The organism is Peribacillus cavernae (assembly GCF_003989135.1).
Classification (GTDB): Bacteria; Bacillota; Bacilli; order Bacillales; family DSM-1321; genus Peribacillus; species Peribacillus cavernae.
Genome location: NZ_RYZZ01000038.1, coordinates 1 through 57,671 on the forward strand (window position 1 = coordinate 1; position 57,671 = coordinate 57,671).

At 38.7% G+C, this 57,671-nt stretch carries 55 protein-coding genes and 5 pseudogenes; 9 read left to right on the plus strand and 51 right to left on the minus strand.

Annotated features, from left to right (window positions below; translation table 11 throughout):
* Window positions 1-684: 684 nt before the first annotated feature.
* From ELQ35_RS19530 to ELQ35_RS19595, 14 genes and pseudogenes are all read right to left on the minus strand, one after another.
* Complete coding sequence (locus ELQ35_RS19530) at window positions 685-1,572, minus strand: carbon-nitrogen hydrolase family protein (RefSeq protein ID WP_126866863.1); 888 nt, start codon at window positions 1,570-1,572, stop codon at window positions 685-687.
* A gap of 311 nt (window positions 1,573-1,883) precedes the next feature.
* Window positions 1,884-3,221, minus strand: coding sequence for an amidase (locus ELQ35_RS19535; RefSeq protein WP_185861833.1), 1,338 nt, complete (start codon window positions 3,219-3,221; stop codon window positions 1,884-1,886).
* Between the two features lie 110 nt (window positions 3,222-3,331).
* Window positions 3,332-4,318, minus strand: a complete 987-nt coding sequence (locus ELQ35_RS19540; RefSeq protein ID WP_126866865.1) for an NAD-dependent epimerase/dehydratase family protein — start codon at window positions 4,316-4,318, stop codon at window positions 3,332-3,334.
* A gap of 230 nt (window positions 4,319-4,548) precedes the next feature.
* Window positions 4,549-5,307: an SDR family NAD(P)-dependent oxidoreductase gene (locus tag ELQ35_RS19545; RefSeq protein WP_126866866.1), complete on the minus strand. Its 759-nt coding sequence runs from the start codon at window positions 5,305-5,307 to the stop codon at window positions 4,549-4,551.
* A gap of 127 nt (window positions 5,308-5,434) precedes the next feature.
* Entirely contained in the window at window positions 5,435-6,424 is a 990-nt protein-coding gene (locus ELQ35_RS19550; RefSeq protein ID WP_126866867.1) for an ABC transporter ATP-binding protein, read from the minus strand.
* The gene (locus ELQ35_RS19555; protein WP_185861834.1) at window positions 6,408-7,409 is read right to left on the minus strand and encodes an ABC transporter ATP-binding protein; all 1,002 of its coding nucleotides are present in this window, start codon (window positions 7,407-7,409) and stop codon (window positions 6,408-6,410) included. Before ELQ35_RS19555 ends, ELQ35_RS19550 begins: the two co-directional genes overlap by 17 nt.
* A gap of 5 nt (window positions 7,410-7,414) precedes the next feature.
* Entirely contained in the window at window positions 7,415-8,254 is an 840-nt protein-coding gene (locus ELQ35_RS19560) for an ABC transporter permease (RefSeq protein WP_307366805.1), read from the minus strand.
* Between the two features lie 14 nt (window positions 8,255-8,268).
* Window positions 8,269-9,279: an ABC transporter permease gene (locus ELQ35_RS19565; protein ID WP_126866870.1), complete on the minus strand. Its 1,011-nt coding sequence runs from the start codon at window positions 9,277-9,279 to the stop codon at window positions 8,269-8,271.
* A gap of 53 nt (window positions 9,280-9,332) precedes the next feature.
* Window positions 9,333-10,973 carry an ABC transporter substrate-binding protein gene (locus tag ELQ35_RS19570; protein WP_126866871.1) on the minus strand — a complete coding sequence of 547 codons (1,641 nt, stop codon included), beginning with the start codon at window positions 10,971-10,973 and terminating at the stop codon, window positions 9,333-9,335.
* A 778-nt stretch (window positions 10,974-11,751) separates the two neighbouring features.
* Window positions 11,752-12,525, minus strand: a complete 774-nt coding sequence (locus ELQ35_RS19575) for a FadR/GntR family transcriptional regulator (protein WP_185861836.1) — start codon at window positions 12,523-12,525, stop codon at window positions 11,752-11,754.
* 553 nt (window positions 12,526-13,078) lie between these two features.
* Complete coding sequence (locus ELQ35_RS19580) at window positions 13,079-13,549, minus strand: GAF domain-containing protein (RefSeq protein ID WP_126866873.1); 471 nt, start codon at window positions 13,547-13,549, stop codon at window positions 13,079-13,081.
* Between the two features lie 87 nt (window positions 13,550-13,636).
* Window positions 13,637-15,037 carry an amidase gene (locus tag ELQ35_RS19585; protein ID WP_126866874.1) on the minus strand — a complete coding sequence of 467 codons (1,401 nt, stop codon included), beginning with the start codon at window positions 15,035-15,037 and terminating at the stop codon, window positions 13,637-13,639.
* Between the two features lie 19 nt (window positions 15,038-15,056).
* Complete coding sequence (locus tag ELQ35_RS19590) at window positions 15,057-15,758, minus strand: cyclase family protein (RefSeq protein ID WP_126866875.1); 702 nt, start codon at window positions 15,756-15,758, stop codon at window positions 15,057-15,059.
* 1,020 nt (window positions 15,759-16,778) lie between these two features.
* Window positions 16,779-16,970: pseudogene (locus ELQ35_RS19595) on the minus strand (hypothetical protein); the annotation flags it as partial.
* A 155-nt stretch (window positions 16,971-17,125) separates the two neighbouring features.
* Here ELQ35_RS19595 and ELQ35_RS19600 point away from each other — a divergent pair.
* The 4 genes and pseudogenes from ELQ35_RS19600 to ELQ35_RS19610 all read left to right on the plus strand — a co-directional run.
* A pseudogene (locus ELQ35_RS19600) lies at window positions 17,126-17,953 on the plus strand (IS4 family transposase); the annotation flags it as partial.
* A gap of 86 nt (window positions 17,954-18,039) precedes the next feature.
* Window positions 18,040-18,489, plus strand: a complete 450-nt coding sequence (locus ELQ35_RS23275) for a reverse transcriptase family protein (RefSeq protein ID WP_246026145.1) — start codon at window positions 18,040-18,042, stop codon at window positions 18,487-18,489.
* Window positions 18,490-18,736: 247 nt separating this feature from the next.
* A complete protein-coding gene (locus tag ELQ35_RS23280; RefSeq protein ID WP_246026146.1) occupies window positions 18,737-19,105 on the plus strand; it encodes an HNH endonuclease in 369 nt (122 codons plus the stop codon).
* Window positions 19,106-19,224: 119 nt separating this feature from the next.
* Window positions 19,225-19,455 (plus strand): annotated as a pseudogene (locus ELQ35_RS19610) (IS4 family transposase); the annotation flags it as partial.
* Between the two features lie 466 nt (window positions 19,456-19,921).
* Here ELQ35_RS19610 and ELQ35_RS19620 read toward each other — a convergent pair.
* From ELQ35_RS19620 to ELQ35_RS19675, 12 genes are all read right to left on the minus strand, one after another.
* Window positions 19,922-20,425 carry a YxiF family protein gene (locus ELQ35_RS19620; RefSeq protein WP_126866876.1) on the minus strand — a complete coding sequence of 168 codons (504 nt, stop codon included), beginning with the start codon at window positions 20,423-20,425 and terminating at the stop codon, window positions 19,922-19,924.
* Complete coding sequence (locus ELQ35_RS19625) at window positions 20,409-20,795, minus strand: HNH/endonuclease VII fold putative polymorphic toxin (RefSeq protein WP_246026147.1); 387 nt, start codon at window positions 20,793-20,795, stop codon at window positions 20,409-20,411. Before ELQ35_RS19625 ends, ELQ35_RS19620 begins: the two co-directional genes overlap by 17 nt.
* Window positions 20,796-21,001: 206 nt before the next feature.
* Complete coding sequence (locus ELQ35_RS23845; RefSeq protein ID WP_126866878.1) at window positions 21,002-21,250, minus strand: hypothetical protein; 249 nt, start codon at window positions 21,248-21,250, stop codon at window positions 21,002-21,004.
* Window positions 21,247-21,444: a hypothetical protein gene (locus tag ELQ35_RS23850; RefSeq protein ID WP_126866879.1), complete on the minus strand. Its 198-nt coding sequence runs from the start codon at window positions 21,442-21,444 to the stop codon at window positions 21,247-21,249. Before ELQ35_RS23850 ends, ELQ35_RS23845 begins: the two co-directional genes overlap by 4 nt.
* Window positions 21,445-21,541: 97 nt before the next feature.
* On the minus strand, window positions 21,542-22,015 hold the full coding sequence (locus ELQ35_RS19640; RefSeq protein ID WP_126866880.1) for an immunity protein YezG family protein: 474 nt from the start codon (window positions 22,013-22,015) through the stop codon (window positions 21,542-21,544).
* 9 nt (window positions 22,016-22,024) lie between these two features.
* A complete protein-coding gene (locus ELQ35_RS19645) occupies window positions 22,025-22,534 on the minus strand; it encodes a DNA/RNA non-specific endonuclease (protein ID WP_246026151.1) in 510 nt (169 codons plus the stop codon).
* Between the two features lie 60 nt (window positions 22,535-22,594).
* Complete coding sequence (locus ELQ35_RS19650) at window positions 22,595-23,134, minus strand: pre-toxin TG domain-containing protein (protein WP_126866882.1); 540 nt, start codon at window positions 23,132-23,134, stop codon at window positions 22,595-22,597.
* Between the two features lie 110 nt (window positions 23,135-23,244).
* A complete protein-coding gene (locus tag ELQ35_RS19655; protein ID WP_126866883.1) occupies window positions 23,245-23,697 on the minus strand; it encodes a YrhA family protein in 453 nt (150 codons plus the stop codon).
* Between the two features lie 151 nt (window positions 23,698-23,848).
* Window positions 23,849-24,316 carry a DUF600 domain-containing protein gene (locus tag ELQ35_RS19660; protein WP_126866884.1) on the minus strand — a complete coding sequence of 156 codons (468 nt, stop codon included), beginning with the start codon at window positions 24,314-24,316 and terminating at the stop codon, window positions 23,849-23,851.
* Between the two features lie 11 nt (window positions 24,317-24,327).
* On the minus strand, window positions 24,328-26,316 hold the full coding sequence (locus ELQ35_RS19665) for a T7SS effector LXG polymorphic toxin (protein WP_126866885.1): 1,989 nt from the start codon (window positions 26,314-26,316) through the stop codon (window positions 24,328-24,330).
* Between the two features lie 768 nt (window positions 26,317-27,084).
* Entirely contained in the window at window positions 27,085-27,294 is a 210-nt protein-coding gene (locus tag ELQ35_RS19670) for a DUF5370 family protein (RefSeq protein WP_126866913.1), read from the minus strand.
* Window positions 27,252-27,818 carry a GNAT family N-acetyltransferase gene (locus tag ELQ35_RS19675; protein ID WP_307366573.1) on the minus strand — a complete coding sequence of 189 codons (567 nt, stop codon included), beginning with the start codon at window positions 27,816-27,818 and terminating at the stop codon, window positions 27,252-27,254. Before ELQ35_RS19675 ends, ELQ35_RS19670 begins: the two co-directional genes overlap by 43 nt.
* An 83-nt stretch (window positions 27,819-27,901) precedes the next feature.
* On the opposite strand from ELQ35_RS19675, the gene ELQ35_RS19680 reads away from it, so the two are divergent.
* A complete protein-coding gene (locus ELQ35_RS19680) occupies window positions 27,902-28,138 on the plus strand; it encodes a hypothetical protein (protein WP_126866887.1) in 237 nt (78 codons plus the stop codon).
* The gene (locus ELQ35_RS23855) at window positions 28,111-28,389 is read left to right on the plus strand and encodes a type II toxin-antitoxin system RelE family toxin (protein WP_126866888.1); all 279 of its coding nucleotides are present in this window, start codon (window positions 28,111-28,113) and stop codon (window positions 28,387-28,389) included. The genes ELQ35_RS19680 and ELQ35_RS23855 overlap by 28 nt, the downstream gene beginning before the upstream one ends.
* Here the strand turns inward: ELQ35_RS23855 and ELQ35_RS19690 are convergent.
* From ELQ35_RS19690 to ELQ35_RS19710, 5 genes and pseudogenes are all read right to left on the minus strand, one after another.
* Window positions 28,377-28,847 (minus strand): annotated as a pseudogene (locus ELQ35_RS19690) (DnaB-like helicase C-terminal domain-containing protein); the annotation flags it as partial. The gene ELQ35_RS23855 and the pseudogene ELQ35_RS19690 overlap by 13 nt on opposite strands.
* Window positions 28,848-29,156: 309 nt before the next feature.
* Window positions 29,157-30,494: an MFS transporter gene (locus tag ELQ35_RS19695; RefSeq protein ID WP_126866890.1), complete on the minus strand. Its 1,338-nt coding sequence runs from the start codon at window positions 30,492-30,494 to the stop codon at window positions 29,157-29,159.
* 243 nt (window positions 30,495-30,737) lie between these two features.
* Window positions 30,738-31,643 carry an NAD(P)-dependent oxidoreductase gene (locus ELQ35_RS19700; protein WP_126866891.1) on the minus strand — a complete coding sequence of 302 codons (906 nt, stop codon included), beginning with the start codon at window positions 31,641-31,643 and terminating at the stop codon, window positions 30,738-30,740.
* Between the two features lie 247 nt (window positions 31,644-31,890).
* The gene (locus tag ELQ35_RS19705) at window positions 31,891-33,021 is read right to left on the minus strand and encodes a M24 family metallopeptidase (protein ID WP_185861837.1); all 1,131 of its coding nucleotides are present in this window, start codon (window positions 33,019-33,021) and stop codon (window positions 31,891-31,893) included.
* Between the two features lie 169 nt (window positions 33,022-33,190).
* On the minus strand, window positions 33,191-34,504 hold the full coding sequence (locus ELQ35_RS19710; RefSeq protein WP_126866893.1) for a transcriptional regulator: 1,314 nt from the start codon (window positions 34,502-34,504) through the stop codon (window positions 33,191-33,193).
* 211 nt (window positions 34,505-34,715) lie between these two features.
* Here ELQ35_RS19710 and ELQ35_RS19715 point away from each other — a divergent pair, with 211 nt between their 5' ends.
* Window positions 34,716-35,936 (plus strand): M20 family metallopeptidase, encoded by a 1,221-nt coding sequence (locus ELQ35_RS19715; protein ID WP_126866894.1) that lies wholly within the window; start codon window positions 34,716-34,718, stop codon window positions 35,934-35,936.
* Window positions 35,937-35,985: 49 nt separating this feature from the next.
* Window positions 35,986-37,392 carry a D-serine ammonia-lyase gene (locus tag ELQ35_RS19720; RefSeq protein WP_126866895.1) on the plus strand — a complete coding sequence of 469 codons (1,407 nt, stop codon included), beginning with the start codon at window positions 35,986-35,988 and terminating at the stop codon, window positions 37,390-37,392.
* Between the two features lie 466 nt (window positions 37,393-37,858).
* On the opposite strand, the gene nagB is transcribed toward ELQ35_RS19720, so the two are convergent.
* The 20 genes and pseudogenes from nagB to ELQ35_RS19820 all read right to left on the minus strand — a co-directional run bounded on the left by nagB (window position 37,859) and on the right by ELQ35_RS19820 (window position 55,719).
* Window positions 37,859-38,608 carry a glucosamine-6-phosphate deaminase gene (gene nagB, locus ELQ35_RS19725; RefSeq protein WP_126866896.1) on the minus strand — a complete coding sequence of 250 codons (750 nt, stop codon included), beginning with the start codon at window positions 38,606-38,608 and terminating at the stop codon, window positions 37,859-37,861.
* Between the two features lie 245 nt (window positions 38,609-38,853).
* A complete protein-coding gene (locus ELQ35_RS19730; RefSeq protein WP_126866897.1) occupies window positions 38,854-39,603 on the minus strand; it encodes an HAD family hydrolase in 750 nt (249 codons plus the stop codon).
* A 146-nt stretch (window positions 39,604-39,749) separates the two neighbouring features.
* On the minus strand, window positions 39,750-40,901 hold the full coding sequence (locus tag ELQ35_RS19735) for a YhfX family PLP-dependent enzyme (protein WP_126866898.1): 1,152 nt from the start codon (window positions 40,899-40,901) through the stop codon (window positions 39,750-39,752).
* A gap of 15 nt (window positions 40,902-40,916) precedes the next feature.
* Window positions 40,917-42,137, minus strand: a complete 1,221-nt coding sequence (locus ELQ35_RS19740) for a phosphopentomutase (protein ID WP_126866899.1) — start codon at window positions 42,135-42,137, stop codon at window positions 40,917-40,919.
* A gap of 39 nt (window positions 42,138-42,176) precedes the next feature.
* Window positions 42,177-43,286: an aminotransferase class V-fold PLP-dependent enzyme gene (locus tag ELQ35_RS19745; RefSeq protein ID WP_126866914.1), complete on the minus strand. Its 1,110-nt coding sequence runs from the start codon at window positions 43,284-43,286 to the stop codon at window positions 42,177-42,179.
* A gap of 10 nt (window positions 43,287-43,296) precedes the next feature.
* Window positions 43,297-44,172: a phosphotriesterase family protein gene (locus tag ELQ35_RS19750; protein ID WP_126866900.1), complete on the minus strand. Its 876-nt coding sequence runs from the start codon at window positions 44,170-44,172 to the stop codon at window positions 43,297-43,299.
* Between the two features lie 144 nt (window positions 44,173-44,316).
* Entirely contained in the window at window positions 44,317-45,615 is a 1,299-nt protein-coding gene (locus tag ELQ35_RS19755; RefSeq protein WP_126866901.1) for a YhfT family protein, read from the minus strand.
* A gap of 26 nt (window positions 45,616-45,641) precedes the next feature.
* A complete protein-coding gene (locus ELQ35_RS19760; protein ID WP_126866902.1) occupies window positions 45,642-46,004 on the minus strand; it encodes a DUF2620 family protein in 363 nt (120 codons plus the stop codon).
* Between the two features lie 12 nt (window positions 46,005-46,016).
* Window positions 46,017-46,382, minus strand: coding sequence for a PRD domain-containing protein (locus tag ELQ35_RS19765; protein ID WP_126866903.1), 366 nt, complete (start codon window positions 46,380-46,382; stop codon window positions 46,017-46,019).
* A gap of 67 nt (window positions 46,383-46,449) precedes the next feature.
* Complete coding sequence (gene yhfZ, locus ELQ35_RS19770) at window positions 46,450-47,376, minus strand: GntR family transcriptional regulator YhfZ (RefSeq protein WP_126866904.1); 927 nt, start codon at window positions 47,374-47,376, stop codon at window positions 46,450-46,452.
* A 121-nt stretch (window positions 47,377-47,497) separates the two neighbouring features.
* Entirely contained in the window at window positions 47,498-48,316 is an 819-nt protein-coding gene (locus tag ELQ35_RS19775) for a histidinol-phosphatase (RefSeq protein ID WP_126866905.1), read from the minus strand.
* A 112-nt stretch (window positions 48,317-48,428) separates the two neighbouring features.
* Complete coding sequence (locus tag ELQ35_RS19780) at window positions 48,429-48,731, minus strand: YrhA family protein (RefSeq protein WP_126866906.1); 303 nt, start codon at window positions 48,729-48,731, stop codon at window positions 48,429-48,431.
* Between the two features lie 295 nt (window positions 48,732-49,026).
* On the minus strand, window positions 49,027-49,209 hold the full coding sequence (locus ELQ35_RS19785) for a DUF5370 family protein (RefSeq protein WP_126866915.1): 183 nt from the start codon (window positions 49,207-49,209) through the stop codon (window positions 49,027-49,029).
* Window positions 49,167-49,700: a GNAT family N-acetyltransferase gene (locus tag ELQ35_RS19790; protein WP_126866907.1), complete on the minus strand. Its 534-nt coding sequence runs from the start codon at window positions 49,698-49,700 to the stop codon at window positions 49,167-49,169. Before ELQ35_RS19790 ends, ELQ35_RS19785 begins: the two co-directional genes overlap by 43 nt.
* Before the next feature lie 466 nt (window positions 49,701-50,166).
* Window positions 50,167-50,352: pseudogene (locus ELQ35_RS19795) on the minus strand (DnaB-like helicase C-terminal domain-containing protein); the annotation flags it as partial.
* Window positions 50,353-50,637: 285 nt separating this feature from the next.
* Window positions 50,638-51,111, minus strand: a complete 474-nt coding sequence (locus ELQ35_RS19800; protein WP_126866908.1) for an MmgE/PrpD family protein — start codon at window positions 51,109-51,111, stop codon at window positions 50,638-50,640.
* 10 nt (window positions 51,112-51,121) lie between these two features.
* Complete coding sequence (locus ELQ35_RS19805) at window positions 51,122-51,304, minus strand: MmgE/PrpD family protein (protein ID WP_126866909.1); 183 nt, start codon at window positions 51,302-51,304, stop codon at window positions 51,122-51,124.
* An 84-nt stretch (window positions 51,305-51,388) separates the two neighbouring features.
* Window positions 51,389-52,699: an MFS transporter gene (locus ELQ35_RS19810; RefSeq protein WP_126866910.1), complete on the minus strand. Its 1,311-nt coding sequence runs from the start codon at window positions 52,697-52,699 to the stop codon at window positions 51,389-51,391.
* A gap of 268 nt (window positions 52,700-52,967) precedes the next feature.
* Complete coding sequence (locus tag ELQ35_RS19815; RefSeq protein ID WP_185861838.1) at window positions 52,968-54,905, minus strand: oxidoreductase; 1,938 nt, start codon at window positions 54,903-54,905, stop codon at window positions 52,968-52,970.
* 52 nt (window positions 54,906-54,957) lie between these two features.
* Window positions 54,958-55,719 (minus strand): GntR family transcriptional regulator, encoded by a 762-nt coding sequence (locus ELQ35_RS19820; RefSeq protein ID WP_126866912.1) that lies wholly within the window; start codon window positions 55,717-55,719, stop codon window positions 54,958-54,960.
* Window positions 55,720-55,979: 260 nt separating this feature from the next.
* On the opposite strand from ELQ35_RS19820, the gene ELQ35_RS19825 reads away from it, so the two are divergent.
* A complete protein-coding gene (locus ELQ35_RS19825; RefSeq protein WP_246026148.1) occupies window positions 55,980-57,092 on the plus strand; it encodes a transposase in 1,113 nt (370 codons plus the stop codon).
* Window positions 57,093-57,671: the final 579 nt, after the last annotated feature.

The window sequence follows — 57,671 nt, forward strand, 5'->3', positions numbered from 1 at the left end:
GAGTGAATGGCTAGTTCTTTCTCGGTGGGAATCCCTCCCACTATATGTTGCAACCTAGGCTCGGTCGCTCTGACAGGGACGCAAAACCAACTTTAAAAACTTGATAGGGATTACAAAATAAGGTTTAGAATGAACTTTTTCTAGGGAAACGAATACTTACTTCTGCCCACCTTCTAACCATGTTTGGGTTGCGCGATAATCTCCTCAAGATGGTTATAGGGTAGGTAATTTATGACATCAAATGAACGTGGATAATTGTGGGAATGACGAGTGCCACATATAAAACGAGATGTCAAAGTGGTGCGCTGAACACCCCGGCTACCGCTGTCATATCATATAACTATATAAATAATAATGGCCAACCAGAAAAGTCTGGTTGACCTCTTAATACGAAGTTATTTACTATCAACAAATGACACGAACAAGGAGATCTGAAAACAATTAAGGAACTGTATAAAATCCGAACAATATTGAAAACCCTTAGTAAACAAATTTTTTGTTTAGTTAATCAATTTTGTTCGGTAAAGAACTTTATTTATATTTAGCGACAAAAGAATAGATCATTGTAGCGTAATACACTCGGTTGGAGCAACCAGCCAGGTTTTTTCCAGAGAATCAATGTCAATGGTTGAAAATATAGTTGGGTAGGTTCTATATGGAGATAATCCTTGTTTGATATCACTTTTAAACTGGCTCGATAAGAGAGGTGTATAGATCTGGTCTTCTATCGCGGAAATATGACAACCTTAGACGAGCATCATCGATCATGTCCAAAGATAATTCTACCTGAAAACTTTGGTCTGACAAGTCTTCTAATGATTCAATAACATTCCCCAAAGGATCGATGACACAGCTCTTTCCATAAAACTTCTTTCCTTTCTTCTCTTCTTCCATCTTTTCTGTACCATATTTATTCACAGCAACTACAAATACGCCATTTTCCAAAGCCCGAATACGTAGTTCCTCAACAAAAGCTTCTGAACGGAACCCAGAGCCCGAAGTTGGTACAAACACTACTTTGGCGTTATTTAGAACCAGCTCCCTCCATGCTTCTGGGAAAGAACGGTCGTAACAAATAAGTATCCCAACGGATTGGCGATTAATGATAAATGGTTTTAATTCTTCTCCAGGACTAAAATACTTTTTTTCCAGTGCTCTAGTACCTGGAACATCGATAAATGGAATGTGCGTTTTACGATATTTACCTATCAATTTTCCATCGGGGGAACTGATAAATGCCGTATTATAATATTTATTTAGCTTTGAATCCTTTTCAAATAACGTTCCTATAATCGTTGTATCATATTTCTTTGCTAAAGCTGTAATAGTTTGGGTGGTTGGACCTGGGATGGATTCTGCATATTTTTGAAAGTCATCCAATTCAACTGAACAGAAATATGGACTAGTCATAAGTTCCGGTAAACATAATATATCAACCTCTTGAGAAGATAACAGTTTCTCTGATAATTTAACGATATTGTCCATTTGTGTATTATAGCTACCCAAATACGGCCCCAACTGAATTCCAGCTACTTTTAGCTTTACCGAGGATATTGCTTTTTCCCCTATCATACTATTTCCTCCCTTTTTTCATTAAATTGAAAACTTTGAAATACTTAGGAATCTTATGAGCGGCACAGTTATGTTCGAACCCTAAACACCACCTAGAGGTAATTGGGAAGAAAGTTATTAACTTGTTATTGCGAACCTAGCTTCACTTTACTTGGCTTCTGTGGACCGTATTTGCTTAAAAGTGCAACTCATTTTTACTAATACCATCTTCTACACAGTTCAAAGAGAAAAGCAGGAACCCAGAAATCTAGCTTGTTAGTATGACTAGCGGAGAAAAGTAATAGGGTCTCCCTATGAAGATCATGTTGTTTTTATTTACAATTTCCAATCATTGGCAAGGGTAACTTACCCATAACCCTCTCAATCGGCAAACAGTTTTTGATTAAATCAAAATCGCTTCCTGGGGCTGAAGCAAACATCATAGCCAATGGAAGCCCTTTGCCATCGAGCGCAGCTGGGATCACAACTAGAGGTACGCCAAGGGCAGCCCATGGTGTTGTAAATTTCGGATTACCTGTCGGATCGAGGCCTTCGGGTGCTGATGTATCTGTAGGAAGGGTAAGTAAAACATCAAAAGAATCGAATAATTCCAGCATTTCACTCTTCACACGATGGATGTTGTCCATCGCATCTTTGTATGCCCCTTCACTAATTTGCTGCCCTTCTTCTACGAGAGCGCCAAATTTTCCGCCAATGTCATGTTCCTCAACCAACGCATGATGATGTTGTGCTGCTTCATAGGCCATGACCAATCGATGAAGATCGATTAAATCCGAAAAAGAACGTGGGGCTTGGACTTCTTTGATTTCATAGTGGTTTACTTCGAGTCTTTTGATAGTCTCCTCTTGTACATTTTGCAGATCAATTGAAGCCTCTGAATAGATCGCATCGGATACAACGCCAACCTTACAGGAACCCCCTGTTAATGACTGCAGGTATAATTCATCTAAATCGTTTACTGATCTGTCACTAAAAGGTTGATAACCAATTGCAAGGTCAAGAAGACTGTTGGCAAATAAACCGGGACTGTCAAAAGATGGAGCTAATGGAAAGACGCCGTCCATCTGAATACTATGCGTGGTCGGTTTGAAACAGACCGCCCCGCAATAGGCCCCCGGTCTACTGATAGAAGCATTGGTTTGAGCACCTAAAGTCAGCAATGCCATATTAGCAGAAATGGCTGCTGCTGAACCGCTGCTAGAACCCCCCGGCGTATGTTGAAGGTGATACGGATTCCGCGTGGGAGACGGTTCATAAAACGCAAGCTGGGTTACATGTGTTTTGCCGATGATCACGGCTCCCGCTTCCCGAAGCTTTGCTACTATACTACAATCCTCAACAGCAGGATCCACATTTTCGAAAATTACACTTCCTGCCCGTGTCGGTAGTCCGGCCACATCAAAGATATCCTTGATCCCGACCGGAATGCCATGTAATGGGCCACGAACTTTACCATTTTTCATTTCCTGAGTCAGTGACCTGGCTGTTTCCATCGAACTTAATTCATCAACCACTCGCCATGCAAGGAGTTCTTGATCGACTTCTTTGATTCGGTCAAGACAATCCTTAACCAATTCTATTGGAGTCACTTTCCCGGCTTTGATGAGTTGTGAGGCTTCGTAAATCGTGAGTTGATTCAAATTACTCAACTTTTTATCCTCCAAATCTCCAGATTAATTAAGGAAGTTGCCATTTTTCAGATACGTGAACTTACATTTATTACGTTCCTTAACTAAAGCATTCAAATGTCTTATCTTTTTTATTTTGCAGATAGAAAGATCGAATTTTTCTCCAGCCATTCGTTGTAATCTTCAAACGACTTTTTTAAATCAAAGGGAGGGACATACTGGGTGTCTTCCACAAGTCGATCGATTTGTAAGGGAGCAAAATCAGGACGGAAAGTGACATTCGCTTCTTCAGGATTCTTAACGATTTCATAACTGAAAGAGGGGTATTTTTCCTCCAACAACTTACACCATTCTTCAACGGACCAATAATGTCTTGAACTTACATTGTAAACATCATGCTTTAAAGAATCCGACTTTAACAATGCAAATAATGATGTTGCAATATCCCTGCTGTATACCCATCTTTTGTACCCAGACCGAGGCAACAATGCTTTTTTTGCTGAAATTGCCAATTGGGACACTTGAAATGGAGCGCTCATTACATCTCTTACACCCGAATAATATTCCCACGGACCAAATATATCCCCCATTCGAGCCACGACAATATTCATGTCCAGCAATTGTTTGTATCGAATTGCAATACGTTCGGCTGCAAATTTAGTAATATCATAAAGTTCCTCTGGTTTTAGATTACTGCTGTCTTCGATTAAGATGTCGTTTTCGAGCGCCGTTCTCCCATAAACCGCTTGGGTACTAAGATGAATGAATTTTTCAATATTGTTTTTTCTTGCCGCTTCTAGCACTTCAACCGTACCCATACAGTTCACATTCACAATGGTTCTGCCATCTTTTATTTCTCGTTCCACATCCGGCGTTATCGCCGCTCCATGGATAACCGCTGTGAGATTATATTTTTTAATTGTTGAATCAAGCAAATTTTGATCTAAAATATCACCTTGGACAAAAACATGTGTACCCCTGCTTTTTTGAAAAGCCCGCTCAACCTCCTCAGGTAGAGAATGCAAGCCATATATAACAACATCTATACCTTCGTCCAATAATTTTTCTGCAATATTTATGCCCACAAATCCAGTTCCGCCTGTTAGTAAGACTTTCATGGTATACGCTCTCCCTTATAAGTAAAATTTTTTACCATCCAACGTGCTTAAAGGAATCCGTTTTAACAATGTAAATAGAGAAGCTACAATACCCTTCTGTATACCCGGCTTTTGCACCCAGGCCAGGGTAGCTGGTGCACTTTTACTCTGAAATTTCCAGTTTAGCTGCTTAGAAATGAGCGTTCATTAGATCTCGTAAACCCGAATGGTATTCCTAGGAATCTTTTATCCTACAACATTACATCACCTGAATTCGGTCCTAATGATTGTCCCGTATATATATTTCCATCCGGATCGGAAGCCAATAAAACGGCTGTCGGTACAACTTCTTCCACTTTTCCGAAACGGGGAATTGCAAGTTCGGCCCGTTTTTTGTTTCTCCAGTTTTCGTCAATTTTTTGCATTTCTTGTGTATCAATTGGTCCGGGAGCGATACAATTGGCGGTAATGCCATATTGGCCAAGTTCCAGCGCGATGGATTTTGTAAATCCAATAATCCCTGCTTTAGCAGCGGCATAATGACTATGTTCGAGTCCTCCTTTTTGACCAATTTGCGAAGCCATGTTGATGATTCTCCCCGATTTACGCGAAATCATATAGGGCACAACATTTCTTGTTGTGAGAAATACACTTTTTAAATTTACTTCAATCATTCTATCCCATTGCTCAACAGTCATATCCTGAATAAGAGCTAAGGAAGAAATATTTGCGTTGTTTACTAAAATGTCAATTTGACCAAATATATCTATCGTTTTATTGACTAATTGTTTTACTGTCGTTTCCTTTGATATATCGCCTTCCGTTAAAATAACCTTAACCCCATAACTTTCCAATTCGCTTTTAAACATCTCAATATCCGCTTTGTCATGTCCAAAATAATTAAGAGACAAGTTTGCTCCTTCTTTGGCAAATGCGGCAGCAAAGCCGTTTCCCATACCATATAGGGGACTTGCACCTGTTATAATAGCTACTTTACCCTTTAATTTCATAATAGTTCCTCCTCGTAAATTTGAATTTATGTTACCACTTTCGCTAAAGTTGACAATGTGTATGGAGTTGCATTATCAGGTGCCTGCCGAAAAATCCGTCGCCTCCAACTACGAGAATAGTCATAGTTCAGTTCTTTTGTGTGACAGGGATCCTTTCTTTTTCCAATGGTGCGGCATGATGACAGTTAACAAAATGTCCATTTCCAACATCAATGAAAGGCGGATCGATTTCCCTACATTTGGCCTCGACTTCTGGGCAACGCGAAGCCAGATGACATCCTTTCGGCAAATTGATCGGGCTAGGAATTTCTCCGGAAAGCCTGTAATCCGATCTGGGGATTTTAGGATCCGGTTTCATGACCGAGGCTAACAGCGCCTTGCTATACGGGTGTCTATGGTTGTGAAAAACTTCGTTGACATCGCCATATTCGACGATTCTCCCCAAATACATGACTGCAACTCGATGGCATAAAAACTGAATAGTACTAAGATCATGAGAGATGAACAAATAAGTGATACCTGAATCTTTTTGGAGTTTGACTAATAGATCGATGATTTCCGCCCTTACCGACAGGTCCAAAGAGGAGGTGGGCTCATCTAACACGATGAATTTAGGTTTGGGAGCAATTGCACGCGCGATTCCTACTCGCTGCTGCTGGCCAGCACTTAATTGATGTGGATACTTTTCATAATCATTCTCGAAAAACTGCACCTTTGCCAAAGCATCCACAGTCATCTTTTTGCGATCTGTAGCCGCCAGATTTTTGTTCACCCGCAGCGTGTCTTCAACCGTTTCCCAAACCGTTTTCCTGGGATTGAGAGAGTAATAGGGGTCCTGGAAAACCATCTGCATTTCAGTACGAATGACAGCAGCTTCCTTTTTCCCGAACTTTGAATACTCCATACCTTTATATCGCATTTCACCTGATGTCGGGCTAATCAAATTCAAAATGCATCTACCGACACTTGATTTTCCGGAACCGCTTTCCCCAATTAGCCCGAACGTTTCCCCTTCCCGGATATTAAATGAAATGTCATTGACAGCCGTAACGACGTCTTTTGTGCCTCTAACAGGAAAATGCTTTTTAATACCTTTTATATCAAGCAAGTTTTTCATTGGCGCTCCCCCTATTTTCGGTCTTCTCCTGATACAGATGGCATTTTACATTATAGTTATCATCTACGTGCAGCATTGAAGGTTCCACTTTCCGACACACATCCATAACATAGGGACACCGAGTTTGATAAACACATCCTGTCGGAAGCGATAGGGGACTGGAAAGGCTGCCTTTTAATTCAATTCTTTCTTGAGTTATTCTGCGCTCGGGCAGAGAATTTAGAAGATTTCTGCTGTACGGGTGTTTCGGTTCATCGAAAAACGCCGTTACCGGGCCCTTTTCTACAATCTGGCCGCAATACATAATGGCGATCTCGCTACAGCATTGAGCAACAACACCTAAATCATGAGTGATCAATATGCCCGAAGCTCCCTGCTTATTTACAATATCTAAAATTAAATCCATAATCTGTGATTGAACGGTGACATCAAGACCGTTTGTTGCATCATCAGCAATGAGCAAGTTGGGAGAGTTAACTAGTGCAAGTGCGATCATTACACGCTGGGCCATGCCTCCGCTCATCTCATGGGGATAAGCTTCCGCCCTACGCAGGGCGTCATTCATGCCTACCATCCTTAGCATTTCGACTGCCTTTTCCCAGGCTTCTTTTTTGTTAACTTTATTATGGGCCAAATAAACATTAGCGATTTGATTGCCCACTTTTACAAGCGGGTTCAAATTGCCCCGGGCATTTGCAGCGATCAAACCGATTTCCTTGCCTCTGTATTTACGTAGCTCCTCTTCACTTAACTTAAGAAGATCTTGTCCTTGGTAAATCACTTTTCCTTTTACTACTTTTCCTGGCATACGTACACGGTTGACAACAGACATAGCGGTCACGGTTTTGCCCGAACCTGACTCGCCCACAACGCCGAGCAGTTCTCCTTCACGAACGGATAATTGAAGACCATTAACTACTTTCGAGATACCTTTTCGAAGGTAAAAATAAGTGTGTAGGTCCTGTATTTGCAAGAGTGTTTTCAAGCCGATCATCTCCTCTCCGGATCAAGGTATAAGCGGAGAAAGTCTCCAAATAGTGCAAAGCCTAAAACCGTAATACCGATGGCTACACCTGGAAAGAATGAAGACCACCACTGGCCAGTAATAATTAATGGCGCCCCAATTGCTATCATCGAACCCCATTCTGCCGTAGGTACACGTACCCCTGCACCGATAAAGCTTAACCCAGCAGTTAGCAAAATCGCCCACCCCATATTTATGGATGCTTGCACCATGGTGGGTCGCAAAGAGTTCGGCAGGAGCTCTTTAAACATAATTTTCAGGTTAGACATACCCGCACAACGCGCAGCCTCTACATAGGGTCTTTGTTTGATAGAAAGCACTTCACTTCGCACGAATCGCATATAAATTGGCGCATTAAGAAAAGCAATGGCGATGATGATATTCTGAACGTTGTTTCCCAATATAGATACTAGAGCGATAGCCAGTATAAAAACAGGAAAGGCTTGGAGGACATCCGCGATCCGCATCGTGATTTCTCCGAATAGACCCTCCCGGTACGCTGCGGCCAGTCCGATTGGAATGCCGATCAAAAGCGATAATAATGTTCCAAAAACTGCGATTGTAACGTCGATTCTAGTTGCATGAACCACCCGAGAAAAAACATCCATTCCTGTTTCATCAGTCCCGAAAATATGGTCCGAGTTCGGAGCAAGGCGGCTGTCTTCCACTATGGCTTCCTCAGGAGCGTAAGGTGCTATGATTGGCGCAAAAATTGCACACAGTAAGGTAATCATAATAATTAAAAATCCGATGAAACCACCGCGGTTACGTCGCAAGGAATAACTAAAATCTCTTAAATACAACAATATAACCCTCTCCTTTAAAACTTAATTCTCGGATCAAAGATCATATAAATTAAATCGACGAACAAATAGATAAATAACGAAAAAATAGTAGCGACCAAGACGAATCCCTGAATGGCCGAGTAGTCCTTATTCACCAAAGCCTGCGTGACGTATTGTCCTAATCCGCCCCATCCAAATACCGTCTCGACCAATACCGCACCGCCTAGCAAAGAACCATAAATTACTCCAAGTATGGTGACAATAGAAGGCAGCGAATTGCGTAGTGCATATCTCATCACTTTCTTGTCCGACAAGCCCAATACCTTGGCATGATTGATAAAGTCCGATTCCATCACTTCTTTCATAGACGAAAGTGTCATTTTCATGATAGGTGCTACATTAATGAGACCAAGCGTTAGAACAGGTAAGGCAAGATGCGCAATACTGTTCATCAAAGCATTCCAATTCCCCGCAAGTAAGCTGTCTATCACCAAAAACCCAGTAATTTGTAGGGGAGGTGTTATTGTCAAATCCAAACGACCAATTGGCGCTGGAAACCAGTTCAATGTGGTAAAGAAAACAAACACAAGCATTAGTCCGAACCAAAAATCAGCGATGGATCCGGCAAAAAAACCGTAACCCGTGGAAATGCGGGAAAATATACTTTTCGGTTTGATCGCTGCCACGATCCCAAGAGGTACACCGATTGCGATTGAGAAAAGAATACTTAATGTTATCAGTTCCAATGTAGCGGGAAAGCGTACGATCAAATCATCGAGAATAGGCTTATTTGTAAACCACGATTCTCCCAGATTTCCTTGTAGAACATTTCCCAAATAGATGAAAAATTGCTGCCATATAGGTTTATCCAAACCCATGCTTTCTCTTAGTGCTGCAATCGTATCCCCATAAGCGAAATTCCCAGCCAATCGGGTTGCCGGGTCTCCGGGTAGCAATCGGACCAGAACGAATACGACGAGGATAACCCCGATTAACAGCGGTATAAAAGTCAGTAGCCTTTTACCCAAGTATTTTGCGATTCTCATAATACATGCTTCCCTCCTTTACGTTGTCCGCCGAGATTTTGTCCAGCCGTCTATTAATTTCGTTCACGGCTCAGCATATTCCATCGAATATCTTGAGATGTCCCCCATGCTGGATTTTTGATATCTTCTCTCATGGCAATATGGTAACCGGGCTCAGTCAGATAGATCCATATTGGATCTTCTTTCACGACGATCTCCTGTATACGTTTGAAATTCGCGTTCCGTTTTTTCACATCCAATGTTTCCGTAGTTTCTTTGTACAGACGGTTAACCTCTTCGTTTTTATATCCCCCATAATTTATATTGGAAGGATGCTGTGCCCATAATTTGGTCGAAAACCCTCCATCGGCGACACCAGGCATGTCTTGGAAAATAAACATGCCGTCCATATTGTGCTGGACGAGATTATTATAGTAATCTCCCGTTTGAAGTTCTTGGATCTCAATCTCTACTCCAATGTTTTTAAAGCTAGACTTGAGAAGGATTGCAATTTGCTGTTCCTGCGTGATACCCGCATTGATGGTGAGCGTTGTTTTGAACCCTTTATCATATCCTGCTTCTTTCAAAAGTTTCTTGGCCTTATCAAAGTTAGTTTTATAATCCCAGTACTCGCCCGTATAACCTGGATAAGTAGAAGGAATGATGCTAGTGGCCTGTTTGGCCATCCCTAAATATACCGATGAAAGAATATCTTTATACGGCGTAGCATATGCCAAGGCTTTTCTTACCTTAGGATTGTCAAACGGCGGTTTCTCTTGGTTAAACTCTACTCGTTGTATCAAATTACCTGACCAGCTGTAGACTTTCACACCGGGTTTACCCTTTAGTGTTTGCAGTTCGTTTGGAGTAAGAGAGGTCGCCGCATCAGCCGTACCAGAAAGTAACAACGCCACCCTGTTTGACGAGGAAGGAACTTCTTTCATGATTACCTTTTGAAACCAAGATTTGTTCTTTTTATCCCAATAATCGTTAAACGCTTCGAATTCGACCTGCTGCCCAGGAATGTATTTAGTAACCTTAAATGGACCATGACCTGAACCGTTAACGGACAAATATTTGGTCGCCCACGGATCGCTCTTCGTGGAATACGCTTTTGCGTCTACTGAATCCATAAGGTGTGTAAAAATGTGAGTCATCATAGGCTCCGCTATAGGATTCGGGGTGTCTACTGTTAGAGAAAAGGTATATTTGTCAATTTTCTTTAGTTGTTTTTCGGGGTCATTAAGCTTTAGCCCGTCTGCTGAAAAGTTTTTGTACATGGCGTTCAGGCCCCAAGCCCTATCCACCCATTGGTACATAAAATCATCTGCAGTGAGTTCATTTCCTGCATGGCTCTTCACACCTTGACGAAGGTGAACGGTCAGCGTTTTCCCGTCTTTTGATAGTTCCCACGATTCGGCCAAAGAGCTTTCCACTTTACTGTAGTCAGGTACTAAGAAGCCGGATTCGTCTTCTTTGAACGGATACCGAAGCGCGGAGTCGTACATGTTTGATTGCGCTTCTAGCGCTTGCAGGGAATTATGGTACTCTGAATCAAGACCGTTTGGCGTCGCGGGCACTGTCCATATCAAAGTACGGTCTCGGTCAACATTAATGTCTTCGCTTGAAACGGTTTTCGATTGTTTTACACAGCCTGTAATAATAACTGTTAACAAGAGTATTAATGCCGAAATTAATAGAATAATTCTCTTCAATAGAAACCCCCCTCTTCAATGTAACTGAAATAAAAGACCATGGATTTAAAACTGATGGGCTTCTGGTATTCTCAGTAGCTATGCTCTCACCCGATTGTTTCCCGAAAACCCATTCATCTAATTTGACCGTCGGTCCTCTCAGATTGCTAGCAGTACAACAATTCATTCAAAAAGCTTTTTTCTCCCCTGAAGAGATACGTCGTCTAGTTGCAATCAGCCGGAATCTCATTATCATTGACACTTTAATTTAAATTTTGTTAGACTACTAGAGAATACATAAGCAAATTAAGTGCTGATTCATGAGATAGTAACTCAGAGACGGCGATATCTCTCTGCAAAATCATACCACCGTGAGTTACCCTTCCAATAAATAAACCTGATAATGCGTTTGCTTAAATTGCTCTAAGCTGATCTTTGTTACACGTAAATTGACAGTTTGGTACTGTTGTTCGTCTGTGATTCATTCCTTTAATGTAATGGAAAAATCCCGCACCGTTGTCCAGTATTCCATCAGTGTATATACATGCCAATACATTTCTACTAAAGCAGGCACTATGCCGGAAATATCATTTTACAGTGGTCTGGGTTGGGGTGACCGATGCCACTGGGCCAAACATATTAGCAGGGACTCCATACCTTTAAACGATCCAGTTGGGTATGTGTCCCCCTAAATTAGTGATGCCTTGCATAAAGGTTCAATAACTAGCCATCATCACCCACATTTTTTCATCGATGGTTAGTTCAATCGCCTGTCATAATTCTAATTTTTTCCTTTGTATTAATTAATATTTTTCTGTTCTACTAGAGCTGCTATGATAGCATCCATGTGTGTTCGCATTTCATTTTCCGCCTCATCAACATCCCCCTTTTTAATCGCCTCAGCTATCAATCGGTGATGCAGCGCATACTCAGCACTCCGCTCCTTCCTAATCTCCTCGATCTTGGATCCCAGCTTCAATTCCTCATTTACCAAAATATCAAGGGAAGCAATGAGAAACCTGTTATTGGATGCTTCGGCAACCTTCCCATGAAAATCCAGTGCGGGAAATGTCGGATCACCACAATTGCCCAAGCACATTTCATGCCTTTTAACTGTATGTTCCATTGCTTTGATATTCGTGGTAATTGCCCGGCTTGCTGCCAATCTTGCGGTTTCACATTCAAGTACTTTTCTCGCACTCATTAAATCTATCAGTTCTTGAAGGTTTTGCGGTTGTGCAGCTTTCATAATTTTCTTTTGAAGTTGCTCTCTTCTTACCCTTTCCGATAGCTCGTGGACAATATTTGCTCCCTGGGCCGTAATTACCCTGCCCCTCGACCCTACAAGTTCGGTATATCCTTTGGCATCCAGAGTTTTGAGTAAACGTCCGATTGTAGTAGTGCTTACAGTGACGTTTTTAAGCTCAAGCATGACCTTTAGCACCCAGGATCCGACGGGCTCGTTCGTTTTCAGCAGGTATTTCAAGAGCAAATAATTCACAATATCTGTCTTCGAGGAAAAGAGGTCCACTTCTTCCAAATTAATATTTTCTAATTCTGGGTTTTCTATCAAAACAAACACTCCTAAGACTATTAAATTTTGTTCCAATCAATGATGAGGAGAAGATACAGTCAGATAAAGTGATGAAAGTTTTTAAATAGTAATGTTGCTGGTTTGTGATTAAATAGGACTCACCCAAAAGGATTGAAGTTCCATTTGAGCTAAACTGCGGAAAGTACCACTTCTCCTATAAAGGTTTTCACATTCGGAATCATTATGTGAAACCATTTCCGATGATTAAGTAAGGGTAATCTAATCAATAATTGTTAAAAATTATTAAACAGAAAAACTCTTCATTTCACCTAATTATATTGAAATGTAGAACATGCAAAACTATTTTGTAATAGCATCTAAGATGATGTAGTTCAATGTAGAAATTGGGTATTTGGACTATGCATGCAATAAAAAGAAAAGAATGGAAACCCAAAACAAATTGCATAATTGACCGGACAGGAATTGATATAACCTGCCAAATAGTTTTTTCTACCCATTGGGATATTAACTCGGTTTGTTATAAATAGCACCTATACGGGTGATTTAGATTTGTTTTCTATTAAATTCTGGATTAGTAATACTCCAAAGTAGTTTGCTGAACCTGAGCTTGAATATCTTTAAGAGTGGCTATATCCTCTTCTGACCAATCGCGCTTCCCATCATTAAAATGGACTGAGATAAGACCAACTAATTTTTCCCCATGAACGATAGGAGCCAACATTTGTGCTGTCACTCCGTAATGCTCTATTAAATGCTGTGGCGGTGCTGGGTCAGCTATATGACAATCATTTTGAACAAGAATATCTAACGTTTTTTCTAAATATTGAATGGGCATTACCGTCTGACGCACATTAGTAATACTTTTTCCACCAGTTAGCTTTATTACTCCATTTACTGTTGCTTCAGCAATAACATCTTCCAATTTAATGTCATGTTTAGGAATATCAAGTCGAAGCGTTGTTCGGCTGGATTTTGTTTCCTCAAGTAATTTTTGCATTAAATCATTCCAATTATCTAAGCGAAGTTTTGTTTGTTGTTTCATATTCTTTCTCCTTTCATAATGGCGGTATCCCTAACAATACCAACAAACGATTTGTTATATTTCCAAAAACAGTTCTCATCTTACTGTTTATAAAGATGGAGTTTTACTAGCCCATGGTCTTTCTTTTTCAAAGGCCGATGCTAACTTAAAAATATCAACCTCACGATTTGTATTAGAGATTATCTGTAATCCAATAGGTAAGCCTTCAGAAGTAAAACCACACGGGATAGAAGCAGCTGGATTTCCACTTAAGTTAAAAGGATACGTGTAATAGACCCAAGAAACAATGCTGCGGTCGCTCAGTTCGGCTGGTACATTCTCTCCTGCTCCAAATGGTGGTACCGGTAGTGTTGGTGACATAATTATGTCAAAGTGATTAAAAGTTTCCCGAACATTTTCTCGGAACTGAAACCTTTTAATCACTTTTCTATAGTAATCTTCAATTGTCTGATTACGAGCTAGGTCTAAAATATCTGCTACAGCTGGATCAAGTAGATCACGAGAGTTTTCAAGTGCACTCTTAAGTTTTGTACCAACACCTGCATAAAACTCAGAAGTCCATAAATCAATTGGATCTTCCTCAAAAAGACGGTCTACAAGCTCTATATGACATCCCATATTTTCAAATGTTTTAATAGCCTGATTTGTAGCATCCACCACTTCCTTATTAGGTCTTGCATATCCTAAAGTTGGACTCCAAGCAATTTTCAAACCATTAATCGGCTGTTCACATGCTGCAACAAAATCGGGAACATTTTCTGACACACTATATGGATCACGACTATCAAACCCGGAAATGATGCTTAACAGCAATGCTGCATCTTTTACAGTTCTGGCCAACGGACCAACATGTGCTAGTGTCGGTGTTGCACTTACTGGATAAATAGGTACTCTCCCAAACTGAGCTTTAATCCCAAACAAGCCACAGTAAGAAGACGGGATTCTAATCGATCCTCCACCATCTGTACCAAGTGAAAAAGGTGTAATACCTGCAGCGGTACTCGTCGCTGCACCAGCGCTTGAACCACCTGTTGTTTTCTCAAGGTCCCATGCATTTCGAGTTACACCTGTAACAGGACTATCCCCTCCACCTGCTTTACATCCAAATTCTGTCGTGGTAGTTTTACCGATAATACACGCTCCAGCTTTACGAATACGCTCCACAGATGGAGCATCCGTTTTAGCCACATTGTTTACCATCGTTCTTGATCCAAAGGTCGTTTTGAGATCTTTAACATCAATTAAGTCCTTTATTGAGATGGGTAAACCATGTAAAGGACCGAGTTCTTTACCATTAGCAAGTTCTTCATCTGCTTCCTTAGCTTGTTTCAATGCACCTTCATAATCAACTGAAACAAAGGCATTTAGTTTGGGTTCAAGTTCATCAAGACGATTTAGCGATGATTTGACCAGCTCAATTGACGAAATTTCGCGGTCTAGTATTGCTTTTCGCAAATCTATTGCACTCATATATGCTAAGTCGCTCATATTTCACTCCTTTGAATCATTATTCTTCTAACACAGCAAAAGCTCGGACTGGTGATCCGCTACCACCATGGAAATTGAGAGGTACACCATAAAACATAAATTCACCTTTTCCAACAAGTTCATCTAAATTAACTAGCCATTCATAGTGCGAAATACCTCTGTCTCGACATACTCGATGGCTTGGAAATTCACTATTGTTTGGTGCGTCTGTAGAAGGGCCTTCAACTCCATGAAGTTTTGAGCCACGATCTGCAAGCCAATGTGTCGCTTCAGCACTTAGACCTGGGTTACTCTGAACAACAGAAGCATTTGGATAGTGCCGCTTATGAAGGCCGGTATTCATCAAAACAATGTGTCCATCCACATTTAAACCCGATTTTGCCTCCGCTTCCTCCAAATCATTAACGTCTATAATTCCAAGGTCAGGGATATGAGTTAGATCAAAGCAAACAGCTTTTCCAAAAAACATATCAAGTGGCATCTCATCAATACCTGCTCCTTTAGGATTAAAGTGGTAAAAAGCATCTACATGTGTCCCTACATGGTCTAACATACTGATATGGCTTGTCGCAAACGAAATTGGATCCCCTTCCACACCAAGACCAAGAGAAACACTAAAGTCATGTGTCCACTGCTTTCCGTAAATTGGACTCTGAAATAGTTTGTGTGCTGGAATGTTGTCTTCAATTTTCAACGCCAAATCAATAATTCTTTTCCCCATAAAAAATCAACCTCCACTTAAAAAATTTTAAAAACATAATTCATAACTAACAAATGTCAAGGAACATAATAAATGGACTAGACTATCGTGACTACAAATCAATCCTTCACCGATTTTTATTGAATCCCTAAAAAAGACAAACAAAATGAACAAAAACCCCATTTAAAATCAACTATAGCAGTGGATCGAAGACCTATTAAGTTACAACAAGGCTTTTTTCCCTATTTCTTTCTGCGAAGTTAAGGAGTAAGAAAAAAAATTACTTTTTTTTGTATGCGGTAATCTTATTTTTGTGTGGTAGGCCTGTTGTTTGTGCTCTCCATTGATGAGTAGGTGGATAGAACAACGTTTCTAGTCATGTGTGTGATGTCTTGTTTGTTTGAGGTATATCTTATTTTTGTGTGGTAGGTCTGCTGTTTGTGCTCTCCACTGATGAGTAGGTGGAGGGTACTCCGAAAAATAAAGTTAAAAAGGGAAATCAGGCTAGACACTATTTCTAATTCAGAAAGTTATTTACTAAGAACAACTTCATATTAGCATAGCATCTAATAACAGTATGCATTTATGTAAGATTACCTAACATAAATTTTCAAAAAAAATCGATTAACGCTTTGTCAAAATATCACGCCCTATCAAATATTATATCGAAAGTAGTGAAAGCCCTTTCAAAGTATTTCAAGTACATCATATCACCAGAAACGAAGTAATTCAATATAAAAATTGATTTTTTTTATATTCAGACTCTAAGATGGAAAAAGTTAAATAAAATACCAATAGCGTTAGTCAAAATTTCAGTTTATACTTTTCCTTGAATTGAGGCCAAAAAATCAAAACCTAAAGAAAAGGTGTACTGACCACACCAAAAACATATGGGGTAATTTTATAAAGCTGAAGAGTTTTGTTTGCAAAAATGCAAAAGTCTTGATTGGGTCGATTGTCTGTAAAGTCGTTGAGAAGCTAAATATCACGTTGTTTGATTTGCGCGCTAATTAAGGTTGAGAGCCTTTTGATATAATGGTTCTATATTTGTAAAAATTCAATACTAATTCGGTCAACTTTCAATTCAACAAATTTACCAATTAAATCAGGACAATCAACAAAATACTCATCCTCATCAGAAATAAGTATTCCTGCATCTATTGAGTTTTCATGTAAAAAACCACGAATATAGTATTGGTAACCTACACCAATATGCTCCAACTCTTTCTTTTCATCATATATTTCATCACTAGTGTCGCATTAATTAATTTCCAATATTAAAAAGACTCAAAATCTTCTCTAACCTTATTTCGCGCAAAGAAAAAGTCCTTTATAATGGATAAAGTCAGGTGGTAACCCGTTCAAATCCACTAAAAAAGGATCCATAAATGGACAAGATTACAGGAAAGACTTCATTTGGACAATGGTTTTCACCGATAAATCTTCCATTATTTGAAGAAAACGTGAAAACGATGAAATTAGATTACTATACGAAAAAGTTAACGACAGAGTCACTCCTGAAATTACTACTTTTCGCGCAGCTTCAAGAAATAGAAAGTCTGCATGCGTTGGGCGATTGTCTTTTCGATGACCAGCTTCAAAAAGGAACTGACCTTGATTCTATCAGTATTTCTCAGCTGTCACGCCGTTTAAATGGCATGAATCCAGATATATTCCATCGGCTTTTTCTTAATTTAGTGACCAAGATTCATGCAAAAACGCATTATACTAAGCTCGTGATGCCGTTGAAAGTTATTGATTCCAGCACATTACCACTCAATTTGACGAATCATCCATGGGCAAAATTCCGTAAAACAAAGGCAGGCGTGAAGTTGCATCTTCGACTCGTCTTTATGGAAAAAGGGACATCCAATCCTGAAAAAGCTGTGATGACATCCGCGAAAGAACATGATCGTGGCCAGCTTGAAGTGCTGGTGGATGACAAGGATTGCATGTATGTGTTTGATCGTGGCTATCTGGATTATGAGCGCTTTGATCGTATGACAGATGATGGCTACTTTTTTCTGTCAAAGCTTCGAAAAAATGCCGTTATACGGGAAATTTATGATTTTAAATTGCCAGAGAACTCACCTGTTTTATCAGATCAAATGGTGTTGATTGGCACAACGCAAAACCGGGCAGAAAATTATTTCCGCCTGCTAAAAGTCGTTGATACAAAAGGAAACGAACTCCATTTACTTACGAATCGATTTGATCCAGACCAATTAATCTGTTGAGGAAGCCGTTGTGCAAACCTGACTAACGCCAATTAAGGCAATCTTCCGAAATGGAGGTGATGCCATTGGTTCAACAATTCGACTATCCAAAATCAGAATCGGAACTCCGAAACCTGCAAGATAATTTATATTCGGTAGCTAAGGCAAAAATCCAACACGGAGATATACCAAATTTCAAAGGACTACTAGAAATTATATCCTCTGAAGTGGTCATTTTAACCGCAATCCATAAAATCAAAGCAAATAAAGGGAGTCAAACGCCGGGCACAGATCAAGAAATCATGAGGAAAAACATTCTTGAGCAGGATTACCAAAAAGTGATTGATCGAGTACAAAAGGCTCTTCAACACTATAAACCCGGACTCATACGAAGGAAGTTTATCCCCAAACCGGAAAAACAAGAAAAACGTCCCTTGGGGATTCCTACCATAATCGACCGGATTATTCAAGAATGCATAAAGATCGTGATCGAGCCAATATTAGAGGCACAATTTTTCATACAATCAATAAAATAAATTCCAAAATTCGAGGGATTATACAATATTACGAAATTGCAACATGGGTAAATATCGAAATGCGAAAGTATAGCCAAGTAATCCTATATTCAGCATACAAAGCCCTAAAGAAATACGGAGGAAACTGGACACCAGCCAATCTAGTAAACAATCTTACGTCCGTTCATTCTGAATATACCACTCAGATACCAGCAATTCAATACAGCGGGGGATTGAAGATTGGCATAACCAATTTAGGCTTCTGCAAATGGAAAAGGAATACAAGCAAGAATCAAAACGAGACTCCTTATTCAGAAACAGGGAGAAAAGAGCAGATGATATGTTAAGCCTACATTACTCTGAACTCATTGCAAAAGGAAAAACTAACAAACTATATAATTTCGAGTATTTTCTAAACCGGGCATATGCTTTTAATCGCGATGGCGGAAAATGCAGAGTATGTACAGACCCAATATGGTCACCTGAGGATATTCATATCCATCACATACGCCCTTATTTACCTATGGATGAAGTAAATCGTGTACAAAATCTAGCAACTGTACATAGAAAATGTCATCAAGCAATTCATAAGAAAAAGATAAAAGATTTTAGAGAAAAGTTAAAAGGGTCTTGTTAAAAGCAAATAATTGATGGAACGACGTGTGCTGTGAAAGTCGCACGCACGGTGTGAGGTGAGGGAAAAGAGCCCCGAACGTTATATCTCAGATATAGACGTGGGTGACTCTTACCTATCGCTACAAATGGATCAAACAGCACCACAGTATCAAGAAATTTTACGGGCAAAGCGAATGGGCCATTCAAAACCAAGTATTTATAGCGCTTATCGTATTTTGCCTACATGTGCTGGCGCAAATCGAAACGAATAGTAAGCGAAAAACCTTACAAATTAGTCGTTATGTAAGAGCCGCTTTATGGAAGCCAGCACATATTCGGATTCGGAAAATCAAGGGAGAATCCGTACCGTAAAGAGTAAAATGTCGCTGTCACTCCAGTCTAAATGTAAATAAATTTCCAAATGGATGAAGCCACCTTAGATTGGGTATTACCTTTTTGGCTCTAGACAGGGAAATATATTAAACTGAAAATTCTGACGGTATTTATGCAACACTAGTGAACTGCATTATTCAAATTATTCTTAAGTACAACTTGACCATTAATTTTATAGAATACGTCAAATGCATACATTTCGGGCTCATACGAACAATAAATGTAAATATCCTCAGCCTGATTTTCAAGATACTCCAAACAGATAGCGGCCTTATCTGTTTGTAACTTAGATAGATATTCTTTAAATTCTTTACTCATAATCTAGCTCTTCATTTAGCATATTCACTAGGTATATCATTATCTAGATAAGTATCCTCTCCATAATTTTCATAGCTTTCTCAATCATTTTTGAAATGCATATAGCCAATTTAGGTTCTCATATGTTTTATTTTAATATTAGTCCCCAAACACTAAACTCATAAAAATATTCCGTTCGTTCTATACACAAACCAAAATAAAGATCTTCTGCAACTAGAATAAAATCCCCATATCCCTCTAAAAACTTTGTTAACTTAAGAACTTTATCTAAGTTACTAAATACTTCATTAACATTAATCAACACCGCTTCTATTTCGTTTTCCCTAAAAAACAATAGGCTTCCTTTCTTTGGGATTCCTTCTATATTATCAATAGTTTCATTTAGCAACTGTATTGACTTTTGAATATTTTCTTTATAGTCATCTCCCTCCAAAAGAACCTTATTTTTCTTTGTGTTAAGTAATGAAAATACTTTTTTACAAAATAAATCGTTATCTTCAATATCTAAAAAAGGTTCCTCTATAATATTCATGAAGTTTAATTCCTTGATTAAATTCTTCCTTCTATTTTTTCTTTTTAACAACTCCATCTTTTTTATTCTCTCGCCACTCAAATTATTCACCTTCCTCATGTTGCCCCTTCTTTTTATAACCAACAAAATCTTCTGGTGAATGTCCAGGATACTGATTATATCTTCCTTTTTCTAATGGGCTTCCCTTTAAATCGTCAGCACCATGAAAATGAGGACCTCGTCCAAATTTATCTTCTCTGTGTTCTATTATATATTTTTTCTTTCCATCTACTTCAAATTCATATACTCTTCTATTCTCATTTGTCCCATCATAAACATCAACATGATTCTTGTGCTGAGTAGAGTTAGGTATTCCCGCCCTTCTCTTCGCATCCCTAAATGCTCCATTTTTTGTTAGTACCTTGTCAATATCCACCGTACCCTTAGTTGTATTACCAACCGTAGTCTCCCCGGCTTCCCCAGCCTTCACACTCTTCAGAGAGAAATCCTGCTTTAATTCATTTACTGTTTACTTTTAAACCTCGATCACTTTAGCATATATGCCGTAGCCTGCAGCTTCTTGCACCCGAACTCCAACAGGTATTTCCACTTTCCCAACTTTCTTCCCTATGTCCTTTAGCATTCGCTGGGCTTCTTCCACTTTGGCTTTTGCATATCCATTGCTAAACGGCAGCTTCAGGCCATTGGAGATCTTTCGGTCCGTGTAACGGGCAGCCCCGGAACGCCTAGAATTCCAAGTGCTTGATACAAGCTTTGTTTCTGCTGTTCTACAGTAAGCTGGTTTCCGAACATGTCTTTTCCGGTGACTGCCTCAGAGAGACCGTTTGCAGGTACCAGGCCGTAGATGCCCATTTCGGTCTGTTCGAGGATTTTAAAGGATTTGGCCGTTTTATAAGTGTCTAGCGCATGGTTCGCTGCGTTCATTCCTTTGGCTGTTCTATAAATAGCTCTTCCGACTTTAAAGGCTCTTCCTGCTGCAGCCAATGCCCCGGCAGTGACACGCTCTGCATTGGATAGCTTTCGGTCGGTGACGGGATCAAATATATTGAAATTATACCAAGTTTCCCATAATTCATTTCGTTCAATTTATTGGTAAATATCCCCTCATCCTGTTCCATTCATCCGATTTACCTCCAGGTACATTCTCAAATTTAAGGCAAAAAAATACCCTGAAAGGTTAAGACCTAACAAGTTATGTCAAAATATTTAAAACTATTATTCTTTACTTTTCGCTAAAAATTTATCAATAATTTCTTTTGGTCTAGGTCCATCAGCTATGATACCAAGATTCTTATATTCCCAGATAATTTGTTGCTTATAAGAGTCCACCTCAGATAAGTTTTCATAACTATACTCAATATTAATATCACCAGTATGATCCAATGTAAATGTTAGATTTGTCCATTTCTCCTGCTTTTGCTGTTCAAATTCGTTCCATAGTTCTGTAAAACAATCATATAAGTCATCTTCCAATTCTTCAAAAGCTTGTTGATCCGAACCATAATACTTTGTAATTTCCAAGTTATATACAGGTTCACTTTTCCTTTCAGGATAGTAGTAAAAAAATACCTGTCTTCCATCTTCACCAACTTCAGCATAAAGATAAATTTTAATCCATGGTTCCGGAATCATCTCATTTAAGATAGTGGCTACTCTTTGATATATTTGTTCCATTTCTTTTGTTTCCATATTTTCCTCCTAAGGATTATCCAAACGCTTCCTTATTTCTTTTCCATCTATTGTATACTTTACTACAAACTCTGTGGGTCTCAATGAATCTCCTTTATATTTTGGTGTAACATTTACAATTACTTCTTGGCCTGCCTCAATAGCAGTTTTCCACGATATTTCTAACTGTCGATAATAACCTTGATTTACTAGTTTACCGTTCATAGGGACCATGTTGTCAACTAACCCTGAGCCTCCAAATATATGGGCAATTAAGTGGCCGCCATGATCTCCTTGTTTTCTGTCCTCTCCGCCAGTTTTTATCTGGTGAGTTGTATTTCTATTTCCTTCACCTAATTGTAATTTACCTTTTGCACTATTAATTCTTCCTAATCCATCTGTAGAATAGTCATATCCATTTGAATTATATTTAATATTTGGTTTTAGTCGATATTCTCCTTTAATTATATGTTCAGGTTTAGCTTGTTTTCCTGATTCCACCTTGCCGACTAGATCCTTCCCAGTTTCCCTAGCCCCCACACTCTTCAAAGAAAACTCCTGCTTTAATTCATTAATCGTTTTCTTTTGAACCTCAATTACTTAAGCATTTATGTCGTAGCCTGCAGCTTCATGCACCCGAACTCCAACAGGTACTTCCACTTTCCCAACTTTCTTCCCTAAGTCCTTCAGGATTTCCTGGGCTTCTTCCACTTTGGCTTTTGCATAGCCATTGCTATATGGCAGTTTCAGGCCATTGGAGGTCTTTCTGTCCATGTAACGGGCAGCACCGGCAACGCCAAGAATCCCAAGTGCTTGATACAAGCTTTGCTTCTGTTGTTCTTCAGTAAGCTGGTTGCCGAACATGTCTTTTCCGGTGGAAGCCTCGAAAAGGCCGTTTGCAGATATGAGTCCGTAGACGCCTGCTTCCGTCTGTTCGAGGATTTTAAAGAATTTGGCCGTTTTATAAGTATCTAGCGCATGGTTCGCTGCGTTCATTCCTTTGGCTGTTTTATAAAATGCACTGCCGCCTTTAAAGGCTCTTCCTGCCAAGCCAACAACAGGAATGAATCCTGTTGCAGCCAATGCCCCAGCAGTGACACGCTCTGCATTGGATAGCTTTCGGCCGGTGACAGGATCAATGCCTCATCGAATATACCCCTGACAAGATGGCTTCTTCTCATAAAAAAACTTGAAAGGTAGAATACCAATCAAGTTCACTTAAAATTTCACACATTTAAAGAATAGATGTATTACAATAATGCATCTGACAATATTTTTTTAAGCATGTCATCAAAATGTGTAAATCTATCCATTTCTCTTCCTGATGGATTATCTAATTCTATAAATTGTTTTTTATTTATTTCATATACATACCAACTGATATTACTTTCTCCTAAAAACAAATATTTTTCCTGTTCTTCATTTTCATACCAAATCTGATTTAAAGAAATTAATCCATTAATATGTTGATTCGGTGTAATTTTTAATAAATATTCATCAATTCCATATAAAATAAACCCATTAAATTCTATACCATTTATTATTTTCAAAAATTCACTATATTCATTTAGTAACTCGCAGTTTAACTCTTCTTTTACAGCTTTCTGAAATTTAGTTAATTCTGCTTCACTAGCACCAATGTTTACTTTTTCACCATACAACTTTTTTTCCTCAATTATTTCTTCTAGATTAATTTTCCACATTTCTTTCGCCCTTTAATGTTTTTTCGGATATAGCTTCCCTTTAGGATCTCGAACTAAAACTATTAATTTTCTGAAAAGAATGCACAAAATATTCGGCACTTCACCCCCATTAATTAACTTTGAAAGGCTTATAGCCAATCAAGGTCTAGTTTTACAAATTAGTTTCCTTCACTTCTTCGAACCATAAATCAAAAATATCATCAGGTAATAGTTCGTCATCGTTTGAATAAACTAAATCATATTTATATTGTCCTTTTAGACCGTTTTGCTTCACATTATAATGCAATTTCATTTCTGTAGGCATTTCGTTATTGAATTCTTCACACTTTTTATGGATAAGCTTCAAGTTTTGATTACCGATTCTTAGTGCAGCATTCTGTCTTTCTCTTGAAACATCATAATCTTGATTGTGTTGAATATCCAAGTCTTTTATAGCCTCATTTAGTTGATTTTTATGGACAATCTTTCCGTTAATTTTATAGAAAAAATCAAAAACATACATTTTTGGTTCATATGAACAATAGATAAAGATATCATCAGCTTTATTATCGACATACTCTAAACAAATCGCCACCATGTCTGCTTGTAATTCTGAAAAATAATCCTCAAATACCTTCACATATTCACCTCCTAGTTCTCTATGCTAGTAAACCTCATACGACCATCTATTTCATATTCTATATCAAAACTGCTCGGTCTTAAACCATTCCCTTCGTAATTCACTTTAACGTTAACTGAAACATTCTTTCCCTCATCTATTGCTTTAGCCCAATGATTTTCTAACTTTTTGTATATACTCAAATTAACGCTACTTGATTGAGACACAAGATTATCTAAATCTGGAGAACCTCCAAATCTATCTGCAGCTAAATGCCCTGCATGGTCTCCAGATTCTTTTCCAGGAGTATTGGACTTATGCGGTAATCTATTATCACGTTTTGTTAATTTTAAGTCATCCGCATTAAATTCAGTAAGTCTTCCAAATTCATCTGTCTTATATTGATAATCATATTCACCTGCTTGATATTTTATATTTGGTTTTAATTTTCCACTTATATTTATATGACTTCCATCTTTTATAATGTCATCTGAGATATCACTAGCTTTTTTTACATCATTACCCTTAGCTGGATTTCCCATCGTAGTCTTACCAGTTTCCCCAGCCCCCACACTCTTCAAAGAAAACTCCTGCTTTAATTCATTAATCGTTTTCTTTTGAACCTCGATCACTTTAGCATTTATGCCGTAACCTGCAGCTTCATACACCCGAGCCCCAACAGGTACTTCCACATTCCCGACTTTCTTCCCTAGGTCCTTTAGGATTTGCTGAGCTTCTTCCACTTTGGCTTTTGCATATCCATTGCTATACGGCAGCTTCAGGCCATTGGAAGTCTTTCGGTCCATGTAACGGGCAGCACCGGCAACACCAAGAATCCCAAGTGCTTGATACAAGCTTTGTTTCTGCTGTTCTTCAGTAAGCTGGTTGCCGAACATGTCTTTTCCGGTGGAAGCCTCGAAAAGGCCGTTTGCAGATATGAGTCCATAGACGCCTGCTTCCGTCTGTTCGAGGATTTTAAAAGATTCGGCCGTTTTATAAGTGTCTAGCGCATGGTTCGCTGCGTTCATTCCTTTGGCTGTTTTATAAATAGCACTGCCGCCTTTAAAGGCTCTTCCTGCCCAGCCAACAACAGGAATGAATCCTGCTGCAGCCAATGCCGCGGCAGTGACACGCTCTGCATTGGATAGCTTTCGACCGGTGACGGGATCAATTCCTTTGGCGGCTCTGATACTATCATAATATCCCGTTACTTCCCCCGTAAAGGTGGTCACACCATCCCAGGCTTTTTCGTACCATGGTCTTTGTTCTTGTGCTTCGATTTCCTTCTCGACTATTCTGGCTTCCGCCTGATCCTTCTTGAAAGTCAAATAAGCTGCTTTTTGTTTTTCTGCTTCATCTTTAAGCTGATAGACTTCACTATTATGATAGGATTTCGCATCGAAATAAAGCGGCGAAATGGTGCCTCCCTGGCTGCTCGATGCCAGCAGTTGTCCGAATAAGGTAGCCAAATACGTTTCTGCACTTTCCGATGATTCATATTCGCTTGTCATGTTATGGTCCAATATATGGACTTGTTCAATGCTGTTTTTTCTTTTTTGTTCAGCTTTATCTATCTTTTCGTCAAACGCGTCCCGTGAAAAGATTTCCAGAGGAACCAAGTCATTGATGCTATCAAAAATCTTTTGCAGGTCATCCTGCTGGGCGGAAACAAGTTGATTTGATCTGGTGTAGGCTTGTCCTAATTCGTCTTGCAAAAAAGGAATCTGGACAATCGTGTCTCCCGAAAGCTCCACATCCTCAATAGAACCAGATATCCCCTTAAAAAATGCAACTCTCACATCGATCAGCTGGATCCAGGCATCGACAACTTCCACCTGAGCTTGGAAAAATCCTTTGATCGCTTCCGCACCTTTTCCCTGGAAGGCATCATCCAGCTCTATAATACTGGCAAAATTCTTTTTTAACGTACCAAGCTGATTTCTGAAATTTTCGTACTCACTTCCCCGCTCTTCCATTGCACTTATCAATGTTTTCGCTTCATAGATTTTACTATTCACCATAGGTTCAGGGTACCCTTTCCTCGTTTCGTAGTATTGCCGTTTTTTCGAATGATAAAATCTGCATGTCCGGGTTCCTGAGATTCATGCAGACTAAAATAGAATCATACATATGATGTTAAATTATGGTTCCCCCTTATTTTAAGTCAATGATTCTGAACAACTCAAGGAAAGTCAGATGTTCTGTTGGAAAACGATAGGAAAGTCCTAGTCTATAGATTTACTATTGTTTTGCAGCCGTTGTTAAAGTTACTTCTCCTGTTTCCTGTTTCCGTTTGGAGAGTCAATCCTGGTCGCATCTTTAGTATCTAGTCCCGATCTTAAGAAATAGAAAAATATTCCGCCCAATAATCCTAGACAAATAGTAAATCCTACAGTTATCATCCATAAATAAGCCAAGAAAAATCCTCCCCTTTTTATCATGTATATGCACTGTGGCAAACATAATTTCCACGTATAAAATGCAGGGGTTAATTTTCGACCTAATGATTGTAACCGTGAGCTATAACGGATGATAAAAAAACTGGAAGTTTTGATTTAAACTTTACCAATACCAAGGCAGGATTGGTCCTTATGGGAAAAAAGTGAATAGGAAAAAGCTACATAATTGAGGAGAATCTACAATGACTAAAAGAGAGCATTTTTTAGAAAAGCTCAATAATAAAAGCCTTACCTCTTATTGAAGTAAAGCAAGGCCACCCGATCATTTAATTTTCCGGTTTTCCCCCATCTGGTAATGGCATACCATTTTGGCAAAAGCATATATCGATTTTAGTTTACAATTTGCCCTTGGATAAATCTGATCCCTCGCTGATCGCAATAAGTATCCATTAGCTGTTCAATTTGATCAAGATTCGGTACTTTTTCGGAAAAAGAAAATTTTATTTCTTCTATAAACTCTCCATTGTTATATACATGAATCGCGCCATTTTGATTGATTACACTAGGTTCTTTCGTAAAACGGTTATAAAACCATCCAATATATCATGGCTAACAGAAAATCCTTTACGTTTATAGAATTCCAAAGCGCTATTATTGCCATTTGAGACAAAGATAAAATAATCTTCAATATCATCAAATTGTTTCAACCACTTCATTGACATATTGAAAAGTTTAGATCCAACCCCATATTGTCTGTACTCTTCTTTAATATAAAATTGGGATAGACAACCTACATTATTTCTGCTAATAGAAGAAAGGTCCTCAAACGTTTTTCTTGGATTTCTCATCTTTTGGGTACTGATGTCACCAAGGAAACTTGTCGCTCTTTTTAAGAGCTGCTTTTTGGCCATTTCCAAAGAAAAGACAAGGCATACATCCTTGTTGGACGCGTGAGCCGCTATGTTCAAGGCAAAAGCTGTCTTCCCGACGCTGGGCCTGGCTCCTATTACGATAAAGGCAGATTCCTGAAATCCGCCTGTTAGCATGTCGAGCTTTCGGAAGCCAGCAGGAATGCCTGTTATGTCCGCATACTCCGTTTCACAATCATGGTAAATTTCGGCCAGGCAGTCTGACCCCTTTTTCCTTTAAAATGAATACTTTATTGTGTATAATAAAGGGAAATTAATCTCATTTAAGGGGTGGTATAATGAGTATTCGCAAAGAAGACCTTCATCTACTTGTAGACCTTGTGACTGATAATGATGCAAAACTCGTGTATGATCTAATTAGGGTTGTTATTGATAAAGATGATGAAAAAGATATTATTGTTGAAGCTGATAACTCACCATTAACAGATCAAGAAAAGAAAATATTAAAACAAGCTGATATTGATATTAAAAATGATGATCTCGTTGATTGGGACGATCTCCGTGCCATGATGTAAAAATCAGAAAGCCTGCAGTTAAGTATTATCAGAAGTTACCACCTAGGTTACAAAACAAAGTCAAAGAGGTCATTAGTCAACTTCGTGAAAATCCATATGCTGTTGCAAATGTAAAGCCTTTAGAGGGATCCGATCATGATGATTTTCGAATTCGTATCGGATCCCTTCGGCTATTGTATCGTATAGAGAATGATAATTTGATTATTATTGTATTAGATATTGGACCCCGTGGAGATATTTACAAATTATGATCTAACGTCAGTTGAGATAAATTACAGGGGACTTGAAAATAGTGGCCACCATGATCAAACTTATTATTCACACCCTTCTCTGTCTCCTCAAACCTCCCATATTCTTTATGAAAGGCAAGCTTCACCGTCCCAATCGGACCGTTCCTTTGTTTTGCCAAAATGACTTCAACGGTATTTTCCTCTTCGGAATCCAAGCTGTAATAATCATCTCTGTACAGGAAGGCGATGAGGTCGGCATCCTGTTCGATTTGTCCGCTTTCGCGCAAGTCTGACAGCATCGGCCGTTTATTTTGCCGGCTTTCAACGCCGCGGCTGAGCTGGGAAAGGGCAATTACTGATACATGGAACTCTCTTGCCATGTGCTTCAAACCCCGGCTGATTTCCGCCTGGCGGTTCTGTTTGTGCTTTGCATCCCCGACAATTAGTTGAAGGTAGTCGATCACAACAAGTATCCTTTTTACGAATGAACCACCACCTTAAGAGTCAGCTATCTTGTAGCAGTCGATATTCAATTATATTAAAGGCAATAATACACCCCTTCTTAACTTAACCTAACCCATATTCTGCGGTACTCTACAATTCCAGTTCACAAGTTAAACAGAAGAGTAGAAGATCATTCAGTCTCCATTTTCTTTGCCCTATCAGATCAGTCGTTATTATGTCGTTAATTGCTTAAAAATATATAAGAAAACTATTTTCTTCATATTTATTAGTCCAGTGAAAAATTCAGTTGAAGGCCAGCGTGATATCAAATGCCCTTAACATATTCAAATTGAATTTGGTAAGGAATCTTGATCTGTTTCTAAATTATTTTGATTATTCCTTCCAGGTTTAACAAATAGCATGGCCAACATTCCCATCCCAGCTACAATTGCAGCCGCGGCAAACATTGCAGTGTATCCACTGTTCGCTACGAGGACACCGGTAAAAGTCGGTGCAATAATTGTCGCGGTATTGGCGATGAAATGAGTGACACCTCCAAATGTCCCTGCTTTTGAAGGTTCTGTGTCAATTACTACCGTCCAATAAATATTAGCCGGCAAATAGTTAAAAGCATTTCCAATCGCCATCAGAGTCAGCACAGCGCCAACACTATTTACCGTAGGAATCAACGTAAAGCATATGGCTGTTAATAACAACGAGACAAATGCCAAACTGGATCTCGCGATGCGGAGATTTCCTGTTTTCCGGCGAAGATAATCGGAAAGGTAACCACCTAATAACACAGTAAAGCAAGCGCCAATCCAAGGAACCATTCCTAGATACCAAAGAGATGATAACTGAAAACCAAAGGTATCTTGCAAATACTTTGGGGTCCAAGTCAGGATAAGGAAATTTACATACTGAAACGCAAAATATGCTAAAGAGTTAAAGACGAGTGTAGGGTTTTTAAAGAAATGATACCAAGGAACACGGGCCTGTTCTGCCTGAACCAAAGTCGTTTCGTTTTTCAACAATCCTTCAGTTGATCGAATTTCAGCCAATTCTTCTTTCGAAACCTTAGGATGATCCTCAGGTCGATTTGTAAACATCCTTGCCCAAATCACACACCAAACAACACCAAGTAAACCAAGGAAGATAAACATAAACTTCCATCCGCCGAGACTTATTAAACCTACGGCAATCGGCGCAGTTAACAACGCTCCTACCGGACCTCCCAAAAATCCCATAGAAACGGCGAATGCCTTTTCTTTTGGAGCTGCCCAATTCGCCATCGTTCGATTCATCGTAGCAAAAATTGGGCCTTCTGCAAGTCCAAACAGCACTCGAAACAATGCAAATCCCACTAAAGCAGAACCACCAAATAACATTAATCCTATATTTCCAGCAAATGCGGTCCCTATTTCAAAAATAGACCAAAAGGCAGCTACCAATAACCAAACAAACTTTGGACCTTTTTTATCAGCAAGAATTCCCCCAAACAAAGCTCCAAACATATAACCGTATCCGAAATAACCTAATATGGCTCCCCAAGCCTTAACATCTAAACCGAATTCTTCTATAATATCGGCTTGAGCATAAGAAATGGCACCTCGGTCAGCATAATTAATGATCGTTATAAACACAATCATGATCATAATGACAAAACGGTATTTTCCGTTCATCGATCTTCCTCCTTTTATTTAAGAACACTAGTGGACTTTCGGGTTCTTTCAATTCAAGAGTTCCATCCTAAGCCATGATATAGACCTGTATGCTGTTCTTATGAGGTTTATCTCTTCTATATAGTTGAGGGCGGAACGATGGTTCGGATATAGATTGTTGTAGAGCTCCCTCATTTTTTAATTAAAGAGGTACAACATAAACATTCAATACTAGAGAGGAAGTAGTATGCAAGGTGGTGTAATTTACGAGTTAGTAACTCTCTCAACATTAATTTTATATAACTTAATCAATGCTTGTGTTCCGCTTGTGTCTTCTCCAGACTTTGACAATTCTACATACATGTTCTTGGCTAATTCAAGCCCTGGAGTATTCAGCCCCATTTCTTTGGCAGACTCAAGAGCTATTAACATATCTTTGATAAAATGCTTCACAAAAAAGCCGGGTTCGAAATTTCCAGCTATCATTTTTGGACCCAGATTGCTGAGTGACCAACTTCCTGCTGCTCCGGTTTCAATACTTTTAAGTACCGCAGTCTGGTCTAGGCCAGCTTTTTCAGCATAAACTAATGCTTCACATACACCAATCATCGTAGAAGCGGCTGCAACTTGATTGCAAATCTTCGTGTGCTGCCCGGCACCAGCTTCTCCTTGAAGCACTAGATTTTCGCCCAAAACAGAAAAAATTGGACGCATGGCTTCGAAAACAGACCTATCACCGCCCACCATAATCGCGAGCTTTCCGTCCCTCGCTCCAATATCTCCCCCTGAAACCGGTGCATCCAGAGCAAATAAGTTATACTGTAGTGCCTCTTGATGGATTTCTTTTGCCAGCATTGGACTAGAAGACGACATATCAATTAAATAGGTTCCAGGAGAGGTACTTTGAAAAATTCCAAATTCTCCAAAATACACCTCTTTTACATCAGTAGGGTCTCCCACCATCGTAATAATAACTTTAGCTGATCCAGCAAGCTGTGAAATGCTATTTCTCCATATACAACCTTCTTGTATCAATTCTTCCGCTTTTTTCTTTGTTCTCGTATATACATGTACAGGATAGCCAGCTTTTAGCAAATTCCTCGCCATGCTTGTTCCCATAACCCCTGTTCCGATAAATCCTATAACAGTCTCTTCTTTAATGAATTCCAAATCTTCATCTCCTCTCAAAAAACGAACACTTTAATAAATTCGGATAATCTTTTGTCAATATTACGGTGACAGGAAGGGCGTAGTGAATACGACAATTCTATTGAAGATTATGATTTATGAAAAAGGGCCATCCGGCACAACTAGCAGCGGCCAGATGGAAGTTCTGAGGCACAATAAATCGCCATAGTATTTCAATTTTTATCTCTCAATTTACTAAATCTATTAATCACTATAGCTCTTGCAAACATTACCAGGTTCGTTTGGTAGCACTGGAGAGTTGTTCACAACCATTTTCCGTGACCACAATCATATCCTCAATACAGACGGTACCCAAGCCATGCTTTATAATCATGGGCTCTACGTAAAAACACATTCCTGGCTCTAGAACGTTGGTATTTCCCCAGTAAAGGTAGGGTTCCTCCACGATGTCCAAACCATAACCGTGTGCGAAACCAACCTTGGTGTAATCATATTCCTCTAATCCAGCCTCCTGAATAATACCGAACATGAGTTTTTGGAGATCATGGATAGGAATTCCTGGCTTAATAGCTTCGATTACCCTTTCTTCCGCCTCCAGGCAAGTCTCCAACATATGGCGTAGTTCGGCCGTAGGTTCGCCAGCTACCACGTTTCGAGAGATATCTGTCGTATAACCACCATACTTGAGACCGATGTCGATTACTACCAGCTCTCCCTCCAATATTGGTTTCGGGAGGGGCTGAATATTCTTGAGTGAACTGCGGGGACCAGAAGCTGCCATTACACCATAGCTCATCCTTTCCGCACCAGCTGCCACACACGCCCTGTAGGCCTCTGCTGCTACTTCCGACTCAGTAGCTCCCACCCGTACAGCATTAATAGCTGCCTCCATCCCGAGATCGGAAATTCGTCCAGCCTCCCTAAGAACCTTAATTTCCGAAGCTGTTTTCAGTCGTCTCATCGAACCGACTAAGTGGGTAGCTGGAAGGAGTTCTGCCGATGGCAGGCTTACAAACAGCTGCTGATAAAGACTGTATGGGATCGTTTTATCCCCAACTATGCCGATTCGACCGTTTGTCAGACCCTGTTCCGCAAGTACTTCTGCAGCAACCTGCGAAACGTTCTTCGGCTTTGATGTCGAGTGAGGATGAAGCGTTGGACGAAGATCCCGTATAAATGTAGTCTGAGCATTGGAATGCATAGGCTCACCGTGGAAAACGGAATTTGTGCAAAGAGCAGGTTCTCCTCTGTATGGGATCACCAAAAGGTTCTCGCCCCACCAGTTCTCGAAGTTTGAAAGATAACGTAAGTTACTAGGATCATTCAGACCTCCGTATACCACTACCGCATCAAGGTGTTCCTTTTCCATACCTTGCTGAAGCCTCCGGATCCGTCCCACAAACTCCTCTTCAGGAAAAGGTAGCTCTACCCATTTTCCACGCTCTGTCCAGTCATATGATACTTTTACCTTATACTCGCTCATCTCAATTCCTCCTTATCATTTTTTCAGTCGTTATTATGTCGTTAATTATTTGTTATTAAGAATATACTTAACTTTTTGAATATTGTCAATACATATTCATTTTATAAACGGAGCGGGGTCTTCCTTTTAAAAACGGCTGTTCCTCTCCAACAATCTTTACAAAGTGATGGTCAAGGAGCTTTTTAAGAATTCTTTCAGCACTCCTTCTGGTGACTTGTAGATACTCAGCCAACTCATGAGCAGTGAAACTGGTTTGCTTTCGGATACTGGCCCATTCAATTAATTTCGTAATCGTTGCAACACTAGTTCCCGTTTCTTTTGCGATGTTTAGGATTTGTTTATCTTCCGTTTTAAGCTGATAATTTTTCTTTTCCCCGTTTATCGGACCAAGTACTTTTTTTTCTTCTGTTACAATAAAAGCCGTGCTTTTATTGGGTATTTCCTTTGCATGAAGTAAAGCAATATTTGCATTTGCTTCTGCTTCTTTCGCTGTCCGTCCAAACCCAAAACCGATGTTTATTGTACAGCCTACTATTTGTTCCATTTTGGTTAATATGTCTCTATTTTCATTGGAATTGGTTAAATACTCAATTCCTCCCCTCGTCCCATACAACATAAATTGGTAAGGGCTAAGTTGTTGAACTGAGGCATCAATTTTATGAGTGATGTTAATAAGTTCCTGAAACAAAAGATCAAAATTGAAATTCAAGCTATCAGATCCACTTTTTTCGACCTCACTAGATTGATTTATACTTAAAAACCCCACGGCAATCTGCGCATGTTGGCTAATAAGGAGATCTCCATATCCAATTGCTTTTACAAGAGTATCTTTTACACTCTTTTCAGGAATAGACATGTTAAGACAAGGGATGCCTTGCTTTTGAAGATGAACGTACACGTAATCAATACTCGTTAAAACCAGGCTTATCTTTTTTTGCTCCCATAACTCTTGATGAAAACGAATAATGTCGTCTGTATCAAACAGCGTTCCTTCATTGTTGATGATTTGACTGTAGTCTTTCACAAACCAAGAAGAAGAGTCAATCTTGAGTTCATCAGCAACCTGCCTAATATAATCTTCTTTAGGAACATCAATAGACAATTCTTGAAATTCTTTATTATAATTCAACTTAATATCAAGTAAAGAAAGAGTTAGACTATACTCATCAACAGGAATATACAAAGCTGGCTGGTGCTTTATTTTTTCCTTGGCAAAAAAGTACGGGACTGGACCGGTGAATAGCAATACATCACAGTTGATAATTTCCTTTAAAACATTACTACTCTCCTCAGGCTTTTTATACGGATACGGAATCAATTCTATATCCTCTCTTAAATCACTGTACTTTAAGATACGAGGAAATTGTCCCTCAGGCCCAATAATAGCTATTCGAATCATAAATAACCCCTTTTCTGACTATTATTCTAATGTGTAATTATATTTTATTATACTTAACTTTAATATTTTCGAGCAATCAGATTAAGAATCGATTCGAATTTATAGCATAAAATTTATTGACAATTCAAAATATTTCCTTTATGATCATTCATATAACGACAACTAAGCGACACATTACAGAAAAATTAATAGGAAAGAAAGGTGTAAGTATATGGAATATAGAAGTAATGTAATGGTCAAAGCAGTAAAAAAAGCAACCGATCTAATTAATGAAGAGGAAGCGATTGAATTTTTAATAGAATTAATAAAAACAAATAGCATGAACCCACCTGGAAAAGAGATAAAGGTGGCGGAAGCTATTCAGCGCAGATTTAAAAAAACCGGTATTGATACGACTTTAGACGAAGTGGCAGAAGACCGCGCTAATCTTTTTGTTACCTTACCCGGAGAAAGGGGAACAGGAGAAAAAAACATTCAGAAAGTACTTACTTACAGTGGTCATTTAGATACTGTGCCACTTGGAAATGAAGAATGGCATTACGATCCTCTTGGTGGGGTAAGAGACGGGAATTTACTATTTGGACGAGGAGCATCAGATATGAAAGGTGGAGTTGCAGCGATGCTTCTTGCTCTAGAATATTTACATCGTGCAGATGTCAAATTAAAGGGGAAACTACGGTTTGTTGGTTCGGTGGGAGAAGAAGTAGAATGTTTTGGTGCAAAAGAAATCGTAAGAAAAGGGCAAATTGATGATACCACCGCCATGATTATTTCTGAACCAAGTGCAAATCAACTCTTTTGTGCTCATAAAGGAGACTTACAGTTTGAAATCATAGTGAAAGGAAAAACAGCTCATGGTTCAATGCCTGAACATGGAATTAATTCCATTCAAGCAATGTGTAACATGATAAATGAACTAAACCGTTTCTCTTTTGTTTACGACGAACATTACCTTTTAGGAGGACCTACTATAAATATTGGAACCATCGAAGGAGGAATAAAGCCAAACGTAGTACCTGATAAATGTATCATGAAGATTGACATACGTACCGTTCCTGGTCAAAGTCATGAACATATATTCACCCAAGTTAACAATCTATTGCAAAATACTTGCGATTCTTATGGTACTTATGGAGAAATAACAGTATTAGTTGACATGCCAGCAGTTACTACGTCTGAAGAAGATCCATTTACTAAACTTGCATTAAAAACTCTTAATACGTATCTAAATCAAGATATGCCTGCAAAAGGGGTTAAATACTTTACGGATGGATCGGTGTTTTATCCACATTTAAAAGTGCCCATTTTAGTTTATGGCCCTGGAGAACCTACTATGGCACACCAAACAAATGAGTGGATTGAAGTTGATAAATATCTTGAATCAATCCGTTTCTTTATTGTCTTTGCTGCTGAATACTTAGGTGTAGAATAGAATTACCTATGCACTGTTTTAGAAATAATTTGTCAGAGGAGTTAGTCATATGGAAGACAGCTTAATTGCAGGAAAAACTTTAACAGAATGGAAAAAGGCTTACCCTTTATTAAATAAAATCATTTCAATGGAAGAAGTTTTTTGGAAAAACCCTAAATACCAAGTATACAAAGAAGCTGTTATTACTGCTCGATTAAACGAAGAAAATGTAAGAGATGCCGAAGAAAGATTATCTCGATTCGCGCCATATATAGCCAAAGTTTTTCCAGAGACTCAAGAAACGAACGGTATGATCGAGTCCCCTATCGTCGAAATTCATAACTTTCATAATCAATTGGAAAAAATGTTTAACCAAAACATACAGGGTAAAATATTGTTAAAATGTGATAATCAACTTGCCATATCGGGTTCTATTAAGGCTAGGGGCGGTATTTATGAAGTTTTAAAGCATGCCGAAGATTTAGCGATTGAGAATAACATGCTTACAATGAATGACGATTATTCTATAATAAACAACGACGAATTTAGAAAGTTTTATTCCAAGTACTCTATTTCAGTGGGATCAACTGGAAATTTGGGTCTTAGTATCGGTATCATGAGTGCAAAAATCGGTTTTAACGTAACTGTCCATATGTCAGCTGATGCAAAACAATGGAAAAAAGACCTTCTGCGAAGCAAAGGCGTTATCGTTATTGAGCATAATTCAGATTACAGCAAGGCCGTTGAAGAAGGAAGAAAACAATCCGATGCTAATCCTAACAGTTTTTTCGTTGATGACGAAAATTCCACGGACTTATTCTTAGGGTATGCTGTTGCTGCCTCTAGGCTGAAGAAGCAATTAGATGAGCTGAATGTGAAAGTAGATGAGGATCATCCACTCTTTGTCTATTTGCCATGCGGAGTTGGAGGGGGGCCAGGGGGTGTCACCTTTGGTCTGAAACTGATATTTAAAGATCATGTCCATTGTTTTTTTTCGGAGCCAACACATTCACCGTGCATGCTTATTGGTTTGATGACCGAACAGCATGATAGAGTTTCGGTTCAGGATTTTGGAATTGACAACCTTACAGATGCAGACGGACTTGCTGTTGGCAGACCTTCAGGGTTTGTAGGTAAATCGCTAGAGAATGTAATAAGCGGAGTTTATACAATTGAGGATAAGATGCTATATGCTCTGTTAAGCACCCTAATCGATACAGAGGATATCTATTTAGAGCCTTCCGCATTAGCAGGAGTTCTAGGACCTGTCCAATTATTTAAAAGCAGATCAGGGCGAAAATATTTAGAACAAAACAAGTTATTCCACAAAATGGCTAATGCCACACATATCCCGTGGGCTACTGGAGGAAACATGGTACCCAAGGAAATAATGGAATCGTATTATAATAAAGGTCTACAAATATCGTCTGAAATGGGTGATATGTTAAGTAAATTAAAAAAATCAAAAAAGTTTTAGGTCAACATAATCTGTGAATGTAAGATTAATAATAAATGATCAACCCAAAGAGGCGTTTCGTCAAAGCCGTTGATCAACGACCTTTAGAGACAGCCTCTTCATTTTTTGACGTGTTTCTTCCTATATAATACGCGTTACTGTCTAACAGGCCACGTTTTTGAACAAATGGGAAAATAATAAAAAAGAAGAGTCTGCTAAACACTTCTCATTTCAACCCTTTCCGTTAAGCGGTGATTGCAATCGGATGCCAAAACAATGAAAGATGTTCTTGAAGATGCCACCTCTATTCAATACGTCACTGCGGATGGTATGTACCAAAGCAAAAACAACCAAACGCTTTGTAAAGAGATAGTGGGAGCGAAGTTAATCGCTCCGATATCAACCCGAGAAATCGTAAAGAGAAGCCACCTGAAGTCGAGGGATGCAAAAACTAACTACTATAGACATAACTTTCATTAACGTTAGTTTATAAATAATTAGCATGAATCTCTTCCAATTTGGAGACGGCCTTTTCATCTACAACTACAACCACATTTGAATGATTTCTTAGTACAGTAGCTGGACAGTTGCTACCTACCTTTTCTGTAAACATGCGATATACTGCTTCTGCCTTACTCTCGCCAGAAGCAAGAAGTATTATTTCTTTACTTTTTAAAATAGTTGATATACCCATTGTGATTGCATGATTAGGTACTTCATCGTAATTATTAAAATAACGCGCATTTACTTGCCGGGTTGATTCTGAAAGAGCTAACACATGTGTTAGCATATTTAACGCTGTTCCAGGTTCATTAAAACCAATATGTCCGTTTTCGCCGATCCCCAATAGTTGTAAATCAACACCACGTATTTTGTCTATTTTTGCTTCATAGCTTATAGCTTCTTGTTTCAGATTGCTTGCCACACCGTTAGGAATATTTACATTTTCGCTTGGTATATCAATGTAATTAAATAAATGATTATACATGAAATAATGATAGCTGTTTGGATGGCTAGATTCTAATCCTACATATTCATCCAGATTATACGTAAAAACATTCCTGTAGGTTGTTTGTTTCTTCTTATAGTCATCAATTAAAAATTCATAAGTACCAACAGGTGTACCTCCAGTTGCAAGACCAAGTGATAACATAGAGGAAGAACTCACTTTTTCAATGATTCGTCTTGCTGCAAAAGCGCTCATCTCTTCAGGATTTCTAACTTTAACAAGTTTCATCTTAACACTCCTAAATTTAAAAGCTATAAAGAAAAAATTATCGTTTTTAAAATACTATTACCGAACTCAGGTCCCATACACTTTCCAAGTTGGTTAAGATAGCTAAGGTATCTATATCGCTTCTTTAGTTCCAATAAGAACTATTTTATTTTTTGGAAACTATTAAAAGTGGGGTTGTTCCCTTTAGGGTTCGAATGGCCGTGGGACCATTACCATCCATCGTTCGTTACTCATTGATTAATGGCCTATAAATTAAATATTTCTTCTAATGCTAATGCAGCACCATCGTGATCATTATCTTCGGTTATCCAATTTGCACTTTTTTTTACGTAGTCGGGTGAGTTTCCCATAGCGATTCCTAATCCGGCTGCTTCTAGCATCTCTATATCATTTATGCCATTACCAATTGCTACTACTTCACTTTTAGAAATTCCCAATCGGTTTAAGATAGGTATAATACCAGACCATTTAGATCCAACCGGATATACTTCCAATCGATTGTCTTCATCAAAAACATATTCATCCGTTATTTCAGCTCTAAGAGATTCACGATCTTTAGCAGAATCGAGATAAAGGGCTAAGCGGTGAGCGTCAAAATTTGTATCCGTAAGATTAGATAGCGTAGCTTGTGGCAACAAATGTTCAATACCAGGCTGGGGACGATTCGAACGGGAAGTTTTATACGAAAAATGAAAATAGGCCCCATTGTATTCTTTCGTTTTGCTGCATAAATTAAAAGCTAACTGTGATGGTATTTTGACATCATATAATACCTCATTATTCGAAATGACATAGCTTCCATTGTATGTTACATAAATCGAGCATTTAAACTTTTCTCCATATATTTTTGAAGCAACCAAAGATCTTCCTGAAGCTAAAGCTACCAATATACCCTTTTGTTGTAATTTAATTATGGTTTTAATAAGTCTTTCTTCAAATTGTTCATTAGAGTTTAAAATAGTTCCATCGATATCTAGAAAAGCAATTCGATACATTCTGATCACACATCCTTATTATGGTGGACTTGATGCCTATGTCATTGGGAAAAACAGGATAGAAGGAATAGGATGGCTTAGTCCCCACACTCTAAAAGAAGTTTTGTACAAGTCTCCATCTATTTAAAGTTTAGAGCCTTTCCCTCTTAATTTACTAAATTACCAGTTGCATCATAAATCCCAAGAAGTTCCGGTGTAGTTGAGAGATTTTTTACAATTGCGATTTGGGCATGAGTGACAAATATTTGAGTACGAAAAGCAAATATGGCAGTGTCACCAATTTTGACATCACGTGTATTTAATGTTCCATAGTAGTCGATATTGGATGGGTCATTTACAATGATAGGCACTTTTTTTAAATGATTTATATTTTTCCCAACAAAAGCATTTTGCATATGGGAACGCGGATAAAAACCGCCCCCAAAGACATAAGCTCGATCTTGATAAAGATGTGAAACTTCAGAAACGTATGTCATTGCTGGTCTTTCTTCTAAATGTTGGATTGCGTGTAACGGAGTTGTACCAGTAAGAGCGTGTCCCGGCTCTCCTTGAGTTGCTCCGTTTTCTTTTAACAATTGCATCGTTGATACGGAGGTTGCGCTCGGCATATTCATCTGCAAATGTTGATGTCCTCTTTGCTGAAGCAATTCCTTTGCCAGTTGCATCGACTTGACATTCTGTGTAACGGCAGGAGTACCTTCTTGTATTAATATGCAAGGAAAACTCGTTAATCCCGCTATAACAATACCATCCAACTCTTCAAGTTTCTTTACTTCTTCCTGGAGCTGATCAAGAGTAAAACCACCCTCTTGACCGTTATAAATAAAGTCACCATTGTTTGCAATGCGCAAGAAAATTTTTTGTATTCTTCCCGCTTGTTTTGCAGCATCACTTACATTCTTTGCATTTTCATAGCTGAAAACGGTGATAAAATCGGGTTCGATATTTAAAATTTTAGGTATCATTCTTTTTGGCAATTGCACTAGATGTCCTACATGACCAATTTTAATTCCGTTTTTGTGAAGGGTGAGTGCTTCCCAAGGATCCACAGCCACTGCTTTTTCAATTCCTGCCTCAACAATAGCTTTAGCTACCAACGGATTGCGACCGAATTGTTTGGTCATAAATAATAATTCAATATCCTGTTTTTTGGCTTCTCTTGCTAAAAGAGTGGCATTCGATTTTACAGCATTCAGATCAAGTACGTACGTATTTGGAGAAATGGCACCTTGCTGATGTAGTTCTAAGGAAGCTTCTATTAACTTCGGATTGCGTTGTTGAGTCATGTCTAAAAACATTCAAATCTCTCCAATCTAATTTCCTTTGTTACTTTCCTTCATATTGTAAAGACTGGTCCCGTTTTCAGTGGAATCAAGCCCCAAATAATCAGCGGCTGTTGCAGCAATATCAGAAAGTGTTTCTCTTTCTCCAAGATTCATTGGTATAAACAGTTTATTATAGACTAACAAGAAGGTTTTTTCTCGTGTATGCTGACTATGACCGATTGTAGGATCGTTTCCATGATCTGCACTTATGATTAGTAAATCATCTTTCGTCATTTTTTCTAAAATTGTTGCTAAATACTGATCTACTAATGAAATTCGGTTAGCATAGCGCTCTGGATCTTGAGCATGTCCAGCTAAATCCGTTTCCTGTACCGTTGCAGCAATTAATCCATTTTGAACAACGTCCATTTGAGTTAAGATGTCCTTCATTACTTGTCCAGTATCAACACCAGGGAATTTATTTGCCCCTTCACAATAGATGACATCCTGCATTTTCCCCACGAGAGAAACTTCAAATCCCTCTTTAACAGCCAAAGTTGGCAATTGATGATCGGGTAAAATGCCAAATCCTAAGTGCCGAACTTGATATCCCTTTTTATATACATTTGACTTTGGTGAGTTAACGCCCACCAATCCATCTTTACGAAGTTCAACTGAATTTTGTAGATGTTCAGGTGTTACGTTCTCACCGCCAAGTGCAATTACTCGATTTACCTTCACATTTCTACGAACACATTCACCCATTTTTAGAACTTCCTCAAAGGATATATTGTCGAGTGGCGCGCTAACATTATAAATTTGTCCATAGTCTGTCTCAATGTTATCCGCGACAATGACCAAATCATTCACCAATAAATAGGGTAGATCCCGATTAGGAATGTTTACTTTATAGCCCTCTAATTCAAGGGCTGTTTGAACTTCAGCCATATTATCGATAAAAGGGGCAAGATAGGCTTTTTTAGGCTTGGAGCCCATTATTTCATTATGACCTTCATAACTATCAGCGCCATTGTGCATAAGTTTTAAGACACCATAGCTAGCCAGATTTTCTTTTTTTTCTAAGCTGGGATGATTCAGTACTTTATTAATCCCTAACTTTTCAAAAGTAGGAATCTGAAGTGAGGGAACGGAATCTAAAATATGATAAAAGGTGTTTGCACCAACATCTTGGGGATGATATTCGACTGCATCATCCATATAACCAACACCTAAACTGTCTAAAATGATAACGATGACTCTTTTATTCATTGTTATTTCTCCTCCATCTAGTGCAGTCTGACCAAAAAGTCACTGTCTTTTAGCTTGAGCCTTTTGAATGGATAGATGTAATATCCTGATAATCGTATCTGTTCCACTTCTTAGTGGATTGATCCGGATCATTTTTTTATTTAAAGTAGGATCCGATGTAAGAAAAGTATTTGAAACTCGATAGAACATAGGAACAAATTCATATTTGGATTCGGCACCTACTGGATAAGGAGCGGCTCCAAGTTCGTTTGCATAATAGAGTACGTCTTCTGCGATTGGTTCCGTTAACTCTACTAATACTACTTTTGATTGAGCATTCGCTAAGAAAGCACACTTTACACCTGATACTGTCCCTTGATTAAGAATTGATACTAACTTTTCATTTACATCAGCTTGAATGGCTAACATAACTGGAGCATAGACGAGCCCGCGCAGTCCTTCCAGCGCCTCATAACCTTGTACCTGGCTACCGCCAGAGTAGTTCATTTTTTCGATTTTTCTAATCAAGTCTTCCTTACCAATAATGAGACCGATTCCTTCAGGGCCTAACAATTTAAATAAGGAGAAGGTTGTCAAATCAGCACCAGCTTGAACCCCCACTTCTTCTACTTTCATTGCGGCATAATTATCATCAGTAATGATGTAAATAGAAGGATTCATCGAACGAATGTAGCCAATGACTGTACCTATATCATAATGATCATCCATTTTTTGACGTGTATGCTGAATGAGCGCACCTTTTAAATCTGGATGAAGTTGAATCACTTTTTTCACTTTCTCTTCTTGATGAAAGTCAACAGGTATCGCTTCTATCCCCATGCTATCTAGCGTTGTCTTGCTTGTTGGATAAATGGGTGCGTCATGGACCAAGATGTGGTCCCCGGGTTTCAAAAAACTCATAAAACCATATCGTAGTGCTCCGGTTCCTGCGCCGCGTACAAGCATGGCTCTTTCGACTTGAAAAAAATCCGCCAATATTTCTTCTACTTTTTTTGTATATCGAGGTTTATTCATCCCTCTCACAACACCTAAATCCCCAAGCGAAAGTATTTCATCACCGCGAAAATAACGAGTAATGATATCAATTAACTGAAATTGCTTTTGTTGGGCTACTTCCATTGAAAGACTTTTTAAAGGGAATGTTTGCATTTTTTTCACCTCATTGGTTCATAAATACCATGGGATTTGTTGCTAACATTTTTTCAATAGAATCATCTGTAAGCCCATGGCTATTAAGTAAAGGAATGAAGGAGTCTAATAAAAAGTTATAACCTAGCCCACCTTTATATTCCAGATGTGATTTTCTTGTAATATCCATGGAAAGGAAAACTCGATCGATATATCCCGCATCCTGAATTTTTTTCAGGATTTCAGCACGTGTGCGGTCAGGCATATAGCTCTCTTTTCCAACAGTATCAAACTCGACATAAACACCAGCTTTCAACATCTTCAATATATAATCAGCATTCCCGGTTAAATCAACATGGCCAATAACAACACGGTTTAAGTCGACATTATGCTTTTTAAAGAAGTCTACTTGTTCATGTCCCAATGTACCGATTGAGGTATGGGTGGTTATTGGTTTTTTGGTCTCTTGATGAGCGATAACAACCGCTTCAAACACTTTTTTCTCTGTATCCGTCCATACGTTATAGCTTGTTCCGATTTCACCAATGATTTCTGCCTTTACTCCCGTTCCCTTAATTCCTTGGTTGATTTCATTAACCATTCTTTCAACTAATTGTTCACGTGTTTCACGAAAAACCTGTATTGGATAAAATTCCTCTTGATAAAAACCAGTGGAATAAATAATGTTTATTCCACTTTCATCAGCTATCTTTTGGACAAATGGGATATTCCTTCCCATTCCAAAAACAGTTACATCTACAATATTTCTAACACCATTTTCATATAATTTTTTGTATTCTTTTACAGTTTCATTAAAGACATCAAGTTGACAATCCTCTGTATTTTTAACTTCTGATAAATCAATCGTGGTATGTTCGTGCATTAAGGTAATACCGTCCACTAACACTAAAATCACTTTCTTTCATAAAATTTTGATTGAATTGATTTAGTTTGGTGAAAAATAGATTCATAGTTCCTTTTAACTAATGAATACCTCCCCCATTATTATTCTTTTAAATAATTATGGAAGAGGCATTCAATTTTCATTACATTATTTAGACCATAAACCAAATAAATGAAGAATATTCACTAAAATGCCTAAGGCAATAACCCCTACTGGACCAACTGCTAATTCCACAAGTGGTTTTTTCGCTAAACGATTAAGCAGATAAAAACCCATTACCCAGAAGAAGCCCATTCCTGGTGCAATTTTTTCTGCTGCCATTGCACTACCAATTAAGATCGCCATCCCGAGAACATCTGCTAAGGACGTTCGAATGTGTTCACCCATTTCGCGTACACCAGGCAATTTATCCATGCTTTTTGTAACAACAGATAACAGCATAACTTCTCCATACATAACGATTGCACCAACGACAAATGCTACTATCGGCATTTCTCTAAAAATAATTCCTATCACAAACACCATTGTTGTACCGGCTAAACCATATACACCTGTCACAATGGCAGTCGAGAATACTAAAGGTATAAATCCAATGGCACGTGCTAAAGTTGCTATTGCGGCTTCCGAATATTTCCCATCATTAATTAAAGCTTGTGGCATCGCGTCAACAGCAAGAATCATCTGGGCTGAAACTAATGCAACCAAACCACCCATAATCGCAAGCAACCAACGATTTTTTTTAATTCTGTTCACACGTTCTGTAAATATATTAACTAAATCGGAGTTTGTAGTTTCATTCCCACCTTTTACTCTTACTGCAAAATAAACCATCATAAACATCCCAAATAATAAAGACATTCCTTCAGGACTTAATGCAATTTTGTAGCTTGAAATAGTAAAAGTCCCAAAGCGAGCAAACAATAGATAAGAAATAAATGTAATGCTAGCAGTAGCTACAGCTTTCTTAAAACCATGCTGGTAACCTACGGCTACTGCAGGGAATACAGTAAATGCAATAATAATAGGTGTTCCCACTAGACTTAAAGAGTCAAGGAAGTTAATAGGAAGTTTATCAAATAGATCAACAACAAATTGTAGTCCAAGACATACACCAATACTATAAACAGCACCTACGACGCCAGAAATGATTATGCCCTTTTTATTGTCAGGTGACCATATTCCGATAATGTCACATGCAAGTAAAATACTATGCGCAATAATGATTGTTGCACCTATGGACAGCGGGATACCAAATCCAATAATTAATCCAAAGCTTAAAGCGAAGCTTGTTGCTGCCAATTCTTTTCTGGTGATACGCCCTTCTAAAAACTCTGGCACAATGGGACGTAAACCGTCATTAAAAACAGCTACACCTCGGTTAACAAGAATGGAACCCATAGAACCAAGAGCGGCTATGGTTATTAGTTGTATGATAGAAAAATCCAAAAATACACCCCCTGATAGTATTATTTTTATTTAGTAAGTAACGCTGGAACTAAAGCTTTTAACACACTGACTGACGAAGGGGCAGTAAAGCCAAAAGCGATCTTCCCACTAGCAACTTCTGCAAGAATTTCTTCTTGATTCTTAACTTTACTTGGGGAAGCAAGTGTTACACAATTATCCCGTCCTAAGAGTGCTAATGCCATAGCTAACGCCCCGCCAGACCCTGTTTCACAAGCGCCAACATAGTAATCAACCTGTTTATTTTTTAACGCCATTACAGCTTCTAAATCACTCTTAACACTTACTTCAACTTCACTACCGCCTAACTCCTTAATTAGTTTTTCAATAGCTTGCTTGTTTAATTGTCCACCTATTACAATTTTGATCATTAGTAAAACCTCCTATTGATTTTTATCTAGTACTTGATGTAGATGCAAATAGAAATAATCCTGTTCTTCTTTAGGAATTTCCTGATGGAATTTATTATTTACAAATGTGATAATTTCCTCTATCTCATTTTTATAAGGGGTTTGTCTGATTTCTACCATAACTATTTCAAGTGGTCCTTCTATAGATTCATTGCGTTGAATCCTTGTTAATGCCATACACATATGTGTCCAAAACATATCGGAGTCAGACAAAGCAGTCTTTCTGTACTTTTCAGATATAAAATCAAATGTTTCGTTTGTAATGTCATAGGCTAAATCGGTAATAATCTTATTGTCTTTTAATATATCTAATTTTTGATTCATTTCTACCTTATTCAATTTCACATACTCCAATCTACTGTATTTAGTATATTGATAAAAATAGTATAGAATTTCCTCGCTATTTTTAGTAACGAGGAATCTTTTCTCCTGTTTCGACAAGTGCTTGAACTTTAAGAATCATTTCTTTGGTTACATAGTTCCACTTTTGTTTAATTTCATCTTCCCTGTTTCCATCAATAACTATGACAGCTTCTGATGTGTCCAATGACAATTGCCGCGCTAAAGGTGATTGAAACTCTACTGCACTAAAGGTTTCAATCATTTTTTTTTCATCCACATTCCAGATAGTTGCATCTATTTGTTTGGCATGTAGCATATCAAACAACTGCATATAGTTTACAGGAACTAACTGAACGTCTATGCCCTCAACTTCTGCTAACGTTAATCGGCTTTGGTCAAGGGATTCAATGTCCAAACCGATTTTCATTCCTTGTCTAATTCTAGTTTCACTCGAATTAGCCAAAAACACTTTATGAGCCGATACATAACTATTATGTGTAAGCTCTTCGAATATTTTTAAATTTGGAAACTGTAATAATTGGGCTTCTGCAGTCATTTTAGAAACAACTGCGAAATCGCATCTTTTCATACGAATGGATTCAATTCGATTAATTCCACCCCGGATAAAGGTTAAATTAATTCTTTTACCTTTTGATTCGAAGGCTTCAACTAACCCTGTTGCCAACCCCTCATATTTGCGTGAATAAGGAAGCGGCATGGAACCAACCAAAGGTGCAATACCAGCAATTTCAAGTAACAACTCATCATCTTTTCCTAATAAAAAGGTTCCGAGATGACCACGCGCCTCCAATTTAATCGCTTTCATTTCTTCTAACAAATTAAGAGCACTTTGAACTGTTCCGCGTCCAAATGAAAATGCCTCACAAAAGTCTGAAACCCTGGGTATTTTTTTGCCTATCTCTAGTTCTATCAACTCTTTGGCTATATTTTTCGCAGCTAACCCATTTTTAGAATAAAATTTATCCCACATAATCAACTTCCTATAACAAAATCAATATACTAAATTTAGTATACTGTAAGTGTAATCGTTTTCGTATGATTTTGCAATAGTTTTTTTAACTTGTTTTCGTGATCTGGTATTATTCCCTCTATTACAGAGGAATCTCGATCATTGTCTTTTCTCTCACAAATGCCCATTCTTTATATCCGATTTGTTTGAGTCGCACTCTCACCAATTCAAAATCATCAGCTACACGGTCCGGGTCATGTGCATCTGAACCAAAGGTGACTTTAACTCCATAATATAGTGCCATCTCCAAGATATCATCTGCCGGGTACCAGCCTCCGGAGTATTTGGTTTTACCGGATGTATTTACTTCAATGGCAATATCATATCCTGCGATAACTTTTAATGTATGTTCTACAACTTCCGTTTGAATAGAGGAAAAAGAAGGATAAAAACCCTTCATGGCATCAATATGGCCAAGAATCTGAAACATCCCGCTCCTGGCGGATTGTTCTATGAGTTTATAATAAGTTTCTTTCGTTTGTAGTTTTTCTTTATTCGAGAGACCTTCCCATCGATCCTTATTAAATATACTTATCCCGTCCACATGGTGTACGGAACCAATAATATAATCAAGTGGGTAACGTTCGTAATAACGACGATAAATTTCTACATGTTCCGGAAAAAAGTCTGATTCAACACCAAGTAGAACTTCAACCTTCCCTTTATACTCTTCTTTAATCCGCAGAACCTCTGATACGTATTCAGGAAATTGGCTTTTGCCCATGGCGATATGAGGATAACGCTGATCTTCATCACTTGTAAAATAGGGTGAATGATCAGATATACCAATCATATCTAGCCCATTGCGGGCAGCAGCTTCAATATAATCACGTATATTTCCAATAGCATGTCCACAACGTTGATGATGGGTATGGAGATCAAATTTTAAATCAGAATTCATTTTTTAGTTAGCCTCTCTTTTAAAATAGATTTCATTTTCAACTTAATATCTAATTCATCAACAATGTCAGAATAAGATATGATTATCCATATCTAGGCAATACCAAGATATACTAGAATCTCCAAAAAAACAAATAATTACTATCCCAATCATTATCACGCCATATTTCATTTGCTCCAATGAACCCATTGTTATCATCATTAGGTTGGGCATTGTAGATAACTAGTCCATTAAATTCTAAACCATTTACTTTTTTCAAAAAATCTTCATATTCACTTATCCAAAGATTACTTTTAATATCTTTTGATATCCACTCTTTAATGACTTTGATATTTTCATAACTTGCAGGTATCATTATTGACTTTCCATCTCGGTTTTTGATTCTTTCGATATCTTCCAATAGATCTAAAACCATAATATCACCTCTATTTTTTAGTTGATGGATATATAAACCCATCTGGGATGGCCATTTAATTTTAATTGATTTTATGGGGAAAAAAGTGAATTGGAAAAAGCTATAGCTGAGGAGAGTCTACAATAACTAAAAGAGAGCATTTTTTAGAAAAGCACAATAATAAAAGCCTTACTCCTTATTGAAGTAAAGCAAGACCACCCGATCATTTATTTTTCCGATTTTCCCTATCTTGTAATGGCATACCATTTTGGCAAAATCACTTGTCCATTTTAGTTTACAGTTTGCATCGGGAAAGTCAGATCCCTCGCTGATCGCAGTAAGTATCCATTAGCTGTTCAAGTTGATCAAGATTCGGTACTTTTCCGGAAAAAGAAAATTTTATTTCTTCCACGAACTCTCCATTGTTATATACATGAATCGCGCCATTTTGGTTGGTTACAGTTGGTTCTTTCGTAAAACAGTTATAAAACCATCCAATATATCATGGCTGACAGAAAATCCTTTACGTTTATAGAATTCCAAGGCGTTATCATTGCCATTTGAGACAAAGATAAAATAATCTTCAACATCATCAAATTGTTTCAACCACTTCATTGACATATTGAAAAGTGTAGAACCAACCCCATATTGTCGGTACTCTTCTTTAATATAAAATTGGGATAAACAACCTACATTATTTCCTCTAACCGAAGAAAGGTCAAAAAAAGTGGCAAAGTCGCTTGAATAGGCTTCTTTGGGAGAGATATTTGAATACACATAGCCTACTGGTTTATCATCATCTTTAACTATCACAGTATAATTGTCTATTGCACTTTTTATCGAAGGAATCATCCGTGTTTCAAAATTCATGTCGTTGAATAATTCCGGCTTTATGTATGACTTCGACTTTTGAAAAGCCATAAGTTCATTGCATAAATCTCTGCAGCATTCAATTTTGTCATCAGGTATAATTTCATATTGTAAGTTCATCGTTTTTACTCCTTTTATTTATCAATTTCCAATAAGTCATAGAATCCTGCCTCGGCTAGTAACTCACTGACTGAAACAGGAGTGGACTTGATACCAACCCCAGAATCACTAGCAAAATGGGGGTAAGCATATGCCAAATAAGTGAATTTCTTTTGGACGGCTGGGCAGAATCTATGCTATTTAGAAGACCCAAGATAGGTAACTGCAGGAAAAACACTCATAAATTTGAAATATATTCCTGGCGCTGTCATATTGGCTCTTTTGAAAACAACCCTTTGCATGAAACGGTACATGTTTCTTCCGAAAGAAATAAGCCCTTTCTTCTCGCACAATTCCCTTCAGAACTTCTCGTAGAAATTCTCCTCCCCTGAACGGAAAGAAGACCGACAACCAACCTCCCTCATGCAACTCTATCTTATCACGATTTTATCAATGACTTATAGCACTTTACCTAACAAATGCTCCACTATTCAAACCTCCCATACTCCTTATGAAAGGCAAGCTTCACCGTCCCAATCGGGCCATTCCTTTGCTTCGCCAGAATCACCTCAATGATATTTTCTTCTTCGGAATCCATATTGTAATAGTCATCTCTGTACAGGAAGGCGATGAGGTCGGCGTCCTGTTCGATTTGACCGCTTTCGCACAGGTCAGCCTGTATGCCAAAGTATTAGACGGTTCAGTATAAAATGGAGTTTTTAGATTTTATTGCGAATTGTAAGTGTTTTTCATTAATAAAGAATTGGATTTTGTTTCTTTGGAAAACGGCTTTTTTATCAATGTCTTGTTTAGATAATAAACGCATGTTAAATAAGTGAACAAAAAAAGCAATTATTAGAGCAGCAATTGGGCTACTCTAAAATTACTTTTTTTGTGATAATCCATTTTCAGTATGAATCGGATATCTTGTTGATGAACTTTGTGTTGAAGTAGAGCATTATTTGGTCTTTTTTATACTCAGCAATAAAATCGTTATAGATGAAAAATAAGCGCGTGGATCCTGAACGCTCGCTTCAAATGCCATCCCACTTCTTAGCCCAAATGCAGTCGTTGCTGCGATACCAAAACAATTCTCCAATTGCTGCACATCTAGCTTTAATAAATAACCTGCTGCAGCTGCTGCTCCTAACACACCTACAACGCTCGTAGCATGCCATCCATTTTCATAAAGGGTTGGCTTTGTTAATTCCCCAAGTCGACAAGAAACCTCCGTTCCAATAATGAAAGCTTTCAACACGTCTGCCTCACTGATTTTATATGTCTCACCAACGGCTAATACTGTGGGTACAATAACAGCACTAGGGTGTCCCATAAATCCCCAGGTGGTGTCATCATAATCAAGAGCATGACACAGAACCCCGTTAACAAAGGCTCCATTTTGGACAGATGTTTTCTGTGCGGTCCCTAATATAGAAGCTTGATTACCTGGTTCTACTTCCTCTGAATAATCCCATCAGAATAGCGGCAATTCTATCCGAGTGGCCGGCTAATGCTGCACCAATTGTATCCAGGAAAAACGTTTTTGCTTTCTTCATAACGACATCGGTTATTAAATCTTCGGCATTTTCTACAACAAATTTAGCTGTTTTCTGTTGAACGTTCATTAAGCCATTCCACCTTCTGAAATAATGTAGGTATTGATTTTCTTTTTCGCGAATAATGGTGTAATGGTCGTTTGTAAGTCGGACTTATTCAGTTTTTGTTTGTAATGGCTTATCAGTATTAGTAAAAAGATAACCAATAATACCCAATACTGTAACTGCCGCATTCATAATAAAGACTGCATTCCAACTAATATTCTGTGCAACGACAGGAGCAACTATGGGAACGATGCTTGCCGCAACAAACCCCCATGTATTGATCCATCCACTTACTGTTGACGTATATTTTTGCCCTAAATCAGTAGACATAGACCAAGCTAATGTTTGAGCAAATCCAGCCATACCCAGGGCAAGACTCAGCCATAAAATATTGCCTAAAGCTGTTGCAGCAGTAGTACTAACAATTAAGGCAATCGCCGATAAAGTTAATCCTACTACACAGATCATATTCCGTGCCCAAAATCGTGAAAAACCTTTTTTAATCAAATTGTCACTAAGTGCTCCTGCAGTGAGAACCGCTATTACTATGGCAATCCAAGGAAGACTGGTATAAAAGCCCATAGCTTTAAACGTCAGACCTAAGGCCTCTTGTAAATAAAAGGGCAGCCAATAAAGGAAAAATTGGATGGTCCATAGTGTTGCAAAATAACCTAAGGCAAGCATCCAAAACGATCGCTGTTTTAAAAATTGGGACCACTGGGACTTCAGTTTCTCTGGTTCCTTTTCAGTGCTTATAAAATGACCTTCCATTATGATGTTTAACTCTGCTTGATTTACCTTGGGATGCTCGCTTGGCTTACTTCTCATGGACTTATACCATATTATTGCGATTATAATCCCAAATACACCAAGAGCGAAATAGGTTGACCGCCATCCTATTAAACTAACAACGACGACAATAATGGGGGGAGCAAATATGTTAGCACTAAATGCTCCTGCATTCATCAATGAATTGGAACGTCCGCTCTCTCCTTTAGAAAACCAATTTGCAGTAAAGTTATTGGCACCTGGAAATAATGGCGCTTCCGCAACACCGAAGAAGAAGCGTATAATCGCGAGCATCACAACTGCATTCGCGACACCTGTCAATGCTGTGAAAATGGACCATCCTATAAGAGAATACATGATGATTTTCCGGGAGCCCTTTCGTTCTGCCAATATGGCACCAGGTATTTGAAAGATGAAATATCCTACCGAAAACACAGTTAACATGATACCAAATTGGACAGGTGTGATATTTAGTTCTTCCATAATCGGGATTGCCGTCACAGAAAAAACGGTTCGATCCACATAGGCCAGGCAACCGATAAATAATATCAAAAGACCACCTAACCATCTTACACGTGTAGGATTTTCATAGGTTGTTGCCACATTCACATTTTCCTGCAATTTAGGCATCTTATCATCCTCCGTTTAATATTTTCTCGTTTTTCACTTATTCTTGGTATTCCAACCTTGCCGACTAATGATAACGCTTACAAATTGATATATAAGTGTTGACTCCCTTACCTCCTTTCATTGATATATACTAGTCGCACTTATCTAATAAATAAGTGCGACGTATGACATAAAGCGTTCATTCATTCAAGTATTTCCTGATTACTAGGGCAAGAGTTATCAAAGCAATGACACATTGTGTACGTCAACACGGGACCCCGCGTGTATATCAAATCGTTCTAGCCACTCGATGTGCTTCATGAATGGCAGCTAAAATCTTTCGTGGTGCATAACTATCCCCGATATTATACGTTTCATATTTTTCCTTGAGGTTTTGATAAATGATGTTATTCGCTGAATTGCGGGTAACCATTACCACATCACTGCATCCAATATATTTCGGCTGCCCACCGAATACATCTTGAATTTCGATTCCATCAGATTTGATTTGAACAATTTTATGGCTTGTAAAGAAAGTAATATTTTCAAAGGAACGAATTCTTCGATTTATCCCAATCCAGCTTAAATAATTTGCTTCCTTTGCTAACTGAGGCTTTTTGGTTACTATGGTTACATTTTTTGATAAGGTTGCGATCTTCTCCGCCAATGCATATGGAGGAATGTCGCCATCATCATCGAAAATAACGACATGATCTCCCCATTCTTCCATGTTTATGGAATCGACAAAACTATGGACACGCATTGAGCGGTTTTCGAATTCAGGGAGGTTAGGGGTTGACCCAGCAGCAATGATCACCACGTCTGGCTGAATCGCATCAATGAAGTCTTCGTCGGCAACTTCTTTTAACCGGATTTCAACGTTATGACGCTTCAGCTCTCTTGTCAGAAAAGACAGTGTTTTAGTTAAATTTTCTCTCCCCGGCAGTTTGGCAGCTTGCAATAATTGCCCCCCTAATTCTGGTTGTTTTTCAATTAACATAACGTGATGCCCTCTGGCTGCAGCTATTCTGGCTGCCTCCAGGCCAGCTGGTCCGCCGCCAACAACGACAACCTTTTTAGGCAGACTTGTTCTTGTCAACGTGCCCATTCCGTACTCTTTTTCATAACCGGCTTCTGGATTATGCATACAGACTAAAGGCTTTCCGCCGTGAATCTCTCCCCAGCAGATATTACATGAAGTACATTCTCTTATATTGTCAGGATTTGTTGCCGCTTTATTGGCAAATTCCGCATCACTAATCAGAGCACGTCCAAGTCCAATAAGATCGGCAGAACCGCCCACAATTAACTTTTCCGCTGTTTCTGGATCAGTTATCTTTCCCATTCCCATTACAGGTATATTTCCGGAGATTTTCTTCACCTCTTCAGCCAAATGTATAAAAGGGGTTGGGGGAAAATGCATGTCAGCAACGTGATATTCGAGGCTAAAACTAAAGTTTCCCTGACTTACCCCAATATAATCCACTTTGCAATGCTGAATGATGTGTTGAATGAGTATTTTCGATTCTTCGAGATCCAAACCGCCTTCCACATATTCGTGCACCGTTAATTTGATTCCAACAATAAAGTCATCACCGCACGTTTCGTGAATTCGATTAATAATATCAACGACAAATCTTGCTCGATTTTCAATCGACCCTCCGTACTGGTCCCTGCGTTTATTGCTCCACGGTGAGAGAAACTGTGTAATAAGGTATCCATGAGCTCCGTGTAAAGAGACACCATCAAATCCTGCTTCCTTTAGATTACGGGCTGATAGGACAAAACTTTCCACAATCTCATTGATGTCTTCTACCGACATCTCATGCGGTACCGCATTACTTAATGGACATGGCAACGCAGAAACACCCCATGGAGACATCATTGGACTCCACAGTTGCTGCCTCCCAACATGCCATAGCTGCCCTAATAAAATGGTTCCGTGCTGATGAACCGAATCGGCAATCGAACGAAATTTTTCAATGTTTTCCTTTAGATAAGCGGCAGGCACATGGGGCTGCGGTACGGAAGTTGGATGAACGGAAAGTCCTTCTGTAACAATCAGTGCTACACCTCCTTTGGCACGTTCAGCGTAGAAATTCGCATTTCTTTCGGTTGGCTGCTGCTGTTCTGCATAATTGGTTACAAGTTCAACCATGGCCATTCTATTTCGCAACGTTTTATTTCCTAACTTAAGAGGAGAGAATAACAATGGATAAGTTGTCATTTTTTTGGCTCCTTTATTTATCATTTTGAAGTACCTAAATTAAGAAAGTTTATTATAACTGGTTTAAATCCTGATTAAGTTGATCGATTTTCGTTCTTCCAATGGAAGGCGCAAGTTTAACCGTATACTTATAATCTGAATGATTATAAACATTCACAATATTTATCGGAGTGCCATTTCTATCAAAAATAATAATTTCGGTAAAAAGAACGGAACTTTCCGGTAATACCTGAAGTTTAGCTGCTACATGTGTTGTGGCATCAACAGCTGAAACTGTTTGTAAAGCACTTTCCTGTTCATATCCATATTTGTACAATAGCTCGACAAAAGAATACATTTTTACTTCTTCTTCTGTAAATTGGCTTGCTATTTCTTTTGAGAAAAAGTTTTCTACATAACTTATGATTTTTTCACCCACTTGACGGGTCCGTTCCACTTTAACAATGGTTTCTCCTGCAGGCACACAAAGATTAGTGCGAATCTCTTCATTTGGTATAATTTCTTCTATTGTTACATCGGATACTTTTGTACTCAATTGCTGCAGCATAATATCTTCTATGTATCCTGAAAAAACGATGGGTTGAAGTGTTACAGTTTCACTTACAAAAGTACCAACCCCTTGTTTTCGAACAATCATCCTTTGCTCTTCCAGTATCCTCATTGATTGGCGTATTGTTACGCGACTCACTTCAAAGTCCTCGCTAAGTTGCTTTTCTGTCGGCATTAATTGGCCTTTTGGGTAAAATCCATTCACAATTCTGTTCCGAAGGAGATTGGCAATTTGATAATATTTTGGAATTAGTGAGTGACTCAAGTACTAAACCTCCTCTTATTTAAAATAGACTCTCGGCATTCACCGAGCTAAGTATGTCTAGGGTTTACCTGACCTACTCTAATGATGTCCCTCCTACTTTTGTGGGTGGGACATTTATTTTTGCAATATTTTGAACTGGAAATTAAATGTTGAAATATTGTCGTAAATATTCTAAGAAAACACTTGACTTTTTAAAAACATCCCAATAATCAGGCGGAAGGGTATTCATTTTCCTTACTACCGAATACTGGAGAGTTTTTATGAAACCTAATCTTATTCCCCATTCTTCGTATCAAGACTTTGTTATCAACCAACTACAGGAGCATTACTCCGGTGGCATTCTCGTCATCCATAAGAACCAGTGGCCACTTATTACCAAACTTTGGATTACTGACTTATCTCACATTACGACAACCCTTCGGCCGTTCTATGGTGATAAGGGTCCAAAGCCCCGCGATCCAGCTTCCATGTTCCGATCGCTTCTGGTGAACCTATTGGTCCGACCGGAACTTAGCATCACCCAATGGGTAGAAGAAATGCATACGGTCCCACTGTATGCCATCCTCAGTGGTTTTGAACCTGGTGACATTCCTGGTGTCGGCACCTTTCTCGATTTTTTCCCGCGCCTATGGGATTCTGAAAATAAGAATGCGACACGGAAAAAAAAGAGCAAAAAGTTTCGTAAACGCAAGCCCAAAAAGGGCAAGAAAGGTGAAAAAGCGCCTATCAACAAACCCGGAAGGGTTGAGCGATTGGTCCAATGGATTCTTTCCCGACTGCATCAGAAAAAGGAGTTGCCATCGGATCGGCTATTTGATTTCTTTCAGTCCCAGTTCCTAACCATCTCTGCGAAGTTGGGCTTGCTTGGGGACATGAATAAGCTGAACGTGGCTGGTGATGGTACACCCATAGAGACGTCCGCCCGTCCCCGGAGCAAATCGACTTGTGATTGTCGTGCCCAAGGCCTTGCGGATTGCCACCATCCCCGCCTCTATTCCCAGCCAGACTGTGACTCCGGATGGGATAGTTCAAGGGAAAAGTATTTCAACGGATATCACCTGTATATGATGAACGCAAGCGACAGCCCGAATGATTTACCCCTGTACCCGCGTCTGCATCCGGCATCGTCGCATGACTCGGTCAGCTTTGTTCTTAGTTCAGTGGAATTTACGCAACGTTTCACCTTGGGCACATTCGATAAAATTTTACTGGACGCCGCTCATGATGCCGAAGCCATTTACCGCCTGATCGATCAACAGAACCAGGAACCCATCATCGATCTGAACAAGCGCAGTAAAAAGAATATGGAGACGGGCGGGACATTCGTATTTCGCCCGAAGGGGTTCCCATATGCCCGAACGGCAAGAAAATGAGACCCAATGGATACGACAAGTCCCAGAACCGTCAAAAATGGAGATGTTCGCCATCCTGCGGATGTTCCACCGCTAAATATGGACGAACCTTCCATACTCACAGTAAGGACAATCTTCGATTGTTTCCAAAAACTTCTCGGGAAACGGAACAATGGAAAACGATATATAAACGCCGGACTTCCGTAGAACGCTCCAACAAGCGTGAGAAGATCGACTACTCGAAGCCGGACGACACCGTTCCACGATGATGTGGTACATCCGAATCTACGGAATTATGATGTGTCAGCACATCGATGCTTGGTATCAAAACTTGAAAGATCAAATCAACATGAAAGAGTTGCTTCAATCAGCTTAAGAAATCACAATTAACTTTCAAAAATCTTCCATATGGAGGATTCTTAAGTGTATCCTTTTTTTGAAAAGCGAGTAAAAATATTCAATCCAGTTGCCGCCTAAAACAGAAACAAAGATTTTCCAGTAAATAACTAGGTTAATGTGCTAATTATTGGGTATTATCACTTCCTTAATTCCGAGAGACTATTTAAAAGATTGAAAGTAATAAATGTATTATTAGTGAGC

Bases quoted from the DNA above. Each gene is read 5' to 3' on its own strand.
- ELQ35_RS19580 (WP_126866873.1), bottom strand. From the start codon at position 13,549: ATGAAACAACAAACAAAACTTCGCTTAGATAATTGGAATGATTTAATG.
- ELQ35_RS19715 (WP_126866894.1), top strand. From the start codon at position 34,716: ATGGAATATAGAAGTAATGTAATGGTCAAAGCAGTAAAAAAAGCAACC.
- ELQ35_RS19735 (WP_126866898.1), bottom strand. From the start codon at position 40,901: ATGTTTTTAGACATGACTCAACAACGCAATCCGAAGTTAATAGAAGCT.
- ELQ35_RS19790 (WP_126866907.1), bottom strand. From the start codon at position 49,700: ATGAACTTACAATATGAAATTATACCTGATGACAAAATTGAATGCTGC.
- ELQ35_RS19825 (WP_246026148.1), top strand. From the start codon at position 55,980: ATGAAACCTAATCTTATTCCCCATTCTTCGTATCAAGACTTTGTTATC.
- ELQ35_RS19545 (WP_126866866.1), bottom strand. From the start codon at position 5,307: ATGAAATTAAAGGGTAAAGTAGCTATTATAACAGGTGCAAGTCCCCTA.
- ELQ35_RS19810 (WP_126866910.1), bottom strand. From the start codon at position 52,699: ATGCCTAAATTGCAGGAAAATGTGAATGTGGCAACAACCTATGAAAAT.
- yhfZ (WP_126866904.1), bottom strand. From the start codon at position 47,376: ATGTGGGATAAATTTTATTCTAAAAATGGGTTAGCTGCGAAAAATATA.
- ELQ35_RS19730 (WP_126866897.1), bottom strand. From the start codon at position 39,603: ATGTATCGAATTGCTTTTCTAGATATCGATGGAACTATTTTAAACTCT.
- ELQ35_RS19550 (WP_126866867.1), bottom strand. From the start codon at position 6,424: ATGAAAAACTTGCTTGATATAAAAGGTATTAAAAAGCATTTTCCTGTT.
- ELQ35_RS19720 (WP_126866895.1), top strand. From the start codon at position 35,986: ATGGAAGACAGCTTAATTGCAGGAAAAACTTTAACAGAATGGAAAAAG.
- ELQ35_RS19540 (WP_126866865.1), bottom strand. From the start codon at position 4,318: ATGAAAGTCTTACTAACAGGCGGAACTGGATTTGTGGGCATAAATATT.
- ELQ35_RS19620 (WP_126866876.1), bottom strand. From the start codon at position 20,425: ATGAGGAAGGTGAATAATTTGAGTGGCGAGAGAATAAAAAAGATGGAG.
- nagB (WP_126866896.1), bottom strand. From the start codon at position 38,608: ATGAAACTTGTTAAAGTTAGAAATCCTGAAGAGATGAGCGCTTTTGCA.
- ELQ35_RS19680 (WP_126866887.1), top strand. From the start codon at position 27,902: ATGAGTATTCGCAAAGAAGACCTTCATCTACTTGTAGACCTTGTGACT.
- ELQ35_RS23850 (WP_126866879.1), bottom strand. From the start codon at position 21,444: ATGGAACAGGATGAGGGGATATTTACCAATAAATTGAACGAAATGAAT.
- ELQ35_RS23845 (WP_126866878.1), bottom strand. From the start codon at position 21,250: ATGAACGCAGCGAACCATGCGCTAGACACTTATAAAACGGCCAAATCC.
- ELQ35_RS19640 (WP_126866880.1), bottom strand. From the start codon at position 22,015: ATGGAAACAAAAGAAATGGAACAAATATATCAAAGAGTAGCCACTATC.
- ELQ35_RS19805 (WP_126866909.1), bottom strand. From the start codon at position 51,304: ATGAACGTTCAACAGAAAACAGCTAAATTTGTTGTAGAAAATGCCGAA.
- ELQ35_RS19585 (WP_126866874.1), bottom strand. From the start codon at position 15,037: ATGAGCGACTTAGCATATATGAGTGCAATAGATTTGCGAAAAGCAATA.
- ELQ35_RS19710 (WP_126866893.1), bottom strand. From the start codon at position 34,504: ATGATTCGAATAGCTATTATTGGGCCTGAGGGACAATTTCCTCGTATC.
- ELQ35_RS19530 (WP_126866863.1), bottom strand. From the start codon at position 1,572: ATGATAGGGGAAAAAGCAATATCCTCGGTAAAGCTAAAAGTAGCTGGA.
- ELQ35_RS19655 (WP_126866883.1), bottom strand. From the start codon at position 23,697: ATGTGGAAAATTAATCTAGAAGAAATAATTGAGGAAAAAAAGTTGTAT.
- ELQ35_RS19815 (WP_185861838.1), bottom strand. From the start codon at position 54,905: ATGACAACTTATCCATTGTTATTCTCTCCTCTTAAGTTAGGAAATAAA.
- ELQ35_RS19780 (WP_126866906.1), bottom strand. From the start codon at position 48,731: ATGGTTTTAGATCTATTGGAAGATATCGAAAGAATCAAAAACCGAGAT.
- ELQ35_RS19740 (WP_126866899.1), bottom strand. From the start codon at position 42,137: ATGAATAAAAGAGTCATCGTTATCATTTTAGACAGTTTAGGTGTTGGT.
- ELQ35_RS19745 (WP_126866914.1), bottom strand. From the start codon at position 43,286: ATGCAAACATTCCCTTTAAAAAGTCTTTCAATGGAAGTAGCCCAACAA.
- ELQ35_RS19775 (WP_126866905.1), bottom strand. From the start codon at position 48,316: ATGAATTCTGATTTAAAATTTGATCTCCATACCCATCATCAACGTTGT.
- ELQ35_RS19565 (WP_126866870.1), bottom strand. From the start codon at position 9,279: ATGAGAATCGCAAAATACTTGGGTAAAAGGCTACTGACTTTTATACCG.
- ELQ35_RS23280 (WP_246026146.1), top strand. From the start codon at position 18,737: ATGGAAAAGGAATACAAGCAAGAATCAAAACGAGACTCCTTATTCAGA.
- ELQ35_RS19760 (WP_126866902.1), bottom strand. From the start codon at position 46,004: ATGATCAAAATTGTAATAGGTGGACAATTAAACAAGCAAGCTATTGAA.
- ELQ35_RS19695 (WP_126866890.1), bottom strand. From the start codon at position 30,494: ATGAACGGAAAATACCGTTTTGTCATTATGATCATGATTGTGTTTATA.
- ELQ35_RS19665 (WP_126866885.1), bottom strand. From the start codon at position 26,316: ATGGTGAATAGTAAAATCTATGAAGCGAAAACATTGATAAGTGCAATG.
- ELQ35_RS19590 (WP_126866875.1), bottom strand. From the start codon at position 15,758: ATGGGGAAAAGAATTATTGATTTGGCGTTGAAAATTGAAGACAACATT.